The organism is Croceibacterium soli (genome assembly GCF_009828065.1).
Classification (GTDB): domain Bacteria; phylum Pseudomonadota; class Alphaproteobacteria; order Sphingomonadales; family Sphingomonadaceae; genus Croceibacterium_B; species Croceibacterium_B soli.
In genome coordinates this window covers 112,936-163,571 of record NZ_WTYK01000008.1, presented here as the reverse complement: position 1 = coordinate 163,571, position 50,636 = coordinate 112,936, and the positions used below count along the sequence as shown (strand labels likewise).

Genomic DNA, 50,636 nt, shown 5'->3' with positions numbered 1-50,636 from the left:
GTCCTAGCTCCACTCTCGTCGTCACCCTGAACTTGTTTCAGGGTCCATCGGGCGGCGAGGCGCGGAGGTTGCTTGGGGGCGAGGGCGCGCAGTTCTTGCCTCTGCTCACGACCTGCGCGGGTGGCGGGATGGACGCTGAAACGAGTTCAGCATGACGAAGATGGCGAGTGTTGCCGTAATCAGCGGACGGGTTGTCGGGGCGGGACTCTAGTGCCCGACGATGAACAGGACGCCGCAGGCCATCAGGGCCGCCAGGAGGAGTGAGTTGACGGCGATGGCCAGGAGCGGTCGCGGTCCGCGGGCGAGCAAGCCGGCGAACGAGGTGCGCATCCCGAGCGCGGCGATGGCGACGAGCAGGCACCATTGGGAGATCGTTACCGCGGCTTCCCTGGCGAGCGGAGGGATGAGGCCGGTGCTGGACAGCGCGGCCAGGGCCGCGAATCCCAGCAGGAACGCGGGAACGAGCGGTGGCCTGGCTCCGGGGCGCGCGGGTTCGCGGCAGGCGAAAGCGCCGAGCACGAGGACGATCGGGCCGAGGCAGGCGACGCGCACCATCTTGACGACGGCCGCCGTCTTGCCTGCCTCTTCCGAGACCGCGAAGCCCGACGCGGCGGCTTGCGCGACTTCATGGATGCTTCCGCCCAGGAACACGCCCATCGCGGCGTCCGACAGGCCCAGCAGGCTGCCGACGGCGGGGAAGGCCAGCAAGGCGACCGTCCCGGCGATGGTTATGCCGGCGACCGTGCGGGCCGTATCTTCCTGCCGGGCGCCGCCCCTGCCGAGGATCGCTGCTACCGCCAGCGCGGCGGAAGCGCCGCAGATGGCGACGGCGGCGGCGGAAACGATCGCCGCGTCGCGCGCCTCGCCCAGCCGGCGGCAGAGGGCCGTGCCTGCCACCAGAGTGACGACCAGTGCGGCGAGCGTGACGGCCACGCTCATCCAGCCGAGCGCGCCGATCTCGGCGAAAGTGATCGCGGCGCCGAGCAGGGCAACGCCGAACCGCAGGACGGGCTGCGATGCGACCGCGATCCCCTGTGCAAGGCGCGCTGGCGGAACGAGGCGGGCGGCGACCATGCCGAGCACCAGCGCAGAGAAGACGGGCGGCAAGGGGGACAATGCGCCGCAAAGGCGCGCGACCGCCGCTATCGCGACGGCGAGGGCCAGGCCGGGCAGAGCGGGGCTGATCCGCGCGACCGGAGCCCGCGCGGCGGCGATGGTCGCGGCGAGCACTAGATGACGAAATCGAACGGGGCGTCGCCGCGAAGCCCCTTGTGGCGCCGCTTCGTCACCATTCGCTGGTAAAGCGCTTCGATCGTCTGGCTTCCGGTCCTGACGAACAGCGCCGGCAGCAGCGCGTGGACGATGCAGGCGAGCCCGCCGAGCAGCATCGCCGCTCCAAAGCCCAGCGCCACGCGCATATGCTGCAGATAGCTTTCGCCGACGCTTGCCGGGTGATCGGTGAACGGGTTCATTGCCAGCGCTCCTCCCGCCGCTGGGTATAGGCGAAGGGGCGGGGCGATTTTTCCCAAAGTTCGTGCTAGCTGCTCGTACCTGGGAGAACATTTTAGCCGGGGGACCTTCATGGCCGCACTCGATCGCCTGGACGTAAAGCTTCTTCGAAAAGTGCAGGCGGACTCGTCGCTGTCGCTGGCGGAGCTTGCGGCCGAAGTCGGCCTTTCGAGCAATGCCTGCTGGAAGCGGCTCAAGCGGCTCGGTGCCGACGGTTACATCCAGCGCCGCGTGGCGATCCTCGACCGCAGGAAGCTCGGGCTCGGCACGACGGCGTTCGTTCTGGTGCGGACGGATCAGCACGACGACGCCTGGGCGCGGACTTTCGCCGATGCGATCGCCGGCATCTCCGAGGTCGTGGAATTCTACCGCATGAGCGGCGAAGTCGATTACCTGCTGAAGATCCTCTGTTCCGGGATCGAGGACTACGACCGTATCTACAAGAAGATCATCCGCGCGGTGAAGCTGCGCGACGTCAGCGCGTTTTTTGCGATGGAGCAGATCAAGTTCACCACCGAGGTGCCGCTCGATTGCGTGGAGGTGTGAGCGGGCCGCTGATATCGTTGTTATCTTCGTGCACGTCGAGGCAGTATGATCTGCGCGAGTACATGCAAGATCCGTGACATTCGGGGTGCGGAACCCGTCGCGCGATTTTGTGCAAAATTTATCGCTTTCGGCATGCGGATTCACCATCGCCGCGCGTCTTAATGACGTAAGCAGATTTTCGTGATTGCTCCCAAGGCTCGGCAGGGCACGCGCAAATAAACTGGAGGGGTGGGGTGCGCAGCCTACCGAGCCGGCCGACCACAAGTCTGCTCGACCCGCGTCGGCGCAAAGGAGACGGGCTCGAGCGCTAAACCGGTGTAGTTGCAGCCAGCCGGCTGTTGGTACGCTTTGTTGTGCGATTGCGGCGGTTCCGCATGCGGAATTGGCTCGCTCGCGCGTCTTCCATAACGGGAGGTCGCGCGCATGTCTGGTTATCACCTGAGCGTGATCGCTCAACCGAACGGCGGCGATGAAGTGCGCGGGGTCAATCGCGCCGGTCCGCCATCCCTGCGAAAGCGTCTCGCCCTGGCTCTTCGGGTCGCCAGGGACAGGGCCGCTGCGGGGGCGCAACAACGGCATCGGCAGGCGAACGGCGGCGATCGTTGTACCGCCGCCGGCCACACCGGCTGACGCGCTGCGTGGGCGGCGATACTGCGGGGCGCGCGGGAGACCGGCCCGAGCGATGTGTCCATTGCCACGGATCGGCGATCGTCCGCCGCGGATTTCGCAGGAAGAAGTTCGAGCTGGTGCAGCTGTGGCGTTGCAGGAGCTGCGGCCGGACTTTCCCGGCGCAGCGGGCATCCGGCAAAACATACCCTCTCAAGCTGATCCTCCAGGCGCTGACGCTGTTCTACCAAGGGGAGACGCGCGAGCGGACGGTCGAGCTGATCCGTCAACGGTTCGGCATCGCCGTTCCGGTGCGGACGCTGGCGAGCTGGCTGGCGGAATATCGGGAGCTGACCACCTATGCGCCGATGCGGAAGAAGATCCGGGCGGCTTTCCCGCCCGATCGGCTGGTGCGCACGGTCCGGCTGCACCACCAGCAGGTTCGCCAATTTCGCGTGCACCAGGGAAAGCTCGCCGCCCTGCTCGGCGAACCCGGGCAGCGCGCGCTTGCGCCGATCGCCGATTACCTGGACGCGGTGCCGGCCGATGTCCCGCAGGCGCCGATCTTCGGTAACGTTGCCAGGTTTTCGACCGCGGCACCGTTCGATGGGAATGCGTTCGCGATCCGGAGAAGGGACGGTCAACATGCCTGCCGCGTGGCCGATCTCGTTCTTCCGTCTACGGGCGGGCGTCGGCAGCATGACGAGGTGCTGCAGTTCATGCTCTGGACCGACTCCGCGACAGTGGTCGTCGAAGTCCCGATCTATCTTGCGGTCGAAGATGGCGAGCACTTGCGGGCGAGCGGTTTCGACCGTCCCGCGGAGCCGCCGCCCGCGCCGGCAGCATACATCGACGTGCTGCAGATCCGCGATGGCCGCATCCACATCCTCGCCTACAAGCCCGGAGCCTGCAAGGAGCAGCCGATCGCGCAGCTCATGCTTTGCGCTCTCGCGCTTTCCGTGCTGACCGGCCTGAGCCTGTCCCGCTTCGTCTGCGCCTGGTTCGACGAGCACGATTACGGGGAGTTCGATCCTGTGCAGGCTGGCCGATAGCGCTGCAGGCGCTCCGAAAGGGGGTGTTAGAGCGAGCCGGTGTTTCGAGCGCAAAAAAATCACTTCAGGCCCGTAGAATTACGCTTATCCGCCGCGTGCAGAATGCTAATCAGGCGCTGCGGACGCGCCTGCGGCCCCCCAATAACCCGGGCGCGTCCGTTCCAATCCTCCATCGCAGTCCAACAGCTTGTCCGCCCATCGGCGCGGCGACCCCACGTGCGGTGTGTGGCTGGGGATAAGGGCTTGTACCCAAAGCAAAATCTTTAACGATTTTGCGGTATGCGGGCGGTTGCCCCAGCGCGATTCCGCGCGATCGTGGCGTGCGAGGAAAGCCGTGCTGCAGCTTCAGAACATCATCCTCGAAATGATCGCCCGGGGCGATACGCTCGCGAGCACCGTCGATCGCCTGTGCGTCGAGGTGGAAAAGCTGGCGCCGGACGTGATCTGTTCGGTGCTGATGGTGGACGGCGGCAATGTCCTTCGCCCGCTGGCGGGGCCGAGTCTGCCGGCCGAGTACTCGGCAGCGCTGGACGGGCTCCAGGTCGGGCCGCTCGTGGGATCGTGCGGCACGGCGGCCTACCTGCGCTGCGAGGTCGCGGTCACAGATATCGCGACGGACCCGAAGTGGGCGGAATTCAAGCACATGGCGCTGCCACTCGGCGTGCGGGCTTGCTGGTCGAGCCCTATCCTCGATTCCCAGGGCGAGCCGGTCGGGACGTTCGCGTTTTATTTCCGCACCTGCAGGGCGCCGACGGAGCTCGAGAGGGAGATCGTGCGGCACAGCGTGCACCTCTGCGCGATTGCCCTTGATCGCTATCACCGCATGAATGAACAGGAATGGCGGGCCTCCAAGGATGCGCTGACCGGCCTTTCCAACAGAGCAGCCTTCAGCACCGCCCTGGCGGAGCTGGACAGGGACATGCCCGGGGATTGGGCGCTGCTGGCCATCGACCTCGACAATCTGAAGATCGTCAACGACACCTTCGGTCACCAGGCGGGCGACTGTCTCCTGAAAGTGGCGGGCGAGCGGATCGCGGCCGCGGCGGCCCCCGATCGCGCGTTCCGGATCGGCGGCGACGAATTCGCGGTGATCCTGCGGTCGGAGGCGAAGCTGAGCGATCTCGAAGGCGCGGCCGATCGGATCCTGGCTGCTTTGGCCGAAGCCGCCGACTGTGCCGGCCATATCATCGTTCCGCGGGCGACGATCGGCGGTGCGGCGTTCTCCCACGGCGACAGGGTCGCGGAACGCGTACGGCAGAACGCCGACTTCGCGCTGTACCACGCCAAGGAAACCGGCCGCGGCGGGTTCGTGCGCTATTGGCCGGGCCTGGGCACCAACATCACGCGCCGCCTTACCGCCATACGCGAAGTCGATGCCGCCCTGCTGGAGGACCGCATCGAGCCGTTCTACCAGCCGATCGTCCGGCTGGACACGCGCGAGATCGTCGGGCTGGAAGCGCTCTGCAGGATGCGGCTGGGCGAGCAGATCCTCTGTGCCGAGCAGTTCCAGGAGGCGACCAAGGACGTCCACGTCGCCACCGCGATGACGGCCCGGATGATGAAGCTGATCGCGGCCGATGTCCGCACCTGGCTGGATATGGGCATTCCGTTCCAGCATGTCGGCATCAACGTTTCCTCGGCCGACATGCACGGCGGTTTGCTGGAGCGAGTCCTGGTGGAAGCGTTCGAGCAGGAGAACGTGCCCCTGAAGCACGTCATCCTCGAGGTGACCGAGACAGTCTATATGGGAGACCCGGGCCGCCACGTGCGGAAGACCGTCCAGGCTTTGCGGCGAAAAGGGCTGCGGGTGGCGCTGGACGATTTCGGAACGGGCTATGCCTCGCTGACGCACCTGCTCAGCGTGCCGGTGGACATCATCAAAATCGACAAGGAGTTCGTCGACGGCATCGCGCCCGGCGTTCCGAAGATGGCGATCGTCGAGGGTCTGATCCAGATCGCCAAGAAGCTCGACATGCACGTCGTTGCCGAGGGGATCGAGAACGAGGACCAGGCCGAGCAGTTGTGGGCAGCCGGCTGCGTCCTCGGCCAGGGATACCTGTTTTCCCATGGCGTCGACCGCGAAGCGACCACGGCGCTGCTGCTCGACCGTGCGCAGTATGTGGCGGAGCAAGGCGATCCGGAGCCGCTCAGGCCGGCAGCGCGCCGGCGATAGAAGGCCGGCGCAGGGTCGCCATCAGTCGGGTGTCCCTGCGCCCAGAGCGACGACATCCTCCAGCAGCGCGGGTTCGCGCTGCAACTGCTTCAACAGGCGCCACTGTTCTTCCCGCGGCTTGTCGCGCAACGCCCTGTCCACCGCGAACCAGCCGAAATCCGAGGCGATCAGGTAGCTGCCGAACGCGCCGATCATCTTCGCGGTCTGGCGGGCTGCCTCCCGCGATTGCAAGCGATAGCGCATCAGCAGCGTGACGGCGGTTTCCTCGTCGATCGCTCCCGACAGGAAGTCCCGCGCCACAGTGGCGGTTGCGCCGAGCACTTCGGGACGCGCGGAAAGATAGGCTCGCCATTGCTCTTCGTTTCGCATGGTCAGGCCGGCGAGCGGATAGAGAACGTCCCTCTGGAAGGCGATGCGTTCGTCGACGGGGAAGGCGAGCCCGACGCCGTACTCGGCAATGGCTTCGGCGGCGGGGATCACCGGATCGGCCGCCATTGCGGCGCCGTATTCCGGCCAGCCCCTCAGCCGGTAGAGTTCCCGATCCAGGGCCAGCATGTGCGCGTGATGGCCTGGATAGACCTCGTGGCAGGCGTGCTGCAGCAGGCGGTCCACGTCGGTCGGGATGACGGTGCTGATGCTGACAATGCTCTTGCCGCCGCCGACATATTCGGCCTGGGCGGGCGTCAGGTCGTCCGGGACGAACCGGATATCGACGCTCTCCTCCGCAAGATCGAGATGAGGCGCGGTCCGCCTGCGGCACTCGGCCACGGCCGCGCGGAACACAGGCTCGATCCGTTCGGGAGTCACGGCCGCCGTCGCCCTTAGAGCGGCGATCCGTTCCGGCAGGGTTCCGGGGCCCGGCATCGCGGCGTCGAGCCGGGCCAGAGCCGCGTCGTAGTCGCTCAGTGCCGGAAAATCCGCGGTAAAGCCGAAGCGGAGGCGCACGTCGTCCGCCACGTCCGATGTGTTCGCGTCGGCGGGGCGCTGCCCGTGCTCCAGCGAGACGAGCCGAGCGCGCAGCGACCGGTGCCGCATCTGCGTGAGCCGGTCCGGCGGCGCGGGGAGCGCGTCGAGCGCTTCGACGAGTGCCGCGGCCTCCTGGGCGATCTGTGCCGCGCTGCGCTTTGCCGCCTTGGCTCTCGCGAGTTCTTCCTGGCGCGGCGTGGCGACATCGCCGTCCCCGCCGTTCAGGAGGTACGCGCCGAGTGCGAGTTCGATGTAGGCACGCGCGACGGAGTCGACGTCGGACGGTTTCGATGGACTGGCGTGGAGCGGAAGCGACAGCAGCGCGAGCAGAAGGGGTGCCATGAGGAACCTCGGCCGCATGCGACTCTCCTGTCCAGGCTACAGCGGAACGCCGGACGGGCAGCCTAGCAAAGCGCGGTTCCGGCGCAATAGGCGCCTCTAGGTAGGCCAGAAGAGTGCGATCAGCGGTACGCCGAGCACCACCACGATGATCGAAAGCGGCAGGCCGAGACGCCAGTAGTCGCCGAACCGGTACCCGCCGGGGCCCATCACCAGCGTGTTGCACTGGTGGCCGATGGGCGTGAGGAAGTCGCACGCCGCGCCGATCGCCACGGCCATCAGGAAGGCTTCCGGCCGGTAGTCCAGGGCGCTGGCGAAGCCGGCGGCGATCGGGGCCATGACCAGCACGGTCGCCGCGTTGTTGAGGAACGGCGTGACTGCCATCGCAGCAACCATGATCAGCGCGAGCGCGCCCAAGGTCGGGAGGCCGCGCGCCAGGTCCGACAGGCCGGCCGACAGAAGATCGGTGGCCCCGGTTTCCTGGAGGGATGCGCTGACGGGAATGAGCGCCGCCAGCATCACGAGGATCGGCCAGTCGACCGCGGCATAGGCCTCCCGCAACGGCAGGGCGCCGACCAGAACGGTCACCGCGGCAGCGCCGAAGAACGCGATCTCCACCGGGATCGCGCCTGCCGCGGTGAGCACCATCGCGACCGCGAGGATGAGGATCGGCAGGATGCTGCGGCTGAGCTTCCCGAGCCGAACCTCGCGTTCGGCCAGCGGCAGGCAGCCCAGTTCCTGCAGGCGCAGGGGAAACTGGGCAAGCATGCCCTGCAGCACGATCACGTCGCCGGCGCGCAGCCTGATGTCGCGCAGGCGTTCGGTGAAGTGGATCCCGCTCCTGCTGACCGCCAGCAGATTGATGCCGTAGTACTTGTGCAGTTCAAGCCGCCCGGCCGCCCGGCCGACGAGGGTGGAGCCGGTCGCCACCACCGCCTCGATCACTCCGACTTCGTCGTCGGCCGAAGGAACCTCGAAGTCCCGGTGCTGGCCTTCCAGTTCGAGCTCGTGGGTGGCGATCGTTCGTTCCAGCGCCTCGGGCGCGCCTTCGAGCAGGACGATGTCGCCTTCCTGCAGCACGGTCTCGTGAGCCGCCGCGCGTTCCGCACGGCCCTGCCGCAGCACGGAGGTGACGCTCACGTTCTCCTCTTCGCCCGCGGCCAGCTCGATGGCGGTCTTTCCTTCGGCCGAGGATCCCGGGGGGACCCGCGCTTCGGTGGTGTAGGCGTGGACATCGAGGGCATCGCCCATCGATACGGCGGGGGTCTGCCCACCCGGCAGCAGGCGATATCCGAAGGAGAGGAACACGATCCCCGCAGCGGCAAGCGCCAGGCCCACGGGCGTGAAGTCGAACATGGAGAACGGCTCGCCGGTGAGCCGCTCGCGCATCGAGGCGACGATGATGTTGGGCGACGTTCCGACCATCGTCACCAAACCCCCGAGCAGCGAGGCGAAGGCCATCGGCATCAGGTAGCAGGAGATCGACGAGCCGGAGCGCTTGGCCATCTGGAACGCGATCGGCATCATGATGGCGAGCGCGCCGATGTTCTTCACGAACGCGGACATCACCGCCACCGTGGCGATCAGCAGGATCAGCTGGGCATGGAAGTTGCGGAGGTTCGGCGCCAGCGTCTTCAGCGTGCGCTCGATGACGCCGGAACGGGCGACGGCCGCGCTCACCACCAGCGCGCTTCCGACGATGATGACGATGTCGTCGCTGAAGCCGCTGAACGCGTCCTCGAGAGGCACGACGCCTGTGAGGATACCCGCGAGCAGGCCCACGACCGCGACCATGTCGTAGCGCAGGCGACCCCAGATGAAGAGCGCCATGGTGAGCCCGAGCACGGCGAAACTCAGCCCTTGTTCCAGCGTCAAGCGATCGTCCTCCTCGGGCGCACGGCACGCGGCCCCGCCCGGTAACTCCCTCGATGGCACATCGCTCCGGAGGCCCGAAAAAATTGGAGCAGGGGGAGCGGCCGTTGCCGGCCCCGCGCGGGCGGGTTCGATCGCGATGCCCGCTTTGCGATCGCGGCCCATGACACTTTGCCGGCTCTGCGTTACGAGGTGGCCATGTCGGATCGCCTGAAAGTCCTGATGCAGTACCTGCTGCCCAAGCAGTTCCTGACCACCTTCGCCGGCCGCGTCGCCGGAGCGGAGGGAGGCGCGATGACGACGCGGCTGATCCGCTGGTTCGTGCACAAGTACGGCGTCGACATGGGCGAAGCGGAGCATCCGGAGATCGCTGGCTACCGCAGCTTCAACGACTTCTTCACCCGCCGGCTGAAAGCCGGCTCGCGCCCCTTGGCAGACGCCGATTTCGTCAGCCCGGTGGACGGCATGATCAGCCAGTTCGGGCAGATCGACGATCACCACATCCTGCAGGCGAAGGGGCATCGCTTCACCACGACCGAGCTGGTCGGCGGCGACGCGGTGCTGGCGGGCCAGTTCCGCCACGGCAGTTTCGCCAACCTCTACCTGTCGCCGAAGGACTACCACCGCTTGCACATGCCCTGCGACGGCAGGCTGCTGCGGATGATCTACGTACCCGGCGCGCTGTTCTCGGTGAATCCGGTCACCGCCCGCGGAGTGCCGAACCTGTTCGCGCGCAACGAGCGCGTGGTGTGCGTGTTCGAATCGCCGGACCACGGCCCGTTCGTGATGGTGCTGGTCGGCGCCACGATCGTGGGGAGCATGGCGACGGTGTGGCACGGCGTGGTCAACCCAACGCGCACGGGCAGGATTTCCGAGTGGAGCTATGTCGACCAGGATATCAGGCTGGCGAAGGGCGAGGAGATGGGCCGCTTCCTGCTCGGCTCCACGATCGTCATGCTGTTCGGGCAAGGGGTCATCGCGTTCAACGAAAGCTGGGCTCCGGAACGGCCGGTTCGCCTCGGCGAACGGATGGGCGACCGCCCGGCGTAGCCGCCGTCCGCGACCTCCGCCGATCTGGCGCGCCAACGGTTTTGAGCCTATGCGCCCGCAGCCATCGCCACGGGAGTGCATATGCTGAGGGCGTTTTCACCGCGATCCGAACAAGTCCATGTCGACGTCACCGCGGCCGGTTACGACCTGGGGCAAGTGGTCTGGTTCGACCTTCTCACCCCATCGCGGCAGGAAGAGGAGTTCGTCGAGAAGAACCTGGCGGTCTCCGTCCCCACCCGGGAAGACCTGATCGAGATCGAGCCGTCGAGCCGGCTGTACCGCGAGAACGGCGCCCTGCACCTGACGGCCAACGTCATGGCCGGGGTCAGCGCGCGCAAACCGCAGGCGAGCCCGATCAGCTTCGTGCTTACGAAGGAGCGCCTGATCACGGTTCGCTACGACGATCCGCTGCCGTTCCGCGCTTTCATCGCCCACCTGGAGCGGCAACCCGACTTGTGCGGCACGCCCGCCTCCGCGCTGGTGTTCCTGCTCGACGCGGTGGTGGAGCGTACGGCGGATATACTGGAGGAGGTCGCGCGGAGCATGGATTCCGTGTCCGGCAAAGTCTTCGACCGGCCCGCAGGCGGCAAACGCAAGCGGATGACCAACGAGGGGCTGGAGGACATCCTGCTGGAGATCGGCAGTTCGCAGCAGATGCTCTCGAAAGTGAGGGAAAGCCTCTCCAGCCTGGCGCGCCTGGCGAGCTTCCTGGCCTTTTCCCTGCCCGAGTACGAGCCGGCCGAAGTGCCCCATCTGAAGACCGTTTCGCGGGACATCGCCTCGCTGTCGGACCAGGCGGCCTTCATGAGCGGGAATGTCACGTTCCTGCTCGATGCGGCGCTCGGCCTGATCAACATCCAGCAGAACGCGATCATCAAGATCTTCTCGGTCGCCGCCGTGATCTTCCTGCCGCCGACCCTGGTCGGCACGGTCTACGGCATGAACTTCGAGCACATGCCGGAACTCGATTGGGCATTCGGCTACCCGATGTCGATCGGCCTGATGATCGTTTCCGCGACGCTCCCGTACTTGTGGTTCAAGAAGAAGGGCTGGTTGTAACCCACCAGGGGCCGCGTCAGGTGCCGACGCCGTAGCGATCGGCGGTGAACCTGCCCGAGGCTCCGGCGGAATTGCTGTCTGCCGGATAGGCGAGCATCGTGGCGTTCCAGCGTTGCCATGCCTCGCTGAGCTGGGCGAATATCTGCGGCTCGCGATCCTTCAGGTTGCCGCGTTCGAGGGGATCGGCGACGACATCGAACAGGAAGCTGTTGCCGGCGATCTGCAGGTACTTCCACTTCCCCAGCCGCATCGCCTGCTGGCCCTGGTTCTTGTATTTCCAGAATAGCGGCCGCTCCGCCACGCTGCGCCCCGCCACGGCGGCCCTGATGTCGACCCCGTCGCTGGGGAACTTCGGGTGCGGCGCGCCGCCGGCCGCGGCGAGGAAAGTCGGCATCCAGTCCATCGACATCACCGGCGTCTCGCTGACCGTGCCGGGCATCGACAGCCCGGGCCAGCGCACGATCGTCGGCACGCGGATTCCGCCTTCGAGCAGCTCGGTCTTCTTGCCCGTGAACGGCCAGGTGTCGGAGAAGCGTTCGCCGCCATTGTCGCTGGTGAAGACGACCACCGTGTCCTGGTCCATGCCGAGCTCGGTCAGCTTCTCCAGGATGCGGCCGATCTGCGCATCCATGTAGGTGACCATCTCCGCATAAGTGGCCAGGGTGCCGCCGTCGTAGTCGAGGATGGCGAGGCCGTCGCCCTTTGCCTCCAGCCGCTGCGCGGTGTCGCGGTCGTTCGGGCCTTCCCACGGCCAGTGCGGCGCGGTGAGGTGGAAGCTCATCAGCCACGGCCGCTTGTCGCGGCTTCGCTCCTCCAGCGTCTCCACGGCTTTGTTGGCCAGGAGCTCGGTGAGGTAGCCGGTTTCTTCGATCAGCGTGTCGCCGTCCCACAAGTCCTCCTCGCCGTAGATCTTGTGGGTGAAGTAATCGACGCCGCCTTGCCGGATGCCCCAGAACTCGTCGTAGCCGCTCTTGAGCGGCCCGTGGTTCGGCAACTCGCCGAGGTGCCACTTGCCGATCAGCGTGGTGTGATAGCCGAGCGAGCGGAGCAGCGAGGGCATCGTCGGGTGATCGGCCGGCATCCCGACCCCGGGGTTGTTGGACAGCGGCTCCACCAGGCCGACCGGCAGGCGATATTGGTAGCGCCCGGTGATCAGGCCGACCCGCGTCGGGCTGCAGACCGGGCTGTTGGCGTAAGCGTGCGTGAACCGGGTGCCTTGCGCCGCCAGCCGGTCGAGCACCGGGGTTTCGTAATCGCGCCGCCCGAAGCACGAAAGGTCCGCGTAGCCCAGGTCGTCCGCCATGATGAACAGGAAGTTGGGCTTGCGGCCGGGCGTATGGGCGAACCCCGGGGCTGCCGCCGCCAGCGCGGCCGTGCCGAGCGCGCCGCCGATCGCCTGGCGGCGGGAAAGGAGAAGCTTCTGTTCCAAGTCTAACGTCACATCGTATCTCCAGCTGCCCAGTGCGGCAGGTCCTTTTTCGCGCCGGCCGCACTGCCGGAGCGGGTTCGCATCGGCCTTGCGGACGAGCTTACATCTTCAGCTTTACACCGACGGTGAAGCGCCGGCCCAGGGAATCAAACAGCACGCTGTTGGTCTGGATCGATCGCGCGCCGAACACGCTGTAGTATGGCGTCACCGGCGGATCCTGATCGGTCAGGTTGGTCACCGCCGCGAAGGTTTCGATCTCTGCGCCGGAGCCGAGTTCGAACCCGTAGGTAAGCCGCAAGTCGAGATAGAAGGCGCTGTCCACTTCGTTGAGCGGGACATCGCCGAGCGCGTTCTCCTGCGTCCCGGCAGCGATGTAGCGGCCCTGGAGGAAGGTGGAGAATCCGCCGTTGGAATACGTCAGGATGCCCGTGCCGCGGAAGTCCGGCAGGCCGTAAGGGATGCCGTTGGACTGCTGGATACCGGTCTGGCCAGCCCGGTCGACATACGTCCCGTTGCTCAGCGTTTCGGAGTTCTCGAACAGCCAGCTGCCGAACAGCCGGGCAGAGATGTCCTCGTCGCCCCCGAAGAGGGTCAGCGGCGCCGAGTAGTTGGCTTCGAGGTCGAGCCCGCGCACGCGGTTCTCGTTCACGTTGATGAAGATGTCGCCGATCAGCACGGGCGTGTCGTTGACCAGGGTGACCAGCTCGCACAGCTCGGGCACCGCATCGATCAGGCAGCCGTTGAGCACTGCCTGGGAGCCGAGCTGGCCGATCGCGCCCTTCACCTTGATGTCGTAGTAATCCAGCGACAGCGAGAAGCCTGGGAGCAGGGCGGGGCGCATGACGGCGCCGACGGTCCAGGTATCGGCCTTCTCCGGATCGACCTCAGGGTTGCCGCCCGAGAAGATGGTGACGTTGATCGCCTCCTGCTGCGGTGTGCGCGGATCGTCCACCACCGCGGCGCCGCCCGTCTTGTCGAAACGTTCAGAGAGGTTCGCGGCACGAACGTCGCGCGAATAGGTACCGCGCAGCTTGAGGAAGTCGAACATGTCGACGTCGAGGCCGGCCTTGTAGGCCCAGACCGTTCCCGAACCGGTGTAGTTCGCCCAGCGGCCCGCGAGGTGCAGGTTGGCCGAGTCGATCGGTCCCGCATCGTTGACGAGCGGGACGAGCGTTTCCGCGAACGCCTCGTAGACATCGATCGCGCCGATGATGTTCGAGACCTTGGAGTACTGCAGGCCCACAGTGTTGAGACAGTCGGCCCGGCTGACGCCGCGCAGGCCGGGGATCTCGCCGTTGCAGGCGACCGGATGGCCGTTGAGATGGTCGGACGATGGATTGGTTTCGTCCTCAACCAGCTGCAGGATGCTCTCGCGGCGGAACGAACCGCCGAAAGCCGCGACGATCGGGCCGGCCCAGCCTTCCAGCAGGTCGCCGTTGAGATCGAATTCGGCGACGTGCTGGCTGATCTTCGTGCGGTTCACTTTCTCCGTGCCGGTGGTGAAGGTGAAAGTGTCGCCGCGCTCGAAGCCGGTATCGGCATAGAAGATCGGGGTCGTGATGGTGGTGCCGGGCTCGTAGCCGGTGACGTAGTCGATCGCCTCCGCGCTGGCGTTGCCGCGGCCGAACAGGTTGATCGGCTCGCAACCGGCGAAGGCGTTGCTGAACAGCGTGGCCCGGCAAACGATGTTGCCGTTCGGCGTGCCGGTGGTCGCCTGTCCCTCATCGACGGCATCGAGCGCGGCGAAGATCCGGTCGACCCTCAGGCCGTTCTGGTAGCCCTTCCGCGTGTTCTCGCCGTACTGGTAGTAGAGATCCGCCTGCCAGCCTTCCATGAAGCCGCTGGACTGGATGTCCCAGGTCAGGCCCCCGGCGAAGCTGTTCATCACGCTGTCGTCGCGCAAGTATGCGTAAGGAGCGAGATCTTCCATGCTGCCCATGCGGCGGAGCACGAACGACTCGATGTTGTTCGCCTGCATCGTGTTGCGCACGCTCTGCGGCAGGAAGGCGTTGTCGGCGAAGATGGTGGCCGCGGTCGGAGTGCCGTTGAGCGAGCCGGTCGGGTCGTTGTAGCGGAACGTCTTGTTCTGCCCGCGCATGTATTGCGCATAGACGAGCAAGCTGGGCGTCAGCTCGTAGTCGCCGTAGACGTAGACGCTGTTGCGCTCCGCATCGGGGAAGAGCGTGAAGGGATCGGTGCCGAGAGGGTCTCCGCTGCCGCCGTCGGTCACCGAGTGGCGAGCCGGCGGCGTGCCGGTCAGGCCCATGGAAACGCCGCTGCGCACGAAAGGCGCCACGCCGCTGCCGTCGGGAAGGAATTCCATGCCCTGCAGCGGTGTGCCGGGGGCGAAGATCACGCCGTCCCACGAGGAGTTGGCGGAGATGACATCGGGATAGGCTTGCCCGTTCACGGTGCCCCAGGCGCGGTGCCAGTCGCGATCGGCGTAGTCGTGCACGCCGTCCTGCTTGGCGAACTCGCCGGACACGATGATGTGACCCCGGTCGCCGATCTTGGTGCCGTAGACCGCGGAGAACTGGTAGGTTTCGTTGTCGCCGCGCTCGGTGATGCCCGCCTGTGCGGAGGCGCGCAGGCCGGTGAAGTTGCGGTCGAGCATGAAGTTGACCACCCCTGCCACCGCGTCGGAGCCGTAGGCCGCCGATGCGCCGCCGGTGACCGTCTCGACGCTGCTGATCGCTTCCTCGGGAAATGTGTTGATGTCGACCCCGCCGAAGGGGCTGGACGAGACGACCCGGTGCCCGTTGAGCAAAGTCAGCGTGCGGTTGATCCCCAGGCCGCGCAAGTTGAGATTGCCGTAGCCTCCGCGGGCGAACCAGCCGGTCCCTCCGACGCCGGAGACCTGCACTGCCGAAACGGACTGGTTGCCGAGGAACTGCGGCAGCGTGCTCACCGCTTCGACCAGGCCGCTGGTGCCCATCGCGTCCAGCGCCTCGGCCCCCACCACGGTCACCGGAATCGGCGCTTGCGTACCGTCCGTCCGCAACCGCGATCCGGTGACCACGATGGCCGGCGCCTCGCTCGACGCGGGCTCGCTCGCCGCTGTGGCGTCCGGAGCCGGATCGGGTTGAGTCGCTTCTTCTTGCGCCACGGCCGGTGCTGCCAGCGCCAGTATGCTGGCGCTGCACGAAAGACCGAATGCGCGGAACGCGCTGCGGGTACTCGCCTTGCTCACGTCGTCTCTCCCTGGATCGTCTGCGTTTTCGCAATGGCGGGAGAAGTCGGCCTTGCCGCGCGGACAAGCAACGCACCGCAAAGTGATGACGAAAGGTTTACCCTGGGTTATGGGTTGCCGCTGGAGGTATTCGATGCAGCCACTTCCCTTCACCTTGCGGCAGCTGGAGGTTTTCTCCGCGCTCTGCGCGACCCACAGCTTCCGGCTGACGGCCGACAGGCTGCGGATTTCGCAGGCGTCGGTCAGCAATCAGGTGAAGACGCTGGAGGAACAGCTCGGCGTCCGGCTGTTCCACCGGGTGTCGGGCAAGCGGCCGATGCTGACGGCCGAAGGCCTGGCGTTCCTGCAGGATCTCGACGCGTTCGACGCCGCGGCTCGAGCGCTGGCGGCGCACCGCAAGCTCGGCGACCGGGCCGACGAGAGGGCCTATTTCCGCATCCGCATCGGCGAAACGATCATGGACCGGTTCGTGCGGCCCAAGCTCGACCGCTTCCTCATCGAAAACCCCGGCATCGTCCTGGAGTTCGACACACAGCCGCCGAGCAACAAGACCGGCGCCGATGTCGAGAAGGCAGGCTTCGATTTCGCCCTGGTGCACTTGCGCGACGATTATCCGCTGAACCCGATCTTTCGGAAGATCGCGCTGCTCAGCGGCGGGATCTACGGGCATCGCAAGTTCGCCGAGGCCCGCAAGCTTCCGCTGCAGACCGACTATGTAAGCGATCTTCCCTTCATCCTGCCGCGTGAAGGAAGCGAGCAGGAGCGTGAAGTATACCTGGCCCTGCGAAGGGTGGGGATCACGCCGCGCAAGATCATCAGCCACACGCCGTACTTCGACGTGATCGCCAGCATGCTGGGGCAGGGGCTCGGCGTCGCGAGCTTTGCCGAAGTCGTTCTCCCACCGAGCTTACGTGAAGCGGTGATCCTCTTGTACCCGCTCAACAACTGGCGCCTGAGCTTCTACCGCCGCCACAGCGGGAAGGACGATAAGGTGGACCGGGTGGAGGAGTTCCTCCTGACCTCGCTGCTCGCCGACCCGGATTATCCGACGCTGGCCATCTTCGACAGCACCTACGCTTGACGATTACTCCCTGCGCGCGGCGCTCGTCAGCATGTCTTCGCTCGCCTCAGGCCGCCTTTTGCTGCGCTATCCAGTCTCGCACCCGGCGCTCCAGCAGCGACAGCGGGAGCGAGCCGCCGCCGAGCACCACATCGTGGAAGGCACGAATGTCGAACCTGTCGCCGAGCGCGGATTCGGCTTCCGCGCGGAGCTGCTGGATGCGGATCATCCCGACTTTGTAGCTCGTCGCCTGGCCGGGCCAGACGATGTAGCGCCGCACCTCGCTGCGGATCGTCTCCAGCGGCATCGGTGAGTTTTCGCTGAAGTACTGGATTGCCTGGTCCTCGTTCCAACCCTTCGCATGGACGCCGGTGTCCACCACGAGCCGGATCGCGCGCCACAGTTCGGAGCTGAGGCGGCCGAAGTCCGAATAAGGATCGGTGTAGGTGTTCGGCATCTCCTTCGCGAGCTTTTCCGCGTAGAGGCCCCAGCCTTCGGCATAGGCGCCGTAGCCGTATTGCGTGCGGAAGGTGGGCACGCCGGTCAGTTCCTGCGCGATCGAGATCTGCATGTGATGGCCGGGCAGGCCTTCGTGGTAGGCGATCACCTCCAGCATGTTCTTCGGGTTCGCGCTCATGTCCGACAAGTGGGCGTAGTAGATGCCGGGGCGGGAGCCGTCGGGGGTGCCGGAGCGGTAATGCTGCGCGCCGCCGTCCTGCTCGCGGAAAGGCTCCACCCGCCGGACCTCGAGGTCGGCCTTGGGCAGCAGGCCGAAGTAGTTGGGCAGTTCGCGCTCGATGTTGTCGATCGCGGCCTTCGCGGCGGCGATGTAGGCCGCTGCGCCCTCGTCGCCTTCGGGGAAGTAGTTCCACTCGGCCGTGCGCACGTGTTCGAAGAAGGCGTCTAGGTCGCCTTCGAACCCGACGCGCTGCTTGATCGCGTTCATTTCGGTGTGGATCCGGCTCACCTCGTCGAGGCCGAGCTGGTGGATCTGGTCCGCCGTCAGGTCGGTGGTCGTGCTCTCGCGCAGGCAATCGGCGTAGTAGGCTGCGCCATCGGGCAGGGTGTGGACCCCGGTGGCCACCTTGGGCGCGTTCGGCTTGTCGGCTTCCATGAACGCGATCAGGCGTTCGTATCCGGGACGATAGCTATCCCGCAGCGCCTTCTCCAGCCGGCGGCGCATGTCCTCGGCCGCGGCGGCGTCGATCTTGCCGGCTTCCAGCAGCGCGGCGATCTTCGCCTTGCCGTCGCCCCACAGGGCCGTGTCCGATCCGCCGGTGAACGGAGCGCCGTCGATCAGCTTCTTCGCTTCGGCGATCACGAAATCGTACGCGAAGTAGGGCGGGCGCACGCCGCGCGCGGCATTGTCCTGCGCCCGTTCGGTCAACTGGCCGAGCGCCCGCTCGAACTGGCTGATCCGCGAGATGTAGGCTTCCAAGTCCGCCGGCGTCTCGACCCGGTGCATGGAGATCAGCTGCGAGGGGAGCGACGAGTGCACGCCCTGCATCTGGGTGAAGATGTAGGCGTTGCCGCGCCACTTGGCCGTACGGGCCGCGCTCTCGTACTCGTACTTCCAGAGGTCGTAGGACATGCGGTCCTGCGGGCCGAGCTTGTCGTAATCGAACTCGCGCTCCATCTCCTCAACCGTGGCTTTGTGCCAGGCGAGTTGCCAGTCGGCCGCCTCGATCGAGTACTCGCCGAGATCGCCGTAGCGGTCGCGGCGCCCGAGCGACGTGAGCCAGAGCGGGTCGAACTGCAGCTGTTCCTCGAATTTCTTCTCGAACCACTGGTGCAGGCGCTCGCTTTCGGTGGCTGCGGGCTGTTCCTGCGCTGCCGCGGGAAGCGGGGCCAGGAGGACCGCCGGAGGTGCAGCCGCGAGGGCGAGGGCGAGTGAGAGGCGCATGAACAATCCCTTCGAAGCAGCGGCCGGGCGGCGGCCCACGTGTCGCGGAACCTAGCCCGCCGCGAGCAAAGAACAAGGGTCGCGTCCTTCCGCCCCGCGCATGGCGCGCAGCCGAATGATGCTTCCCAAGCAAGCACTTGCGCCGGCCGCGCTTTGCGGAGACAGTGCGGCCATGCGAAAAATCCTGCTGATCGCGGCTCTTGCCGCCGCCGCTCCTGCCGCCGCCCAGGGCGATCCCGCCGCAGACGTATCGCAGCAGCGCTTGCGCAGCGATGTCGATGCCATGGTATCGTTCGGGACGCGCCACACGCTGTCGGAACAGGACAACCCGAAGAGGGGCATCGGCGCCGCCTTGCAATGGGGTGAGCGGCAGTTCCGCGAGACCGGCAAAGCCTGCGGCGACTGCCTGGAAGTCGTGCTGCCGGAGACGACAATTTCGGGTGAACGCATCCCGCAGCCTGTGCGCCTGCGCAACGTCGTGGCGATCCAGCGGGGTTCGGAGCGGCCGAACGAAGTGGTCATCGTCCAGGGTCACATCGACAGCCGGGTGACCGATGTGATGGATGCCCGAAGCGACGCGCCCGGCGCCAACGACAATGCCTCCGGCAGCGCGCTGGTGCTCGAAGCGGCCCGGGTCCTGAGCCGCAAGACCTACCCCACGACGATCGTCTACGCGCTCCTCTCCGGCGAGGAGCAGGGGCTGTACGGCGGCCGCCTGCTGGCGGACTATGCCAAGCAGCAAGGCTGGACGGTGAAGGCGGTGTTCAACAACGACATTGTCGGCGGATCCTGCGGCTCCGACGGGCATTGCGACGCCGCGCACGTGCGGGTGTTCTCCGAAGGGCCGCGGGCCGATGCCGACGATACCGCGCGCGCCGCCATGCGCCGCAACGGCGGCGAGAACGACAGCCCCAGCCGCAACCTGTCGCGCTGGATCGACCGCCTGGCCGAAGGCGGTGCGGAGCTCGACGTGCGGCAGATCTGGCGGACCGATCGCATGGGCCGAGGGGGCGACCAGATCCCGTTCCTGGACACTGGCTATCCCGCGGTGCGCTTCAGCGTCGCCGTGGAGGATTACGATCACCAGCACCAGGACCTGCGGGTCGAGGACGGCGTTCGCTTCGGCGACACGGCGGACGAGATGGATTTCGCCTACCTGGCCAACGTAACCCGGCTGAACGTGCGCGGGCTGCACGCGCTTGCCGCCGCGCCGATGCCGCCGGCGCCGACCGCGCAAGCCGCGGTGCAGACCCACACCGATCTTGCGTGGGAGCCCGTCGCCGGGGCCGAACACTACCGGGTGTGGATGCGACGCACCGACCAGCCGCAGTGGCCGTCCGAGCCGCTCACGCAGACCGAGAAGACCAGCCTGAAGCTGGCCGGCGTGCGCGGCGACGACTGGCTGTTCGGCGTCAGCGCAGTCGGCGCAGGCGGCGCGGAAAGCCCGATCGCGAGCGCGGTGCCGGGCGGAGCCTATCGCCCGCTGCAAGCGCGCTGATCGGCGCCGCCGGCCTGCCGGTCAGGTCGTGGACGCCCTGTAGATCTTTTCCAGTATTGCCTGAGCGGTCTTCAGTTCGGCGTCGCTCAGTGCCCCGAATACTGCCGATCGTTCGTTATCCAGCACGGGTTGAACGCGAGCGATTACATCCTCTCCGGCGGCGGTGAGATAGATGTAGCGCGAGCGTTTGTCGTCCGGGTGGTCTTCGCGCCTGATCAGGCCGTCCCGTTCCATTGCCTCGATCAGGCGGACCATCGTTGGCCACTGGACATGAACGCGCTTGCAGAGTTCGCTCATGATCACGGGTTGTTCGGCAAAGCCTATCGCGAAGAGAACCTGCCAACGCGCCCTGGTCTGCCCCGTTTCGTTGAGGATCCTGCTTTCCACCCGTTGCGTCCAGCTCTTTCCCGACCTGACGAGCATAAGCGAAGTTCTGAATTCGTTATCTAAACGGGAGCCCGCAGGGTAGAATTCGTTGTACCGGGTACTCCAGTCATCGTGATCGTAGTTCTCGCCTGAATTCATCGTCTCTCCCCCCTCGCGGCATTATTTTGGCTGATATTATCGATTTGCCATGCGCGGGTCATCAGTGCGGCACCCCTTACGAGCGTCCGCGAAGCCACTCATACCCCGAAATTTCCCGTTGAAAAGCATACCAAGGTAGGTAGTTTGTGAGTCGAAGCGCGCCCGGGCCTGAACAGGTCGAGTGCGCTTCCGTGCGACGGTTCCATGAAGAAGCCGCGTGCCAGGGGAGAGGATGTCCATCATGTCGAGAATCGAAATCATTCGCGCGGCCCTCGTATGTTCGAGCGCGGCTTGGGCCGCCTCGTTCGCCGGGACTGCTTATGCCCAGGATGCCGAGGTGGCTGCGGAAGCTGCGGTCGAACCGGGTGAATCGATCGTGGTCACGGGCTCGCGCATTCAGCGCCGCGACTACGAAGCCAACAGCCCGATCGTCACGGCGAACGAAGAACTGCTCGAAAACCAGTCGACGGCGGCTATCGAAACGGCGCTGAACAAGCTGCCGGCCTTCACGCCCGTTCAGACGCCTTCGCTGGGCGGGGACATCCAGGCCACCGCCACCAGCACGCCGGGCGCGGCAACGCTTTCGCTGCGCAACCTGGGCACCAACCGCAACCTCGTCCTGATCGACGGGCGCCGGGCCACGCCCGCCAACGCGCTGGGCGTCGTCGACATCAACACGATCCCGGTCGCCGCGGTAGAGCGGGTCGAGATCATCACCGGCGGCGCCTCCGCCACTTACGGCGCCGACGCCGTCGGCGGCGTGGTCAACTTCATCCTCAAGCGCGACTTCGAGGGCCTGCAGCTGGACGGCCGTGCCGGCATCTCCCAGCGGGGGGACGGTTTCGAATACAACGTCAACGGGCTGCTCGGCACGAACTTCGCCGACGACCGCGGCAACGTGACCATCGGCGTCGGCCTGAACAAGCGCGAGAGCGCGAAGCGCATCGACCGGCCGTGGTTCCGCGAAGCGCTGCGGGACCCGCGGTTCGCCGGCACCGAGTTCTTCCCGGACTTCTCGGCCTTCCAGCCCTACGGCGGGGTCAACCCGACCCAGGACGCCGTCAACGCGATCTTCACGCCTGGCGCCGTGCCCGCCGGCAGCCGCATCTACTTCAACGAGGACGGAACGGCCTTCACCGGCTTCTTCCAGAGCGTGCCAGGCGGCGCATACCGCTTCAAGGGCGACCTGAGCGGCGAGAAGTGGGCCAAGACCGCGGACGGAGCGCTGAAGCAGAACTTCCTCGATGACTTCGTGGTTCTGCCGCTGAAGCGCTACAACATCTATCTGCGCGGCAATTACGAGATCAACGATTCCATCGGCGTCTTTACCCGGGCCGACTTCACGCGGGTCCGGACCACCACGGTCCAGCAGCCGTCTCCATCGGTCAATGGCTGGTCCGCACTGGTTCCCGCGGCCAGCCCAGTGCCGGCAGAGCTGCGCAGCCTGCTGAACAGCCGCGTGATCCCCGCGGGAATGGATCAAGCGACATACCGGAACTCGTTCTTCGTAAACACGCTGAACTGCGATCCCAATGCCGTCCCCGGAGCGCCCGGTTCCGGTGCCAGCTGTGACTGGCAGCTCACCTACTACCTCAACCAGAACAACCGCCAGGCGCGGACCGATGTTTCGACCTACAACATCGTCGCCGGTCTCGAGGGCGAGATCCCCGGAACCGACTGGAGCTGGGAGGTCTACGCCTCCCAGGGCGAGTCACAGACGGACTCGCTCATCACCGGCACCGCCTCCCTCGAGCGGTTCCGCGCGGTGGTTTCGGCGCCCAACTGGGGCGCCGGGTTCCGGGCCCAGGGCAACCCGCTGTTCGGCGGCTTCGGCGCGGCGACCGCAACCTGCACCAGCGGCTTCGACCCGTTCAACAAGGGCAACGTTTCGCAAGACTGCCTGGAAGCGATATCGGCTGATCTGAAGAACCGTTCGATCATGCAGCAGACCGTCTATGAGGCGAACCTGCAAGGCGGGCTGTTCGATCTGCCGGCGGGCGACCTGCGGTTCGCCGCCGGTGCGAGCTACCGGAAGAACGACTACGAGTACTTGAACGACACCCTTACTTCTCAGGGCCGCTCGTTCCTTGATCAGACCATCGGCATCTATCCCAGCGGCAACTCGCGCGGCGTGATCACGGTCAAGGAAGCTTACGGCGAATTGCTGATCCCGGTCCTGCGCGACCTGCCCTTCGTCGAAAGCCTGGAGCTGAACGTCGGCGCGCGCACCTCGGACTACAACACCACCGGGAGCAGCTTCACCTGGAAGGCCATGGCCGACTGGGAAGTGACCGACTGGCTGCGCATCAGAGGCGGCTACAACAAGGCGGTTCGCGCTCCCAACATCGCCGAGCTGTTCCTTGCTCCGCAGCAGAACTTCACCGCGGCGGGCGGCGGCGACGTTTGCCGCACCTCCAACACTCTGCCCTATTCGGCCAATCCGGCGACGAACCCGAACGCGGCCAACGTGCGCGCGGTATGCGAGATCCTGATGAACCGGCAAATCGCCGGCACTTCGAACGTGTTCTATTCGGATCCGCAGTTCTTCGCCGCCCAGGGCCCTGCCTTCGCCTTCCCCACGCTCGTCGGCAACCCGAACGTGAAGCCGGAACAGGCCAAGACCTGGACGATCGGCGCGGTGGCGAATTCGCCGTTCGACAGCCCCTGGCTGAACCGGCTGCGGCTGTCGGTCGACTACTACAACATCAAGGTCGACGATGCGATCGGCCCGCAGACGCTCGATACTGCGCAGCTGCAGTGCTTCGATCCGTTCTACAATCCGGCGATCACGACCAGCCCCGCTACGGCGGCCGCATCGCCCTTCTGCCAGGCGATCGGGCGCGTGGCCGGCGACGGCGCGCTCGGCAACGTCCAGGTCACCTACCTGAACAGCGGCCGGTTCAGGACCCAGGGCGTCGACTTCCAGCTCGACTGGGCGGCGGATATCGGACCGGGCACGTTCAGCCTGAATTCGGTGGTGAACTACCTCATCACGCTGAAATCGTCGGGCCTGCCGACTCGTCCGCTGGTCGAGTACGCCGGCACCCTCGGCCCGGTCGGCAGCGCCGGTGTGGCGGAGAACGGGCTCAACCCGGGCGCCTTCCGCTGGAAGATGCTGAACACGTTCGGCTACTCGGTCGGCCCGGCTGAGGTCTCTCTCCAGTGGCAGCACCTGCCTTCGGCGAAGTCCATTTCCTATCCGCTCAACCCGAACACACCGTTCGTCGGCTCGCCGGCATACGACCTGTTCAACCTGAACGGTTCCTTCGCCGTTGCCGAGAACTTCACCGTCACTGCCGGCGTTGACAACCTGTTCGACAAGGCTCCGCCGCTGGTGGAGTACAACGCGACTGCCACCGGCCTGGCCAACGGCATCGGTGCCAACCCGTTCAACGCCTACTTCTTCGACCTGAACGGGCGCAGGTTCTACATCGGCGCCAAAGTCGATTTCTGATACTCCCACTGGGGCTCCCTTTTTCGAGCGGGGAGCCCCCTTTATTTCGATGATCTCACGGGAGAGTTGAGCGGTGACCGCCAAATCGTTTTGCCTCAAGGTGCCCGGCGCCTTCGTTCTGGCACTGCTTGTCGCGGGCTGTGCCAATGCACCGCCGCAGGCCGGCAACGTCACCGAGGAGCGGCTGCTTGCCGCGGAGGAGGACCCGGACAACTGGCTGAGCCACGGCCGGACTTATGCCGAGCAGCGTTTCAGCCCGCTCACCGATATCAACGACGGCAACGTCGGCCAGCTCAGCCTTGCCTGGGCGGTCGAGTTCGACACTTCGCGCGGGCAGGAAGCGACGCCGATCGTGGTCGACGGCGTGATGTATCTGTCGACCGCCTGGTCGAAGATCATGGCGGTCGAGGCCGCGACCGGTAAAGTGCTGTGGCAGTACGATCCCGAGCCCGACGCGGAACAAGCGGCTGCCGCCTGCTGCGACGTGGTCAACCGCGGCGTCGCCGTATGGGAAGGCAAAGTCTTCGCCGGCGTGATCGACGGCCGTCTCGTCGCGCTCGACGCCAGGACGGGCGAAGAGCTGTGGGACGTCGTGACCGTCGATCAGAGCAAGCCTTACACCATCACCGGTGCGCCGCGCGTGGTGCGCGGCAAAGTCATCATCGGCAACAGCGGCGCCGAAATGGGCGTGCGCGGCTATGTCAGCGCCTACGACGCGGACACCGGCAAGCTCGCCTGGCGGTTCTACACCGTGCCCGGCAACCCGGCCGACGGCCCCGACGGCGCGGCTTCGGACGAGGCGTTCGCGAAGTTCGCGCAGCGGACCTGGAACGGCAAGTATTGGGAGATGGGCGGTGGCGGCACCGTGTGGGACTCGATCGTCTACGATCCCGAGTTCGACCAGCTGCTGATCGGCGTCGGCAACGGCAGCCCGTGGAACCACCGCGCCCGCTCCGCCGGCAAGGGCGACAACCTGTTCCTCAGCTCCATCCTGGCGCTCGACCCCGATACCGGCGCCTACAAGTGGCACTACCAGGTGAACCCGGGCGAGACCTGGGACTTCACCGCCACGCAGCAAATCACTCTCGCCGACCTGACGATCGATGGGAAGGTCCGCAAGGTGGCGATGCAGGCGCCGAAGAACGGCTTCTTCTACGTGATCGACCGCAGCAACGGGAAGCTGATCAGCGCCGAAGCCTATGCGCCGCAGAACTGGGCGGAGCGGATCGACATCGCCACCGGGCGGCCGGTCGAGAAGCCAGAAGCGCGCTTCGCCGACGCGCCTTACCTGGTCTACCCCGCCGGGATCGGGGCGCACGCCTGGCATCCGATGAGCTATTCGCCAAAGACGGGCCTGGTCTACATCCCCGCGATGCACGTGCCGCTCTCCTACGGGGACGACGTGAACTACAAGCGCAACATCGGCCGCTGGAACACCGGCGTGACCTTCCTGGCCCCGCCCGAAGGCACTGTGCCCGGCGCCACCCCGCTGGAGCGGCGCGCCGCGCTGGCGGCGATGAACAAGGGCATGCTGATCGCCTGGGATCCGGTGAAGCAGAAGGCGCGCTGGAGCATCGACATGCCCTGGCCGTGGAACGGCGGAACGCTGGCGACTGCCGGGAACCTGCTCTTTCAGGGCGACCCTTACGGCATCTTCCGCGCCCGCGCCGCCGATACCGGCAAGGAACTGTGGAGCTTCGACGCACAGCGCGGGATCATGGCCGGCCCGGTCACGTTCCGCGCCAACGGCGAGCAGTACGTCGCCGTCCTGGCGGGATATGGCGGCTCCATGGGCATGGCCACGCAGACCGATTGGATGCGCCGCCCGCCCCCAAACGGCCTGCTGCTGGCCTTCAAGATTGGCGGCACGGGCAAGCTGGCGAAGCTGCCCCCGATCAAGCCGCGCCCTTACGTGAGCAGCAAGGAGAGCTTCACCGCCGCGCAACTGGCCGAGGGCGAGGCGCAGTTCTTCGCCTTCTGCTCGATCTGCCACACGGGGCCGGTCAACCCGGACCTCATGCGCTCACCGATGGCCACCAGCGCCGATGCCTGGAAGGCCGTGGTCATCGACGGTGCCCTGGCCGACAGGGGCATGATCAGCTTCAAGCCCTGGATCAACGCGGAACAGGCCGAGGCCGTGCGGGGCTACGTGCTCACCGAAGCAGCCCGCCGCAACGCGCGCGAGCAGGCCAAGGCCGGGTCATGAGGGGTGGGGCTGCCATGGCATCGGGAGAAAGGCCCCGCGCCCGGCATGGACGCATAGGTGTGGTCGCGGCGCTCGGGCTGAACGCCGCGGCGCTTGTCGTGCCGCAGCAGGCGAGCGCCCAGCCAGACCAGCTTTCTTCCTGCCTCGCCATAGCGGACATGGCAGCACGAGTGGCCTGTTACGACGCCATCGCCAGACGCCAGGTCGAAACACCCGTGGCGGTTCCGACGCCCGCTCCGACGCCCGCTCCTGCACCCGCTCCGGCGCCGAGGGTCGAGGCGCCAGCCGCGGCGCCGGCAGCCACGGAACGACCGGTGGAGGCCGGCACCTCGGCCAAGGCGGAGTTCGGGTTCAGCCCGGCCGAGCGGGAGCGGCTGCTTCCGGCCGAGCAGCAGCAGCTCGTCGATCTCACGTTCACGGTCGGAACGGCGCGGCTGACCGGTCCAGGATACTGGCAGTTCGAGATGAAAGAGGGATCGACCTGGCGCCTTGCCGAGAGCCGCCGGGCCTTCCGCGCTCCCGGGCCCGGCGATGCGGTCGTCATCCGGCGCGGCTCGCTCGGCAGCTACTTCCTCGATTTCGATGACCAGCCGGGGATGCGCATCAAGCGCCTGCGCTGACCGGCGCCGCCAGGCTCTTTCGAGAACCCGGCCTCATCCCCGCCGGGTTAGGCTGCGGCCTTTTCGCCGATAGGCAGCGTGGCCCTGACGGTCGCTTTCGACAGATCGAGCCCGTAGAGCTTGGCCGCGTTTCCGCCCACGAGCTGTTGCACCGTGGCGGAGGGAAGGTGGCCCATCGTCTCGCCGATGGCCTGCCGGCTGTTCGGCCAGACCGAATCCGGGTGCGGATAGTCGCTGGCCCACAAGAGGTTTTCGGGCCCCCAGAACTCGAGCAGGCGCATGGCCGTCGGGCTCTGCTGGAAGGTGCCGTAGACCTGCTCCCGGAACAGCTCCGACGGCTTCTTCTTGAGCGGGATGCCGCCCTTGTCCGCCCAGAAGTCGGCACATTCCCAAAGCCGCCAATGGCGGTAATCCAGTTCCTCGATCACCCAGGGAACCCAGCCGACGCCGCATTCGGCGATCACGATCTTCAGCTTCGGGTGCCGTTCCAGGATGCCCCAGGCGAACAGGTCCACGAACGGATCGAGGAACTGGTCGATGAACATCTTGGCATGCAGGAAGGTCGCGCCCGGCGAGCCCTTGTACTTGTCGAATGCCTTGGTCACGCCCGGGAACACGGTGACGTGGAACGACAGGATGATGCCCGACTGTTCGAGCAGATCGAACAGCGGTTCCCAGCGCTTGTCTTCGAGCCGCGGTTCCGCGACCGCAATCTGCAAGTTGGCCTGGCGTACGCCGCCCTTCAAGGCGAGCCGCTTCAGCTCGTCGTAGGCAGCTTCGGGGTAGGGCGGCAGCATCGCCACCCCGACCAGCCGGTCGGGCGCAGCAGAGCAGAAATCCTCGTAGAGCCAGTCGTTGTACGCTGCGTAGCAGGCGCGCATGAAGGCTTCGTCACGCGTCTTGATGGAGGTCACAGGCCCGAACACGACGTGCGCCCACACCCCGTCGCGGTCCATATCCGCCAGCCGCAGCTGCGGACGTCCGGCGCGCAGTTCCGTCAGGTCTTCCACGCCACCGCGATCGTAAGCCGTATGAATCGGCTTGGGCCCGGCGAAGCTCGAGCGTTTGCCCGCCCACGAGCCCCAGCTCTCGCCGTCCGCCATCCACACGGCAGGCCCGTCTTCCTTCTGCTCAACGCGCGGTGTCCGGTCCCCCCAGCGGGCCGCCATGCGGCTGCTCCAGACGTCTTCCGGCAGCATGTTGAGGTCGAGGTGGTCGTCGCAAGAGACCAGGGCGGTATCGATCATGGGGCACTCCAGTCCTTGAGCCGGTTTGAGGGTGCTTCCGACTCAAGATCTGTTATGCCTACAATCTTACGTACCTTCTGGCAATTGGATCACTCGCGATGCCTCGCCCAACAGCCGTTCTGACCGACGCACCGGGCTACGAGAAGTTGTACCCGCCCGGTTCGCGCCTGGACCTGGAGTTCCGCACGATCCTGACGATCCTGCGGACAGGGCGCCTGTGGGCCAAGGCCGTGGAAAGGATGGTCGCCGGCGAGACCGGCCACACGCGGGTGCGGCTGGAGACGCTTTTCTCGATCGCCTTTGCCGGAGGCCCGACGACCGCGACCGCCCTGGCGCAGCGCATGGACGTGAAATGGCCCGCATTGGCGCGCGTTCTCGACTCGCTCGAAGAGGAGGGCCTGATCGATCGCACCGACAATCCCGTCGACGGACGATCCCGCCTGATCGAACTGACTGCCGGCGGGTGGCTCGCCATCGAAGCGCTGCAAAGCTGCGTCGATCCCGCGCGCAGCGATTTGCTGTCCGACTTTTCCGATGCCGAACTGGCCGAGACCACTGCGCTGGTCGGGCGGATCTTCGGGCGTCTGGCGGAAGAGGGGCCGCCGGGCTGACTTCCCGACGTTCGCACCTGCCCGACGCTTTTTCCGCACGGGCAGATGGGCGGACCGGGTCAGCGAACGCGGTAGAAGCTGATCCTGATCGAACTCGGCGCACTTTGCGCGTCGGGTTCGAGCACGCCTACGAACGCCGACTGCCCGAGCCACTGGTACTTCCCGAGCGGCGGCTCGAATACGGCTTGCGTACGGACGGGGGCAAACTGCCCGCCTTCACCGGGACAGAGCACGGCCTTGTTGACCACGTTGATGATCGCGCCGTCGTCGGTCTTCAGGAAGTAATCGGCCTCCAGCTCGCGGCATCCGTCCGGGCGGGCCAGTTGCCAGTCCCAGCCCCCCGGCATGATCGTCCCGCGCAGGCCGGGGCCCTCGAACGTGCCACCGGTGATCGGGATGATCGTCCGCTCGCCCCGGGTGGTGGGGCCCACGGCGATGCCTTCGCCCAGTTCGACCGTCTCGGAGAACGCGAACTCCAGCGACGGAGCCTGCTGGGCCGCGGCCGGCGCCGCAAGCAGGAGGGCCGCCAGCGCGGTCGGGCCCATTCGGGTGAGGTGGGGCGGAACGGTCATTGTACGGATCTCCTGCATTCGAAGCTCGTCGCCTCGGTCCTCTTTCCGCCGATGTAGTGCGGGTAGCTCGGGTAAGCGCAAAGCGGCCGCTGGTCCTGCGGATCGGAAGCGCGCCGGGACACCGGCGGGCCCGGCGCCTCCGCCTTCTCCACCCAGTCGACCAGAGGGGTCAGCAGGTCGAACTGGTCGTGCGCGTTGCCGCCGCTGCAATGCGGCATTCCCGGGTTCATGTAGAAGCGGCTGGCATTGTCCCAGGCCGCGCCGTTGGTTTCCGCAGCGCGTTGCCAGTAATCCCATGTGTCGAAGGCTGAAAACCACGGGTCGCTGACCCCGTGGAAGAACAGGATCTTGCCCCCGCGGCCGAGGAACGTGTTCAGGTTGGTCCAGTAGTTCGTGTCGGTGAGCCGCTGCCAGGCCGTGTTGCGCAAGGCGTTCGCTCGGCTGTCGAGATCGATCTCCAGTGCGCGGCTGGCGGGGCCGAACACACCGGGCCTGCCGGTCGGCAGGTAGCCGGGGATGGGACCTTCCGTTTCCACGATCCCGGTGTCGTAAGGGACCGGCGCGTAGAGCGGGTAGCCGGCGCTGTCCTTCGGCCCTGCGAACGCCCGCTCCAAGGCGCCGACTTGCGCGGGGCTGAGGCAGTTCTCGGCCTTGCCCGCCGTGCACTGCAGCCGCCGCGGCTCGAAACGGCAGCCGGCAACGTTGGCGATCATGCCGTCCGCCAGGCCGTCGAGCGCGTCGCACTGCTCGAGCATCCCGCCGAGGAGTGTCTTGCGGTCGGCGGGGGAGAATATCCGCTCGACGAGCGGCAGCCCTTCGGCATCGCGGGGCGCGGCCTGGTTGAACTGCACACTGGCGTATTCGATCGCGAGGTTGGAGTTGCCGGTCCGCATGGCCGGGGCACCGACGATGATCCCGTCGAACAACTCGGGGTAGCGCTGGGCGGCGAGCATCCCTTCGCGGCCACCTGTCGAGCAGCCCGTCATATAGCTGCGGGCGATCGGCGCGTCGAAATAGGCCCGGGTCATCTCTTTCGCGAGAAGAGTGACCGTCCGGACCGAGGCCTCTGCAAAGTCGAGAGCAGCGCGCTGGTCCACCAGGAAGCTGTCGTCGAACACGGCGCCGGTGTGGCCGCTGTCGTGGCTGACGACAGCGAACCCGCGGGCCAGCGCCGGGCGGTCACCCGCCGCGACAGGGCCAGTCGGCGGCCGCACGCTGCCGTTCAGGCCTCCGCCGCCCTGCAGCAGGAAGCGGCCGCTCCAGCGGTCGGGCAGGGCCAGCTCGAAGCCGATCCCGTACTTCTTCCCACCGGCTCCCTCGCGCTCACCGATCACGCCGCTGACGAGGCAGTGAGATGGCAGGGTCACGGCGGCGGCATTCGGGCCTTGCCGGCTCGCGGCGGCAGGTACGTGCCGGGTTGCGGTCAGCCGGACCTGCTCGCCGAATGTCGCCGAGGCGAAGGCGGCACAGCGGGCCGCTGCAGCTTCCTGTTCGAGCACCGCACCGGTCGTGAGTGGTGCGGCGGCGGTCAGCAGTAAGCCGGCAGCGGTAGCACCGGGCAACCTCATCCTCATTGTTTCACCTCGTATATTTTGCGGCACTGTGCGTGGGCGGAAGCTCCCGCGCAAGGGGCGCATCGGGCCGCTGCCGGAGTCCTGTTGCGGCCATCGGCCTCTTGCCTTCCGGCTTGGGCTCTGCCTATGGCGCGGCATTCGTATGGACCCGGTGAGACCCCGGGTGGCTATTCCGGCCGCCGACCCGCCGGACAACATCACACATGTGCCTTTCTGCACCCACTTCGGTGCCCTTGTGCTTGTTGGACTCTTCGATGACGGACACACTCTCCCGCTACCGCAAGGAATGGTTCAGCGGCGCCGCAGGCGCACGCCGTGACATTCTCGCCGGCATAGTCGTTGCGCTGGCGCTCATCCCCGAAGCGATCGGCTTCTCGATCATCGCAGGCGTCGATCCGCGCGTGGGCCTTTACGCCTCGGTTGCCATTGCCATCGTCATCGCGTTCACCGGCGGCCGGCCGGGCATGATCTCGGCGGCGACCGCAGCCGTGGCCGTGCTCGTGGTTCCGCTCGTGCGCGATTACGGCGTCGAGTATCTCTTCGTGGCCACGATCCTGATGGGCGCGATCCAGATCATCGCCGGTATCCTTCGGCTGGATCTGCTTATGCAGTTCGTCTCCCGTTCGGTCATCACCGGCTTCGTCAATGCGCTGGCCATCCTGATCTTCATGGCGCAGTTGCCCCAGCTGACCGGCGTGTCGTGGCACACTTACGCGATGGTCGCCGCGGGGCTGGCGATTATTTATCTTTTCCCGCGCCTCACTAAGGCGATCCCGTCGCCGCTCGTCGCGATCCTCCTCCTGAGTGCGATCAGCATCGGCATGGGCGTGCCGGTCAACACTGTCGGCGACATGGGCCGCCTGCCGGAAGGTTTGCCGACCTTCGCGCTGCCGGACGTACCGCTCACCTGGGAAACGTTCCGCATCGTCCTGCCCTATTCGCTGACGATGGCGGCCGTGGGCCTGCTGGAGTCCCTGCTGACGGCCCAGATCGTCGACGACATGACCGACACCGACAGCGACAAGCAGCGCGAATGCGCCGGACAGGGCTCGGCCAACATAGTCTCCGCCCTCTTCGGCGGCATGGGCGGCTGCGCGATGATCGGACAGTCGGTGATCAACGTCACCTCGGGCGGGCGCGGCCGGCTTTCCACATTCGTGGCCGGCGCCTTCCTGCTGTTCCTTCTGGCGGTGCTCGGGCCGTTCGTCGGCCGCATCCCGATGCCGGCACTAGTCGCAGTGATGATCATGGTGTCGATCGGCACTTTCAGCTGGAATTCGATACCCAACTTGCGCCGCCACCCTTGGACTTCGTCCGTGGTGATGGTCACGACGGTGGTCGTAGTCGTCGCAACCAGCGATCTTTCGCTGGGCGTGCTGGCGGGCGTCCTACTTTCGGGCATCTTCTTTGCCGGGAAGGTACGGCGGATGTTCGAGGTGGAGCGGATCGTCTCGCCGGATGGGACCCAGGCGACCTACCGGGTCACCGGACAGATATTCTTCGCGTCGGTGGACCGCTTCACGCGGGCCTTCCAGGTGGAGGACCGGGTCCCCAACATCCTCATCGATGTTTCGGCGGCGCACTTCTGGGATATCTCGGGCGTGGGTGCGCTCGACAAGATCGTCGCGCGTTTGCGCCGGGAAGGCCGCCACGTGGAAGTGACCGGCTACAACCGCGCCAGCGCCGACATTGTCGACAAGTTCGCGCTGCACGACAAGACCGGGGTCGAGATGGGCGCGGTACCGCATTGACCTTCCGGCCTCATGGCTATTGCGAATGAGTATCATTGACCGACCGCCTCGCTGCCTATAGCGGCGGCGCGATGTCGCGCAGGTCGATCCGAATCTGGTATCTGATCCACAAGTGGTCGAGCCTCGTGCCGATGGCTTTCCTGCTGATGTTGTGCGTCACCGGGCTGCCGTTGATCTTCCACGACGAGCTCGAAGCTCTCGAGGGCGTCGATTACGAGACCGCGCTGCCGGGGCCGCCCTCGGCGGAGCAGGGCGTGCCGCTCGACGCCATGCTTACACAGGCTCTGGCCGAGCGTCCCGGCGAAGTGCCGCTGTTCATGGCCTTCAGCCAGGAAAGCCCGCTGCTGACCGTCACCACCGGCCCGGCACCCGGCGCAGAAGCGAGCGAGATGACGCTGCTGTTCTTCGACCGTGCGACCGGCGCGTCACTGGGGCCCGCGCCCGGCGGCGGCGTGATGGACTTCCTGCTCCAGCTGCACACCGACATGTTCCTCGGGCAGCCCGGAATGTGGCTGCTCGGGACCATGGGCCTGCTGCTGATCGTTTCGCTGGTCTCGGGCGCGGTGATCTATGCGCCCTTCATGCGCCGGCTCGCGTTCGGAACGGTGCGGACCGATCGCGGCGTGCGGGTGCGCTCGCTCGACCGGCACAACCTCGTCGGGATGGCCACGCTCGCCTGGGTGCTGGTGGTCGGCGCCACGGGTGCGATCAACGCCTTTGCCGATCCGCTGATCGACGGCTGGCGTGAAGGCGAAGTGGCCGCGATGACCGCCGCTTACCGGGGCAAGGCACCGCTCCCGCCCGAACGCTACGGCTCGCTCGACACTGCGATGGCGCAAGCGCGCGAAGCGCTGCCCGGCCGCAGCCCGCAGTTCATCGGCTTTCCGGGCGGCGCCTGGAGCTCGGGCCACCACTACGCGATCTTCTTCCAGGGCGACCGCCCGCTGACCCAGCACCTGCTGACACCCGCGCTGGTCGACGCGGCGAGCGGGGAACTCACCGACGCTCGCGAGATGCCGGCGCTCAACCAGGCGCTGATGATGTCGAAGCCGCTCCACTTCGGCGACTACGGCGGGCTGCCGCTAAAGGTGCTGTGGGCGCTGCTGACTCTCGCAACGATCTGGGTGCTGTGGACCGGGATCGTGCTGTGGCTGCGCCGCCGCCCGGGCGAAATCGCGCGGCGGGTCGAGGAGATCCGCAGCGGCGCGCAAGAGGGGCTGGCAGCGTGAAGACCTTGCAGCGCCGCAAGCGCTCCGTCGCGCGCGTCTTCGCCTGGCCGCTGGCGCTGTTCGCCGCCACCATCGCCGGCCTCGTTCTCGGCCTCACGGGCGAGGGCTGGCGCGACGCCGCGGCCTGGCTCCTGCTCGGCAGCGTGCCCGCAGTCATGATTTTCGCGCTTATGCGCCCGCGCTGACAACCACGAAAGACCTCAACCGATGATGCCGATTAGCCTGCGCCTGCCTGTCTTTGCCATCGCCGCCGTTCTCGCCGCTCAGGCGTATGCGCAGGACACCGATGCGAACGAGATCGTCGTCACTGCGCAGGCAGAAAACGCCTCGGTGATCGAGAACGGCGGCTCGGCCGGCGTGCTCGGCGACAAGCCGGCCGAGGACCTGCCGTTCGCGGTTCGCTCGTACGGCGAATCGCTGATCCTCAACCAGCAGCCGCAGACGCTCGGCGAAGTGCTGGAGAACGATCCGACGGTGCGCACGACCTATGGCTTCGGCAACGCTTCCGAGCAGTTCGTCATTCGCGGCTTCACCCTCTTCGGCGAAGATATCGGCCTCAACGGCCTTTACGGCATCACTCCGCGGCAACTGGTCGCACCCGAGCTGTTCGAGAGCGTGCAGGTGCTGAACGGCGCGAGCGCTTTCCTCAACGGGGCGGCGCCCGGCGGCTCCGGGCTCGGCGGAAGCGTCAACCTGATGCTCAAGCGTGCTGGCCGCGACCCGCTGACGCGGGCGACGCTCGGCTTCACCGAGAGCGCGCACTACGGCGCCAGCTTCGATGTCGCCCGCCGCTTCGGCGCCGGCGGCGAATGGGGCGTCAGGATCAACGGCGCCTGGCGCGACGGCGAAGTGGCGATCGAGGACGAGGATCGCCGCACCCGGGTGCTCGGAGCCGCTTTCGACTACGACGGCGGCCCTCTCCGCGCCGCGCTCGACCTGGCTTGGCAGGATGTGCGGGTCGATAACCTCAGGCCGAAGGTGACGATCGCCAGCGCCGCGGTCCCCGCTGTGCCCGAAGCAGACGCCAACTACGCGCAGGACTTCACCTATACCGAGCTGCGCGATTATTTCGGCACGCTGGCCCTGGAGTACGACCTTGCGCCCGGCACGATGGTCTATGCCCGGGCGGGTGCCCGCGACGGGCACGAGGATGGGACCTACAGCGGCATTACGGTCACCGATGCGGTCACCGGCGCCGCGACCGGCAATGCCCTGGTCGTCCCGCGCACCGACAACAACGAGGCGATGGAGGCCGGCCTCAGGGCGCGCTTCGGCACGGCGGTGACCCACGAGATCAACCTCGGCGGCAACATGAGCTGGCAGGTCAACCGCAACGCCTTCGACTTCCGCTACGGACCCGATTTCGCGGGTTTCGCCACCAACCTCTATGATCCGGTGCAAGTGCCCTTGCCGAGCTCAACGCTCGTCGGCGGCGATCTCGCCGATCCTTTCCCGATCGCGCGCAGCCGGCTGCAGAGCCTGTTCGCCTCCGACACGCTGGGCCTGTTGGACGAGCGCGTGCTGCTGACGCTCGGCGCGCGCTTCCAGGCGATGCGGGTGAAGAGCTACAACTACTATAACGGCGGTGCGCTCGACGCGACTTACGACGAGGACGCACTCACGCCGGTCGTCGGACTGGTGGTCAAGCCGATGCCGCGCCTGTCGCTCTACGCCAATCGCATCGAGGCGCTGCAGCAGGGTCCGACCGCCCCGATCGACCCCGCGATCGGCAACCCCGGCGAGACTCTCGCCCCGCGCAAGTCGGTCCAATACGAGATCGGCGGCAAGCTCGGCTTCGGGCGGATGTTCGCTGGACTCGCGCTCTACCGCATCGAGCGCCCGGGCGAGGGGCTGCTGCCGAGCGGCGACTTCGGCTATCTCGGCGATCAGCGGCACCAGGGTGTCGAATTGACGCTCAACGGCGAGCTCGTGCCCGGCCTGCGGCTGATCTCGGGACTGGCGGTGAGCGACGCGGAGCTGCCCAGCGGCAACGAAGTGCCCGGCGTGCCCCGCCTTGCCGCCAACGCCGACGTCGAATGGGACCTGCCGTTCGCGCCGGGCGTGACGCTGACCGGGCGCGCGGTGCACACGGGCGAGCAGTGGGTAGACAGCGCCAACACGCTGCAGATCAGCGATTGGACGCGGTTCGATCTGGGTGCTCGCTACGTCTTTGCAGCGGGCTCCACACCCGTCACTCTGCGCCTGACGGTCGATAACGTGGCGAATGAGCGGTACTGGGCTTCGGCATTCGATGTGTTTTCGGCCGCCCTGCTGCAGGGACAGCCGCGCACCGTGAAGGCCTCCGTCTCGGCCGACTTCTAGCGATCACGCGTTGCGCAAGCGGCCGCAGGCTGTCGCAAGTCCCGGCGGAAACGGCAGGCGCGGTCTGCGGCCCTCGGCGCGTCTGCAACTCCAGGCGCTCAACCGCGTTGGTCTGACACTCTGTAGTAGGGAGGAGAGATCCATTGTCCGATTCTGTCCTGAAGGAGGCCGCTCCGATGACGGACAGTGGGCGGATGAAGGTGAACCCGCCGGTCTTTTTCGTCTCGGCCGGGCTGATCCTCGCTTTCGCGATCCTGGGGGCTGCGTTCGCCCGGGAAGCCGGAGTGGTCTTCGCCCGTGTCCAGTCGCTGATAATTCGCGATTTCGGGTGGTTCTATGTCGCCTCGGTCGCGGGTTTCCTCGTGTTCGTGGTGTTCCTGATGCTCAGCAAGCATGGGGACGTCAAACTGGGCCCTGACGAGAGCGAGCCCGAGTACAGCTACCTCTCCTGGTTCGCGATGCTGTTCAGCGCCGGGATGGGCATCGGGCTGGTCTTCTTCGGCGTGGCCGAGCCGATCCAGCACTATGCCTCGCCGCCCGTTGGAGAGGGCGGAACGATCGCAGCCGCCCGCCAGGCGATGGTGCTCACATTTCTTCATTGGGGCCTGCACCCTTGGGCGATCTACGCCCTTGTCGGCCTGTCGCTGGCGTATTTCTCGTTCCGGCGCGGGCTGCCGCTGGCGCTTCGCTCGCCGCTCTACCCGCTGATCGGGAAGCGCATCTACGGACCGATCGGGCACGCGATCGATATCTTCGCGGTGATCGGCACGATGTTCGGCGTCGCCACTTCGCTCGGGATCGGCGCCTTGCAGGTCAACGCCGGCTTCGCTCACCTGTTCGGAGTGCCGGTATCGACCGGGGTGCAGTTGATCCTGATCGCTTCGATCACGGCGATCGCCACCATTTCGGTGATGTTGGGCCTCGACCGGGGGGTGAAGCGCCTGTCGGAGCTCAACATCATTCTGGCTGTCCTCCTGCTCGGCTTCGTCCTGTTCGTGGGATCGACGATCTTCCTGCTCGATGCTTACCTGCAGAACATCGGCAGCTACCTCAACTCGCTCATCGACCGCACCTTCCGGCTCTACGCCTACGAACCGAACCCGTGGCTGGGCGACTGGACGCTGTTCTACTGGGGCTGGTGGATTGCTTGGTCGCCGTTTGTGGGAATGTTCATCGCGCGGATCTCGCGCGGCCGGACCATCCGCGAATTCGTCAGCGGCGTCCTGTTGGTGCCGGTGCTGTTTAGCTTCCTGTGGATGACGGTGTTCGGCAACACGGCGATCTCGCTCGACATGAGAGGCGTGGCTCCGATCGCAGAAACCGCCGTCAACGATCTGCCAGGCGCATTGTTCGCCACTTTGGCGGCCCTGCCGCTGGGTACGATTACCTCATTCGTGGCGACGCTGCTCGTCATCACCTTCTTTGTGACCTCCGCCGACTCGGGCGCGCTGGTGATCGACATGATTACATCGAGCGGAGCGGAGAACCCGCCGGTCTGGCAGCGCGTCTTCTGGGCCGTTTGCGCCGGAGGCGTGGCGGCGGTCCTCCTGTTGGCAGGTGGCCTGGAATCACTGCAGACCGCGGTCATCGCGAGTGCGCTGCCGTTTGCCGTAGCGCTGATCTTCATCGCTTTCGGTCTTTTCCGGGCGCTGCAGATGGAAGCCACAGGCTCGACGATCGACCTGGCCGCAGTGGGGATCGCTGCGCCCGATCCGGAGCTCAGCTGGCAGCAGCGCCTTACGTCGATCCTGCATTATTTCGGACAAGAGGAAATGACTCGTTACCTCCTCGGCACGGCGCGGCCTGCGCTTGAGGCCGTGGCGACGCAAATCCGGGAGAGCGGGTTCGAGTCGGAACTGACCGAGAAGGGCGATTGCCTCTCGCTCAGGATACCGCACGGAGAGCGGGGGGAATTCTGCTACGTGATCCGCTCGCGCGGCTTTCTTCTGCCGAGCTTCGTCTGGTCGGAACCGCACAAGGCGAAGGACAGTGCCCCGCGGCATTTCCGCGCGATGGCGCACAGCTCCGAAGGGGAGCAGCCCCACGACGTCACCGGCTTCACACGCGATCAACTGATCAACGATCTGCTAAACGGTTACGCCCGTTTCCGTCACAAGCGCCGGCTCGCGTGAGTCATGGCAGGGCGGTTCCCCCAGCTTGCGCGCTGGGCGAGCGCTGCACGTCGCGATATCACGGCGTTTCGGTGCCGCGCAGCGACTTGCCGGCGGTTTCGGCAGTGAAGCGCAGTGCCACCATCCCGACCGCGCAGGCGGCCATCATGACGTATGCCGGCATCAACTCGTCGCCCGTCTTTCCGATCAGCCAGCTGTTGAACGCCGGCGCCGTGCCGCCGAACAGCGAGGTGGACACGTTGTAGGATATCGCGAAGCCGGCGAAACGAACGTGGGTCGGGAACATGGCCGGAAAGGTCGCGGAGATCGTCGCCAACTGCGGGACGTAGAGCAGGCCGAGCAGGGCAAAACCGGCGACAGCGCCGGCGAAGCTCCCGGCCATAAGCAGGTAAAGCGGCACTGCGCCGACGAAGAGCCCGACCAGCGAGAACCACCAGAGGGGCTTCCTGCCCACCTTGTCGGACAGCCGCCCGGCGAGGGGCACGAACAGCATCATGAACAGCATGCCGATGATCGGCACGATCAGCGCATCGTCGGCGGAAAGGCTCAGCCTTCTCTGCAGGTAGGTCGGCATATAGCTGAGCAGCGTGTAGTTGACGACGTTCAGCGCGATCACGAGACCGCCCATGGTCACGAGCGGACGCCAGTAGCGGGTGAGAAGGTGGCGCAGCTCGGTCGAGGCGGCGGGCTCCGTCTCGTGATGGGCCTCGATCTCGCGGAAGATCGGCGTGTCTTCCATCCGCGACCGCAGATACATTCCGACAAGCCCCATCGGCCCGGCGACGAAGAAGGGAATGCGCCAGGCCCAGTCGTACATCGCCTGCTCGCCCAGCAGCAGCGAGAAACCGAGCATCAGCAGGGCGCCGAAAGAGAAGCCGGCCAGCGTGCCGAACTCCAGGAAACTGCCGTAGAAGCCGCGCCGGTCGTCGGGCGAATATTCGGCCATGAAGGTCGCCGCGCCGCCATACTCGCCGCCGGTCGAGAAGCCCTGGATCATGCGCAGCAGGACCAGCAGGGCCGGTGCCCAGAAGCCGATGTCGTCGTACGATGGGATCAGCCCCACGCAGACGGTCGCCGCCGACATCAGGATGATCGTGTAGGCCAGGATCGTCTTGCGCCCGTAGCGGTCGCCCAGCGGGCCCCAGAACAGGCCGCCGAGCGGGCGGACCAGGAAGGAGATCGCGAACGTCGCTAGCGCGAACAGGGTCGCCTCCGCCGTGTCGCCGGGAAACAGGGCGGCCGACAGATAGACGACGCCGTAGGCATAGATGCCGTAATCGAACCACTCGGTCGCATTGCCGAGCGCGGAGGCGGCGATGGCCCGCCGGATGACCGATTTGGGGACGGCTTCCGGATGGCCCATCGGCACATCGCCGCCGACGAGGTCGTGATGGGTATGGTCGGTCATGGGACCTCCTCCGGATCGTTGGGCGCCAATGGGTCGAGCGCCGCGGAAACAGGCGTCGTCCGCGGCAGGATCTGATAAGTTTGCTGCTGCTCGGCCGGCACGGGAGGCGTAAGAGCCTGCCGCCAGATCCCGAAGAGCAGGGCAGCGCCGGCGCATGTGGAGATGAACAGGAACAGGCCCGCCGTGCCCGCCGCGGTCATGAACACTGCCGCCACGAGCGGGCCGGCTGCAGCTCCCGCCGAGTATGTAAGGACGAGCCCGCCGCTCGCCGCCACCCTCTGGTCAGGCAGAAGGTGGTCGTTGGCGTGCGCCACGCAGAGGGGGTAGAGCGCGAAGCTCAACCCGCCGAACAGCGCGCCGAAAGCCAGCAGTGGAAGGCCCGGCTCCCGCGTCAGCGCCGTGGCCAGCCCGGCCAGCAGGGTTCCGGCGAAGGCGATCACGATCACGCGCCGCCGGTCGAAGCGGTCGGACAAGATGCCGAGCGGCCATTGCAAGGCCACGCCGCCGAAGATCACTGTGCTCATGAACACGGCGATCAAGGACAACTCCATCCCAAGGCGGCGGGCGTAGACGGCCCCGAGCGAGTAGAAGGCGCCGAGCATGGCGCCGGTCAACGCCGCGCCGACCACTCCGAGCGGAGAGATCGCGTAGAGCGCCCGCATCGACAATGTTTCGCTGCTCGGCAGCGACGGCGCGTCAATCCGCGTGAGGGCGATCGGAATGGCGGAGACCGAGATCAGGATCGACGCGGCGATGAACGGCAGCGACGGCTTCACATCACTGATGTTGAGGAGGAACTGGCCCGCGGCCTGACCGAGGTAGAGGGCGATCATGTAGGCGGCCAGGACAGATCCTCGGGAGCCCTCCTGCGCCCGTTCGTTGAGCCAGCTTTCCAGGCATACGTAAACCCCGGCCACGCACAGCCCGTCGATCAGCCGCAGGCTCGCCCAGAAGATCGGGTCGCGGAAGAGAGCGTAGCTGAGCGTGCTGGCGGAAAAGAGCGAGACGAATGCCGCGAATGCCCGGATGTGGCCGACCCGCGCCACCAGCAGCCCGGCCTTGGTCGAACCCAGCACCAGGCCCAGGAAATAGGCGGTGCCGACGATCCCGACCGTCAGGGCGCTGCTCCCCGCTCGCTCCAGCCGCACGCCCAGAAGCGTGGCCATGAACCCGGCGCCCGACATCAGCATGAAGATGGCGAGCAGCAGGCTGCGTACGGAGGAAACGGCGCTCAGCACGTTGGGAAAGCAAGCCTGCCCCCGGAAGGTTCCGGGCCCTCAGGCGGCCGCACGTCGGCGCAGACCAGCCGTGCTGTCCTCTACCAGTGCGGCATGAAGCGTGCGGACGGCGCGCTCGAAGTCCTCTCGCTCGATCACGAACTGGACGTCGACGTTACGAATCTGATGCTGGAGCGCGAGGACCGCGATGTCCGCTTGCTCCAGAGCGTCCAGAGCGCGCGAGACCAGGCCAGGCGCCGAGATGTCGCTGCCGATCACGGCCGCCATCGCGCAGGGACGGGTCGTCACGATCGCACCCGGAAACGCTTCCTCGAGATCGGAGACCGCCTTCGCGACTGTTTCCGAACTGCCGGAGAGGTAGTGCGTGATGGTGTTGGCGTTGGAGGCCTTGCTGACGATCCACGCGCCCCGCCGGTCGAGCACCTCGAGGATGCGGCTGTCGTAGCCCTTCTCCCCCACCATGTCCTGCTCGAAGAACTGCAACGCGTGCAGTTCCTGCACACCGGTGACGATCTCGACCCTCGGCTCGTCCGACCGGTAATCGCCGCAGATCAGCGTTCCCTCGTCGTCGCGGTCGAAGGTGTTTCTGACGCACAGAGGGATCTCGGATTGGCGGAGCCCCCGGCCGGCGCGCGGGTGGATCGCTTCCATGCCGAGGTTGGCGAGCTGGTCCGCCACATCGTAGTTGGTCCGCCCGATCTTCCGCGCCCGCTCACCGCCAACCAGCTTCGGATCGGCGCTGGAGAGATGGAATTCCTTGTGGATGATCGCGCGGCTGGCGCCGGTCACGACTGCCAGTCTGGAGAAGGTCATCTCCGAGTAGCCGCGCGCATAGCGCCGCACCATGCCGCCCTCGCAACCGGCGTAGCCGGTGACGATCGGCATCTGCGTGGCGAGGTCGATCGGCTCGAGCGCGTCACGGATGCGTTGATCCAGGCTCACGCGATCGTCTTCGCTCCACACCGTAAGATCGACGAACACGGCATTGACGCCCCGGTCACGCAGCAGGACCGCGGTGGAGTGAGCGCTGTGTGCCTCACCGAACCCGGCGAGCATCTCGCGCACGGTGATCAGCTGATCCTTCAGCGAAAACCGGCCGTGCGCGCGCAGTCGGTCGAGATCGTCGAGACATCTCCGGAGAGATTCGGCACGTTCGTGCACGAAGCGGTCCGCTTCCTCGCGGCTTTCGGGACGAACGAACATTTGCGCGTTGCGCTCGCGCATCGCCCCGCTCACTCGATCAAGAGCATCGCGCCAGGCGGCATCGCCGCGAGCGAAGTGGGCATAGAGGCCGGGTTCGCCGCTCTTCTTGTGCTCCAGCAGCAGGTCCGTCATCCCGGCGTAGGCGGAAACGACGAAGATGCGGCCGTACAGTTCCGCTCCGGAGCGTCCGGCGATCAGGACGTTGTCGAACAGGGTGGAGGTCGCCGCCATCGACGTGCCGCCGATTTTCTCGACGCTGTGCTGGGTCATCATGCCGCCTCCTCGAGCAGCGCGGGGGACCGGATCGCCACCGGCTGGAAGGTCCGGTCGGCAATGAACTGCGGCCGGGGCTTGTCCGCCGCGAAAGGCTTCTGCAGGCGGTTCGACATGGCGTTGTAGACCAGGAAGGCGTTCGCCCGCGGGAAGGGCGTGATGTTTCCGTTGGAGCCGTGCATCAGGTTGCAGTCGAACAGGATCACCGTTCCCGGCGGCCCGGTCGGCGCGTCGATGCCGTGCTGCTGAGCCAGCGTGGCGAGGCTGAGCTCGTCGGGAACGCCGTATTCCTGCTTCTTCAGCGACATGCGGTAGTGGTCTTCCGGCGTCTCGCCTACGCAGGTCACATAAGTCCGGTGCGACCCCGGCATGACCATCAGCGGCCCGTTATGCGGGGTGTTCGCGGCGAGCAGGACGGACATCGACAACGCGCGCATCCGGGGCATGCCGTCTTCCGTGTGCCAGGTTTCGAAGTCGGAGTGCCAGAAGAACTCCTTCCCCTTGAAGCCCGGCTTGTAGTTGAGCCGCGACTGGTGAACGTAGACATCGTCGCCGAGCAGGAACGAGGCCACTCCGGCCAGCCGTTCGTCGGCTGCCAGCCGGGCCATGACGCGGCTCTGCTCATGAATGGCGAAAATGGAGCGGATCTCGTCGCTGCCGCGCTCGGTGATGATCGTCTCCCTGTCCAGCGACGACGGGTCGGCCAGCAGCCGGCCCGTGGCGTTCTGCAGCGCTTCCAGTTCGGCTGGATCGAACGCATTCTCGATCACCAGGTAGCCGTTGCGCTCGAACTGCTCGGTCTGGGCGCGCGTGAGCGGGGCATCCGGCCGCCATTCGCCATGAACCACCGGGTCCTGGCGCGGCAGCAGTTCAGGCTCGGCGGCACAGCGGGATGGATAGACGTCCTGCATGGAATTCCTCTCGGTCGGGTTATTCGGCGGGCACGGCTTGGCGCAGCTGCTCTTCGGCCGGATAGGCGCCGCTTTCGTCGTGAACCTCGTTTCCGGTCACCGGCGGATTGAACACGCACGCGGTGAGCATCTCGGTCTCGGGCCGGACGATGTGCCGGTCGTTCTCGTTGAGCGCGTAGAGCATGCCGGCCTTCAGCCGGTGGACTTCCCCGGTCGCGAGATCTTCGATCGTACCGGTGCCCTTCAGCACCAGCACCGCTTCGAGATGGTTCTTGTAGTGCATCTTGAGCTCGCTGCCGGCGTACAGGGTGGTGACGTGGAACGAGAAGCCCATCCCGTCCCCCGCCAGGAGCATGCGGGCGCTTTCCCAACCTTCCGATTTGACGTTGCGATCGGTGGCGCGAATGTCCTTGAGCTTGCGTATGATCATGTCTTTTCTCCTGGTCAGGCGGCGGCCGACAGGCTTGCTGCCGGCGCCAGTTCGGTGCTGATCGACTGTTCGAGGATGTCGAGACCGGCGCCGAGCAGCGCCTCGTCGATCACCAGCGGGGCCAGCACCTTGACGATTTCGTCGTGCGAGCCGCTCGTTTCGATGATCAGGCCCTTCTCGAAGCAGGCCTGGGTGATGGCGGACGCGGTTTCGCCGGAGCCCACGTCGATGCCGCGCATCATACCGCGGCCGCGGGTCGAGAGGCCGTGCTCTTCGGCCATCTGCTCGAGCCGCTGCTCCAGCAAGTTCCCGAGGCGGGCGATGCGATCCTGGAATCCATCATCGGCCCAGAAATGCCGGAGGCTGGCCGCTGCGGTCACGAATGCGTGGTTGTTGCCCCGGAAGGTCCCGTTGTGCTCACCCGGAGACCAGATGTCGAGCTCCGGGCGGAAGAGCGTGAGCGCGAATGGCAGGCCCATCCCCGAAAGCGACTTGGCCAGGGTGACGATGTCCGGCGTGAAGCCCAATCCTTCGAAGCTGAAGAAACCGCCGGTGCGGCCGCAACCGGCCTGGATGTCGTCCACGATCAGCAGGGCGCCGTGCTTCCGGGCAATCGCTGCGATCGCCCGCAGCCACTCCGGGGAGGCGGCGTTGAGGCCGCCTTCGCCTTGGACGGTTTCGACCAGGATGGCGGCAGGCGCATCGAGGCCGCTCGAAGGGTCGGACAGCCGCTGGTCCAGCAGCGCCGCCGTGTCCACGTCCGGACCGTAGTAGCCGTCGAACGGCTCGTGGGCCACGTGCGACAGGGGCACGCCGGCCCCGCTGCGCTTGCCGGCGTTGCCGGTGCAGGCCAGCGCACCCAGCGTCATGCCATGGAACCCGTTGGTGAAAGCCACGACGAGCTCGCGCCCGGTGACCTTGCGCGCCAGCTTGATCGCCGCCTCGACCGCGTTGGTTCCGGTCGGGCCGGTGAACATCGCCCGGTAATCCAGTCCGCGCGGCGCCAGGATCACCTCTTCGAGCGCTTCGAGGAACGACTGCTTGGCACTGGTATGGAGATCCAGGCCGTGGGCGATTCCATCCGCACCGATATAGTCGAGCAGCGCCTGCTTCAGGACGGGATGATTGTGCCCGTAATTGAGCGAGGAGCAGCCGGAGAGGAAATCGAGATAGCGGCCGCCGTTGACGTCGTGCAGCCAGACGCCCTCGGCTTTGTCGAACTGCCGGGGCAGCGAGCGCGAATACGTGCGCACGCCGGATTCGCGGCGGTCGTAGATTGCGGTGTCGGGCGCTGTCTTGCTGGGTCGCGGCGTGAAACTCATGAGTGGGTCTCCGTTTCGGTTCGAAAGGTGGGGAGGGGGAAGATGCGAGCTTCCCATTCGGTGGCGTGCGCGCCGGCGAAGTGCGCGTCCTGCTCGAAGCGCGGCGCCCTGGTCAGGGTCGCGCCGTTGCGGCGCGCGAACGCCTCGAACAGGCCCCAGGAGGCTTGGTTGTCCTCCGTGATGGTCGTGGTGAGCATGGTGGCGTCAGCGGCGGCAGGCCGGGCGATCAGCGCTTCCAGCATCTTGAGCGCCAGTCCTTCTCCGCGCGCCGCGGAATGGACGGCCACTTGCCAGACGAACAGCCGATCCGGCGTCGCCGGCGGGCGATATGCGGATATCCAGCCGAGAGCCTCGCCATCGCGCTCTGCGACGACGCAAGTCTCGCGGAAGTCCGTGCACTGCAGCAGATTGCAGTAGGCCGAGTTGGTATCGAGGGGCGGGGAGGATGCGATCAGCCGAGAGATTGCGGGGCCATCCTCCGCGCTGGGCATCCGGAGCGTAAGACTCTCCGTGCCTGCGCATTCCATTGAATCGGGCTTGAGCGTCGATTGGTTCAAAATCACTATACAACATAGTTCGTTAACCGAACTACTGAGGCTCCCTTATCGTTGCGCCTTTCGGCTTGGGATGGCGTATGTAAGGGAACTCTGCCGAATGGCAACCCTGCAGACCGCGATCCAGCCATCGATATGGTTTATTGACCGAAGGAAAATACTTCGATCTTCAATGCTTTTATATGCTTGGCCGGAGTGTTCCACGGAGGTAGCCCAGGGAAGTGGACCGCGAACTCACCTTTTCCGCTCTCAAGGCCCTGCGGCGGATCCTGCGCGCGTCGGAACTGTCGAATCGGCAGCTTGCGACGGAGACCGGCCTCACCCCCTCGCAACTGCTCGTGCTGCAGGAGATCGGCGAGCGGGGGGAGGTGACGCCGACGGAGCTCTCGGCCGCGCTCCAGTTCGGTCAGGCCACCATCACGAACATTGTGGACCGGCTGGAAGCGCTGGAGCTGGTGACCCGCCAGCGCGGCGAGCGGGACAAGCGGCGGATCCACGTTGCGCCGACCGCGGACGGAATGCGAAGGATCGAAACCGCGCCAAACCTGCTTCAGGCGCGGCTGAGCGAGCGGTTCGCAGCCCTGCCGGAATGGGAGCAGGCGATGATCCTCGCCGGGCTCAGCCGCCTGGCGGACCTTCTCGGTACAACGGCGGACGCCGCACCCCTGCTGGACTCGGGCGCCATCGATCGGTCAGCGGACGATTGAGAGGGGCTCGGGATCCCGCCGAGCATGCTCGATCGAAGGAGTGTTCAGCCGGCAGTTTCGTAGCCGTTCGGGCGAAGCCCGGCTCCCATCCCTTACCCTGCGGATATCGGCAGCAGCCAGATGATGACGGCGAAAGTGGCGGCGCCGAGGCTTATGGTCCCGGCGAACAGGCGCAAGTTCATCCGGCGCGCGGTGTGAACCACATGGGCGTTCAAGCGGTCTATCACGGCCGCCGCTCTCCGCTCGGCCAGAACGATGACGAGCACCGCCAGCAAAAGAAAGCCCGTAGCGATCAGGCGTGGAATCCACGGCGGATCGATCTTGTTGAACAAGGCGTGGAAACCGACGCCGATGGCGATGCAGCCGAGGCTCGTGCGCATCCACCCTGCAAATGTGCGCTCGTTCGCGAGGATGGTTCGATCCTCGGCGAATTCCGTGCGCTCCCTGGCTTCTTCGCGGCGATCAGTGGTCATGCGGGACAAACGACCGCGGGCGTCAGGCGTGCCCGGCGTTCGTCGCCTCGCGAGGTGCCGAACCACTGCGGCGGGAAACTCCCGGCCCCTCCGCGCATTCCGTTTCGGGTGGGAACCTGAAAGGGGGGCATGGAAAAGGCCACCATCATCATCGCACTCGTCGGCGTCCTCGGGATCGGGGCGCAATGGATCGCCTGGCGCACGGGCTGGCCGGCGATCGTGCTCATGCTCGCGGCAGGCTTCGTCGCCGGCCCGCTGACGGGGCTGATCGACCCCGAAGAAACCTTCGGATCGCTGCTCGAGCCGATGGTCAGCATCGGAGTGGCGCTGATCCTGTTCGAGGGCGGGCTCAGCCTCGACCTGCGCGAACTGCGCCATGCCGGCGACGGGGTGAAGCGGCTGGTCTTCATCGGCGTGCCGGTCGGTTGGTTCCTGGGGGCCCTGTCCTGCTATTACATCGCCGGGCTCGTCTGGCCGATCGCCATTCTGTTCGCCGGCATCTTGGTGGTGACCGGCCCCACGGTGGTTCTGCCGCTTCTCCGCCAGGCGAACATCGCGCAGCGCCCCGCGGCGATCCTCAAATGGGAAGCGATCGTCAACGATCCCTTCGGGGCCCTTTGTGCGGTGATCGCCTACGAGTACTTCCGCCGTGCGTCCGAAGGCGCGACCATGCTGGAGGTCGTCCCGCCGATGCTGATGGCGGCGACGCTCGCGAGCGCAATGGGGTTTGCCGTGGCATGGGCGATCGCGTGGTGCTTCCCCCGGGGCTTCGTGCCCGAGTTCCTGAAGGTACCCGTTCTCCTGGTGGCGGTGATCGGGGCTTTCGTGCTTGCCAACCAGATCGAGCACGAAGCAGGGCTGCTCACCGTGACGGTCATGGGTATCGCTCTCGCCAACATGAAGGTGGCCTCGCTGCGGAGCATCCACCCATTCAAGCAGCACATCGCTCTGTTGCTGGTCTCCGGCATATTCATTCTGCTTTCGGCATCGCTCGACCTCGCCGCGTTCCGTCAGTTCGAATGGCGCTTCGGCATGTTCCTGCTGGCGCTGATATTCCTGGTCCGCCCGGCGACCGTCCTGATCAGCCTCCTGCGCAGTTCGGTGCCCTGGAACGAGCGCCTGTTCCTGGCCTGGATCGCTCCGCGCGGGATCGTGCTGGTGGCGGTCGCGGGTCTGTTCGCCCTACGCCTGCAGGAACTCGGCTATGAGAATGCAACGCTTCTTATCAGCCTGTCCTTCGCAGTCGTGGTCGTGACGATCGTCGCCCACGGGTTTACGGTCGACCTGGTGGCTCGGCTGCTCGGCATACGCCAGGACGCTCCGCCGGGCCTGCTGATCGTCGGATCGAGCGAATGGAGCGTGGCGCTGGGCAAGCTGCTGCAGGAATTGGGCAGGCCGGTCCTGGTGGCCGACACGAGCTGGCAGCGCCTGGCAGTCGCTCGGCGCGACGGGCTGCCCGTCTATCACGGTGAAATCCTCAACGAGGCCACGGAGCATACCCTGGATCTGACACCTTACCACGTGCTCGTGGCCGTCACGGACAACGAAGCGTACAACACCCTGGTGTGCAGCGAGTTCGCTCCGGAGATCGGAACGGACTCCGTCTACCAGCTGGGTGAGGTCCCGGACGGAGATTGGCGAGCGCTCCCGGCTTCGTTGCGTGGCCGCGCGTTGTTCGCGAACGGTCTCGGCGTCGAGGATCTGCGCCGGCGCCAGAAGGAAGGATGGGTCTTCCGCAAGACGCGCCTCTCCGAACAGTTCGACTTCGAGGACGCGCAGGATACGTTGCCGCCTGCAGCCGAGATGCTTCTCATCCTTCGTCCCGGCGGGCAGCTGCGGTTCTTCACCCACGCTGCCACTCCCAAGCCCACGGCCGGAGACATCGTGATCTCCTATTCGCCGCCGAGGATCGGTGCCGTGGAGCCGGGCACGCCGCAAGGGCAAGCGATCGAGGAAGGAACCCGATGACGAAGCTCGTATCTCTGGTCGCCGTGTCAGGACTTGTGGCGATCGCGGCCCTCGCGAGCTGCCGAGAGGAACCGCCCCCTGCGCCGGCTCCCGCCGAGGAGACGCCGACGGTTCAGGAGGTGCCTTCCATCATGCGCCCGGATGTCGAAATCGAAGCACCGGTGGAAGAGGAACTGCAGCCTCTTCGTGTGACGATCCCGTTCGCCGAAGGCGGTTATGAGCTCAGCGAAGCGGCACGCGAGCAACTCGGGCTCATACTCGGTTCGCCACTGCTGGAGGAAGGAGCGACCATAACGGTGCGCGGTCACAGCGATTCCGTCGGCAGCGACGAGGCCAACTTGCGCGCTTCACGCCGGCGCGCCGAGGCCGTGCGCGATTTCCTGGTTGAGAACGGCGTCGCCGCCGAGCGGATCGTCGTCGTGGCCCTGGGCGAGATGCGCCCGGTGGCGCCCAATGCCCATCTGGACGGCTCACCGGATGAACAAGGGCGCGCCGCCAACAGGCGGGTGGAGGTCGCCGTCGATCCGCGGCAGCCTGAAGCTCCAAGCACGCGGGAACCTGAGACGTCACAGACCTAGGCGATGCGCCTCAAGCTTTCCCGGACCTGGGGCAGCGCGCGCTGCCCATCCGCCAGCATGCGATCCCGCAGCTCTTGCGGGAGATAGTCGAACAGAGCCGGGGCGAAGCTCGGCCGATCCTTCACGGCAGCGAACCACCGCGCAAAGTGCGGCCGATCACGCCACAACTCGGACAAACCGAGCATCTCCAGCCTGTTTGCGTATGGCGTTAGAGCCCCGTCGGCGAGCGTGTAGCTGTCGCCGACAAGCCACTCGCTTCCTTCCAGGGCGCGATCCATATCCTGCAGCAGACGCACGAACGTGCCGAGCGCAAGGGCGACGTCCGGCGCGCCGAAGCCATCGTAAATCCACCTGCGCTTGCGTTCCCGCCAGGCCGGATGGGGATCGCTGGCGATATGCTCCTCAACCGCTGCCTCGCCGCGGGCGAGGATCGCATGACGGTGCGTGACGACGTAAGTCAAAGGCCGGGTCGCCGGATGAATTTCCTCATCCACCTGCTTCGTCCAGAGGCGCATCCGCGCCTGCGCCAGCGGCGCCGCAGGCTTGAGCCGAGCGCCGGGGAAGGCGTCGTCCAGATACTCGCAGATGAGCGTCGATTCCGTCAGCACTGCGCCGTCGTGGATGATCGCCGGCACCGCGGCACGCGGATTGATCTTGAGATACTCGGGATCGAACTGCTCGCCGGCGAGGAGATCGACATATCGGCTGGTCCACTCGATCTGCTTCTCCATCAGGACCAGACGCACCTTGGCGGCGCAGACAGACGATCCGTGGTGATATACCTCAAGCATGCGACCTCGCTTCGCAATAACGTGCTGAAGCCCCTTAGCAGAGCCGTGACCCGACTGCTCCCGTAAGAACATGATGGATCGGGCTGTTCAGGCAGCGCGAGCGCCGCGACGCGTCTATGGTACGTTTCACTGCCCTTGGCGGCGAGATGAAGCTGCTCCGCGCATCCAAATGGGAAGGGATACCCTGAGGCGCCGCCACGTTGCCTCAGAGATGCTAGATATTCCGGAACCGTTCGGTCCAGTGGTGCGGGGCCTCGTATTGACCGCGGCGGCCGTGCTCTGGAC

The 50,636-nt window shown here is 66.3% G+C and carries 40 protein-coding genes and 1 other annotated feature (1 of these 41 running past the window's edge); of the genes, 20 read left to right on the top strand and 20 right to left on the bottom strand.

The window, feature by feature from the left end:
* Window positions 1–207: 207 nt before the first annotated feature.
* Together GRI75_RS13165 and GRI75_RS13160 are read right to left on the bottom strand one after the other, a co-directional pair.
* On the bottom strand, window positions 208–1,230 hold the full coding sequence (locus GRI75_RS13165) for a YeiH family protein (RefSeq protein WP_160747444.1): 1,023 nt from the start codon (window positions 1,228–1,230) through the stop codon (window positions 208–210).
* Window positions 1,230–1,472, bottom strand: a complete 243-nt coding sequence (locus GRI75_RS13160) for a DUF6356 family protein (RefSeq protein WP_160747443.1) — start codon at window positions 1,470–1,472, stop codon at window positions 1,230–1,232. Before GRI75_RS13160 ends, GRI75_RS13165 begins: the two co-directional genes overlap by 1 nt.
* Before the next feature lie 109 nt (window positions 1,473–1,581).
* On the opposite strand from GRI75_RS13160, the gene GRI75_RS13155 reads away from it, so the two are divergent.
* From GRI75_RS13155 to GRI75_RS13145, 3 genes are all read left to right on the top strand, one after another.
* Window positions 1,582–2,055 carry an Lrp/AsnC family transcriptional regulator gene (locus GRI75_RS13155; RefSeq protein ID WP_160747442.1) on the top strand — a complete coding sequence of 158 codons (474 nt, stop codon included), beginning with the start codon at window positions 1,582–1,584 and terminating at the stop codon, window positions 2,053–2,055.
* Window positions 2,056–2,693: 638 nt separating this feature from the next.
* Complete coding sequence (locus GRI75_RS13150; protein WP_160747441.1) at window positions 2,694–3,713, top strand: IS1 family transposase; 1,020 nt, start codon at window positions 2,694–2,696, stop codon at window positions 3,711–3,713.
* 334 nt (window positions 3,714–4,047) lie between these two features.
* Entirely contained in the window at window positions 4,048–5,886 is a 1,839-nt protein-coding gene (locus tag GRI75_RS13145) for a bifunctional diguanylate cyclase/phosphodiesterase (protein ID WP_328597988.1), read from the top strand.
* A gap of 21 nt (window positions 5,887–5,907) precedes the next feature.
* Here the strand turns inward: GRI75_RS13145 and GRI75_RS13140 are convergent, their stop codons facing one another.
* Complete coding sequence (locus tag GRI75_RS13140) at window positions 5,908–7,194, bottom strand: hypothetical protein (protein ID WP_160747440.1); 1,287 nt, start codon at window positions 7,192–7,194, stop codon at window positions 5,908–5,910.
* A 96-nt stretch (window positions 7,195–7,290) separates the two neighbouring features.
* Window positions 7,291–9,066, bottom strand: a complete 1,776-nt coding sequence (locus GRI75_RS13135) for an SLC13 family permease (protein WP_235911498.1) — start codon at window positions 9,064–9,066, stop codon at window positions 7,291–7,293.
* Between the two features lie 195 nt (window positions 9,067–9,261).
* On the opposite strand from GRI75_RS13135, the gene asd reads away from it, so the two are divergent.
* Entirely contained in the window at window positions 9,262–10,113 is an 852-nt protein-coding gene (gene asd / locus GRI75_RS13130; RefSeq protein WP_160747439.1) for an archaetidylserine decarboxylase, read from the top strand.
* Between the two features lie 81 nt (window positions 10,114–10,194).
* Entirely contained in the window at window positions 10,195–11,172 is a 978-nt protein-coding gene (locus GRI75_RS13125; RefSeq protein ID WP_160747438.1) for a magnesium transporter CorA family protein, read from the top strand.
* A gap of 16 nt (window positions 11,173–11,188) precedes the next feature.
* Here the strand turns inward: GRI75_RS13125 and GRI75_RS13120 are convergent, their stop codons facing one another.
* Together GRI75_RS13120 and GRI75_RS13115 are read right to left on the bottom strand one after the other, a co-directional pair.
* A complete protein-coding gene (locus GRI75_RS13120; RefSeq protein ID WP_328597987.1) occupies window positions 11,189–12,613 on the bottom strand; it encodes a sulfatase family protein in 1,425 nt (474 codons plus the stop codon).
* Window positions 12,614–12,701: 88 nt separating this feature from the next.
* Entirely contained in the window at window positions 12,702–15,791 is a 3,090-nt protein-coding gene (locus GRI75_RS13115) for a TonB-dependent receptor domain-containing protein (protein WP_160747437.1), read from the bottom strand.
* Between the two features lie 133 nt (window positions 15,792–15,924).
* On the opposite strand from GRI75_RS13115, the gene GRI75_RS13110 reads away from it, so the two are divergent.
* Window positions 15,925–16,872: a LysR family transcriptional regulator gene (locus tag GRI75_RS13110; RefSeq protein ID WP_160747436.1), complete on the top strand. Its 948-nt coding sequence runs from the start codon at window positions 15,925–15,927 to the stop codon at window positions 16,870–16,872.
* A 46-nt stretch (window positions 16,873–16,918) separates the two neighbouring features.
* On the opposite strand, the gene GRI75_RS13105 is transcribed toward GRI75_RS13110, so the two are convergent.
* The gene (locus tag GRI75_RS13105; RefSeq protein ID WP_160747435.1) at window positions 16,919–18,754 is read right to left on the bottom strand and encodes a DUF885 domain-containing protein; all 1,836 of its coding nucleotides are present in this window, start codon (window positions 18,752–18,754) and stop codon (window positions 16,919–16,921) included.
* A 172-nt stretch (window positions 18,755–18,926) separates the two neighbouring features.
* Between GRI75_RS13105 and GRI75_RS13100 the strand changes: the two genes are divergently transcribed.
* Window positions 18,927–20,252 (top strand): M20/M25/M40 family metallo-hydrolase, encoded by a 1,326-nt coding sequence (locus GRI75_RS13100; RefSeq protein WP_160747434.1) that lies wholly within the window; start codon window positions 18,927–18,929, stop codon window positions 20,250–20,252.
* Window positions 20,253–20,273: 21 nt separating this feature from the next.
* Here GRI75_RS13100 and GRI75_RS13095 read toward each other — a convergent pair whose 3' ends face one another.
* Window positions 20,274–20,777: a MarR family winged helix-turn-helix transcriptional regulator gene (locus tag GRI75_RS13095; protein WP_160747433.1), complete on the bottom strand. Its 504-nt coding sequence runs from the start codon at window positions 20,775–20,777 to the stop codon at window positions 20,274–20,276.
* Window positions 20,778–21,018: 241 nt separating this feature from the next.
* On the opposite strand from GRI75_RS13095, the gene GRI75_RS13090 reads away from it, so the two are divergent.
* From GRI75_RS13090 to GRI75_RS13080, 3 genes are all read left to right on the top strand, one after another.
* Window positions 21,019–24,231, top strand: coding sequence for a TonB-dependent receptor plug domain-containing protein (locus GRI75_RS13090; RefSeq protein WP_235911497.1), 3,213 nt, complete (start codon window positions 21,019–21,021; stop codon window positions 24,229–24,231).
* A 73-nt stretch (window positions 24,232–24,304) separates the two neighbouring features.
* On the top strand, window positions 24,305–26,437 hold the full coding sequence (locus GRI75_RS13085) for a PQQ-dependent dehydrogenase, methanol/ethanol family (RefSeq protein WP_160747431.1): 2,133 nt from the start codon (window positions 24,305–24,307) through the stop codon (window positions 26,435–26,437).
* 14 nt (window positions 26,438–26,451) lie between these two features.
* Window positions 26,452–27,057, top strand: coding sequence for a hypothetical protein (locus tag GRI75_RS13080; protein ID WP_160747430.1), 606 nt, complete (start codon window positions 26,452–26,454; stop codon window positions 27,055–27,057).
* A gap of 47 nt (window positions 27,058–27,104) precedes the next feature.
* On the opposite strand, the gene GRI75_RS13075 is transcribed toward GRI75_RS13080, so the two are convergent.
* Complete coding sequence (locus GRI75_RS13075; RefSeq protein ID WP_160747429.1) at window positions 27,105–28,304, bottom strand: amidohydrolase family protein; 1,200 nt, start codon at window positions 28,302–28,304, stop codon at window positions 27,105–27,107.
* Between the two features lie 98 nt (window positions 28,305–28,402).
* Here GRI75_RS13075 and GRI75_RS13070 point away from each other — a divergent pair, with 98 nt between their 5' ends.
* Window positions 28,403–28,915, top strand: a complete 513-nt coding sequence (locus GRI75_RS13070; protein ID WP_160747428.1) for a MarR family winged helix-turn-helix transcriptional regulator — start codon at window positions 28,403–28,405, stop codon at window positions 28,913–28,915.
* 59 nt (window positions 28,916–28,974) lie between these two features.
* Here the strand turns inward: GRI75_RS13070 and GRI75_RS13065 are convergent, their stop codons facing one another.
* Both GRI75_RS13065 and GRI75_RS13060 read right to left on the bottom strand, forming a co-directional pair.
* Window positions 28,975–29,487 carry a DUF3237 domain-containing protein gene (locus tag GRI75_RS13065; protein ID WP_235911496.1) on the bottom strand — a complete coding sequence of 171 codons (513 nt, stop codon included), beginning with the start codon at window positions 29,485–29,487 and terminating at the stop codon, window positions 28,975–28,977.
* On the bottom strand, window positions 29,484–31,055 hold the full coding sequence (locus tag GRI75_RS13060) for a tannase/feruloyl esterase family alpha/beta hydrolase (protein ID WP_160747426.1): 1,572 nt from the start codon (window positions 31,053–31,055) through the stop codon (window positions 29,484–29,486). The genes GRI75_RS13065 and GRI75_RS13060 overlap by 4 nt, the downstream gene beginning before the upstream one ends.
* A 147-nt stretch (window positions 31,056–31,202) precedes the next feature.
* Window positions 31,203–31,258 (top strand) — a sequence feature (sul1 is cis-regulatory element that is thought to sense ions involved in sulfur or methionine metabolism; They are found in Alphaproteobacteria).
* A 57-nt stretch (window positions 31,259–31,315) separates the two neighbouring features.
* Between GRI75_RS13060 and GRI75_RS13055 the strand changes: the two genes are divergently transcribed.
* The 5 genes from GRI75_RS13055 to GRI75_RS13035 all read left to right on the top strand — a co-directional run bounded on the left by GRI75_RS13055 (window position 31,316) and on the right by GRI75_RS13035 (window position 38,495).
* Window positions 31,316–32,812, top strand: a complete 1,497-nt coding sequence (locus GRI75_RS13055) for a SulP family inorganic anion transporter (RefSeq protein WP_160747425.1) — start codon at window positions 31,316–31,318, stop codon at window positions 32,810–32,812.
* Between the two features lie 35 nt (window positions 32,813–32,847).
* Window positions 32,848–34,041 (top strand): PepSY-associated TM helix domain-containing protein, encoded by a 1,194-nt coding sequence (locus tag GRI75_RS13050; RefSeq protein WP_235911495.1) that lies wholly within the window; start codon window positions 32,848–32,850, stop codon window positions 34,039–34,041.
* On the top strand, window positions 34,038–34,226 hold the full coding sequence (locus GRI75_RS13045) for a hypothetical protein (protein WP_328597986.1): 189 nt from the start codon (window positions 34,038–34,040) through the stop codon (window positions 34,224–34,226). Before GRI75_RS13050 ends, GRI75_RS13045 begins: the two co-directional genes overlap by 4 nt.
* 22 nt (window positions 34,227–34,248) lie before the next feature.
* Window positions 34,249–36,363: a TonB-dependent receptor gene (locus GRI75_RS13040; protein WP_160747424.1), complete on the top strand. Its 2,115-nt coding sequence runs from the start codon at window positions 34,249–34,251 to the stop codon at window positions 36,361–36,363.
* Between the two features lie 143 nt (window positions 36,364–36,506).
* Complete coding sequence (locus tag GRI75_RS13035; protein ID WP_407925148.1) at window positions 36,507–38,495, top strand: BCCT family transporter; 1,989 nt, start codon at window positions 36,507–36,509, stop codon at window positions 38,493–38,495.
* A gap of 58 nt (window positions 38,496–38,553) precedes the next feature.
* Here the strand turns inward: GRI75_RS13035 and GRI75_RS13030 are convergent, their stop codons facing one another.
* From GRI75_RS13030 to ectA, 7 genes are read right to left on the bottom strand one after another with little or no spacing between them, the layout of a single operon-like run.
* Entirely contained in the window at window positions 38,554–39,858 is a 1,305-nt protein-coding gene (locus GRI75_RS13030; protein ID WP_160747455.1) for an MFS transporter, read from the bottom strand.
* Window positions 39,859–39,899: 41 nt separating this feature from the next.
* Window positions 39,900–41,141, bottom strand: a complete 1,242-nt coding sequence (locus GRI75_RS13025; RefSeq protein WP_160747423.1) for an MFS transporter — start codon at window positions 41,139–41,141, stop codon at window positions 39,900–39,902.
* Between the two features lie 39 nt (window positions 41,142–41,180).
* Entirely contained in the window at window positions 41,181–42,617 is a 1,437-nt protein-coding gene (locus GRI75_RS13020; RefSeq protein ID WP_160747422.1) for an aspartate kinase, read from the bottom strand.
* On the bottom strand, window positions 42,614–43,528 hold the full coding sequence (gene thpD, locus GRI75_RS13015; RefSeq protein WP_160747421.1) for an ectoine hydroxylase: 915 nt from the start codon (window positions 43,526–43,528) through the stop codon (window positions 42,614–42,616). The genes GRI75_RS13020 and thpD overlap by 4 nt, the downstream gene beginning before the upstream one ends.
* A 19-nt stretch (window positions 43,529–43,547) precedes the next feature.
* On the bottom strand, window positions 43,548–43,958 hold the full coding sequence (locus GRI75_RS13010) for an ectoine synthase (protein WP_160747420.1): 411 nt from the start codon (window positions 43,956–43,958) through the stop codon (window positions 43,548–43,550).
* A gap of 14 nt (window positions 43,959–43,972) precedes the next feature.
* Complete coding sequence (gene ectB, locus GRI75_RS13005) at window positions 43,973–45,280, bottom strand: diaminobutyrate--2-oxoglutarate transaminase (RefSeq protein WP_160747419.1); 1,308 nt, start codon at window positions 45,278–45,280, stop codon at window positions 43,973–43,975.
* On the bottom strand, window positions 45,277–45,771 hold the full coding sequence (gene ectA, locus GRI75_RS13000; RefSeq protein WP_235911494.1) for a diaminobutyrate acetyltransferase: 495 nt from the start codon (window positions 45,769–45,771) through the stop codon (window positions 45,277–45,279). The genes ectB and ectA overlap by 4 nt, the downstream gene beginning before the upstream one ends.
* Window positions 45,772–46,055: 284 nt before the next feature.
* On the opposite strand from ectA, the gene GRI75_RS12995 reads away from it, so the two are divergent.
* On the top strand, window positions 46,056–46,541 hold the full coding sequence (locus GRI75_RS12995) for a MarR family winged helix-turn-helix transcriptional regulator (protein WP_160747417.1): 486 nt from the start codon (window positions 46,056–46,058) through the stop codon (window positions 46,539–46,541).
* Window positions 46,542–46,633: 92 nt separating this feature from the next.
* On the opposite strand, the gene GRI75_RS12990 is transcribed toward GRI75_RS12995, so the two are convergent.
* The gene (locus GRI75_RS12990; protein ID WP_160747454.1) at window positions 46,634–47,014 is read right to left on the bottom strand and encodes a YidH family protein; all 381 of its coding nucleotides are present in this window, start codon (window positions 47,012–47,014) and stop codon (window positions 46,634–46,636) included.
* Between the two features lie 129 nt (window positions 47,015–47,143).
* On the opposite strand from GRI75_RS12990, the gene GRI75_RS12985 reads away from it, so the two are divergent.
* Window positions 47,144–48,982 carry a cation:proton antiporter gene (locus tag GRI75_RS12985; protein ID WP_160747416.1) on the top strand — a complete coding sequence of 613 codons (1,839 nt, stop codon included), beginning with the start codon at window positions 47,144–47,146 and terminating at the stop codon, window positions 48,980–48,982.
* Window positions 48,979–49,560, top strand: coding sequence for an OmpA family protein (locus GRI75_RS12980; RefSeq protein WP_160747415.1), 582 nt, complete (start codon window positions 48,979–48,981; stop codon window positions 49,558–49,560). The genes GRI75_RS12985 and GRI75_RS12980 overlap by 4 nt, the downstream gene beginning before the upstream one ends.
* Here GRI75_RS12980 and GRI75_RS12975 read toward each other — a convergent pair.
* The gene (locus GRI75_RS12975; RefSeq protein WP_160747414.1) at window positions 49,557–50,351 is read right to left on the bottom strand and encodes a glutathione S-transferase family protein; all 795 of its coding nucleotides are present in this window, start codon (window positions 50,349–50,351) and stop codon (window positions 49,557–49,559) included. The two genes, GRI75_RS12980 and GRI75_RS12975, sit on opposite strands and share 4 nt — an antisense overlap.
* 211 nt (window positions 50,352–50,562) lie before the next feature.
* Here GRI75_RS12975 and GRI75_RS12970 point away from each other — a divergent pair, with 211 nt between their 5' ends.
* Window positions 50,563–50,636, top strand: the start of a protein-coding gene (locus GRI75_RS12970; protein ID WP_160747413.1) for a DUF421 domain-containing protein. The gene runs 445 nt beyond the window's last position; only the first 74 of its 519 coding nucleotides appear in the window; its start codon is at window positions 50,563–50,565; the stop codon falls past the right edge of the window.

Coding starts and splice junctions, on each gene's coding strand:
- GRI75_RS13160 (WP_160747443.1), bottom strand. CDS start 1,472: ATGAACCCGTTCACCGATCACCCGGCAAGCGTCGGCGAAAGCTATCTG.
- GRI75_RS13155 (WP_160747442.1), top strand. CDS start 1,582: ATGGCCGCACTCGATCGCCTGGACGTAAAGCTTCTTCGAAAAGTGCAG.
- GRI75_RS13140 (WP_160747440.1), bottom strand. CDS start 7,194: ATGGCACCCCTTCTGCTCGCGCTGCTGTCGCTTCCGCTCCACGCCAGT.
- asd (WP_160747439.1), top strand. CDS start 9,262: ATGTCGGATCGCCTGAAAGTCCTGATGCAGTACCTGCTGCCCAAGCAG.
- GRI75_RS13125 (WP_160747438.1), top strand. CDS start 10,195: ATGCTGAGGGCGTTTTCACCGCGATCCGAACAAGTCCATGTCGACGTC.
- GRI75_RS13110 (WP_160747436.1), top strand. CDS start 15,925: ATGCAGCCACTTCCCTTCACCTTGCGGCAGCTGGAGGTTTTCTCCGCG.
- GRI75_RS13105 (WP_160747435.1), bottom strand. CDS start 18,754: ATGCGCCTCTCACTCGCCCTCGCCCTCGCGGCTGCACCTCCGGCGGTC.
- GRI75_RS13100 (WP_160747434.1), top strand. CDS start 18,927: ATGCGAAAAATCCTGCTGATCGCGGCTCTTGCCGCCGCCGCTCCTGCC.
- GRI75_RS13095 (WP_160747433.1), bottom strand. CDS start 20,777: ATGAATTCAGGCGAGAACTACGATCACGATGACTGGAGTACCCGGTAC.
- GRI75_RS13090 (WP_235911497.1), top strand. CDS start 21,019: ATGTCGAGAATCGAAATCATTCGCGCGGCCCTCGTATGTTCGAGCGCG.
- GRI75_RS13080 (WP_160747430.1), top strand. CDS start 26,452: ATGGCATCGGGAGAAAGGCCCCGCGCCCGGCATGGACGCATAGGTGTG.
- GRI75_RS13075 (WP_160747429.1), bottom strand. CDS start 28,304: ATGATCGATACCGCCCTGGTCTCTTGCGACGACCACCTCGACCTCAAC.
- GRI75_RS13070 (WP_160747428.1), top strand. CDS start 28,403: ATGCCTCGCCCAACAGCCGTTCTGACCGACGCACCGGGCTACGAGAAG.
- GRI75_RS13065 (WP_235911496.1), bottom strand. CDS start 29,487: ATGACCGTTCCGCCCCACCTCACCCGAATGGGCCCGACCGCGCTGGCG.
- GRI75_RS13060 (WP_160747426.1), bottom strand. CDS start 31,055: ATGAGGTTGCCCGGTGCTACCGCTGCCGGCTTACTGCTGACCGCCGCC.
- GRI75_RS13055 (WP_160747425.1), top strand. CDS start 31,316: ATGACGGACACACTCTCCCGCTACCGCAAGGAATGGTTCAGCGGCGCC.
- GRI75_RS13040 (WP_160747424.1), top strand. CDS start 34,249: ATGATGCCGATTAGCCTGCGCCTGCCTGTCTTTGCCATCGCCGCCGTT.
- GRI75_RS13030 (WP_160747455.1), bottom strand. CDS start 39,858: ATGGGCCATCCGGAAGCCGTCCCCAAATCGGTCATCCGGCGGGCCATC.
- GRI75_RS13020 (WP_160747422.1), bottom strand. CDS start 42,617: ATGATGACCCAGCACAGCGTCGAGAAAATCGGCGGCACGTCGATGGCG.
- thpD (WP_160747421.1), bottom strand. CDS start 43,528: ATGCAGGACGTCTATCCATCCCGCTGTGCCGCCGAGCCTGAACTGCTG.
- GRI75_RS13010 (WP_160747420.1), bottom strand. CDS start 43,958: ATGATCATACGCAAGCTCAAGGACATTCGCGCCACCGATCGCAACGTC.
- ectB (WP_160747419.1), bottom strand. CDS start 45,280: ATGAGTTTCACGCCGCGACCCAGCAAGACAGCGCCCGACACCGCAATC.
- ectA (WP_235911494.1), bottom strand. CDS start 45,771: ATGCCCAGCGCGGAGGATGGCCCCGCAATCTCTCGGCTGATCGCATCC.
- GRI75_RS12990 (WP_160747454.1), bottom strand. CDS start 47,014: ATGACCACTGATCGCCGCGAAGAAGCCAGGGAGCGCACGGAATTCGCC.
- GRI75_RS12985 (WP_160747416.1), top strand. CDS start 47,144: ATGGAAAAGGCCACCATCATCATCGCACTCGTCGGCGTCCTCGGGATC.
- GRI75_RS12980 (WP_160747415.1), top strand. CDS start 48,979: ATGACGAAGCTCGTATCTCTGGTCGCCGTGTCAGGACTTGTGGCGATC.
- GRI75_RS12975 (WP_160747414.1), bottom strand. CDS start 50,351: ATGCTTGAGGTATATCACCACGGATCGTCTGTCTGCGCCGCCAAGGTG.